The organism is Mycobacterium sp. NGS61 (assembly GCF_059812325.1).
On record NZ_JCALCL010000003.1, the window covers coordinates 1 to 57,281 of the forward strand.

Annotated in this window: 49 protein-coding genes and 1 tRNA gene (1 of these 50 running past the window's edge); 27 read left to right on the top strand and 23 right to left on the bottom strand. The window is 65.8% G+C overall.

The genetic code is table 11. The features are described from left to right. On the top strand, positions 1 to 663 hold a 663-nt coding region (locus tag AC5Y3Z_RS07625), incomplete at its 5' end, for a PPE family protein, SVP subgroup (RefSeq protein ID WP_499919713.1). A 96-nt stretch (positions 664 to 759) separates the two neighbouring features. Here the strand turns inward: AC5Y3Z_RS07625 and AC5Y3Z_RS07630 are convergent. Then, positions 760 to 1,455, bottom strand: coding sequence for a GAP family protein (locus AC5Y3Z_RS07630; protein ID WP_463824771.1), 696 nt, complete (start codon positions 1,453 to 1,455; stop codon positions 760 to 762). A gap of 486 nt (positions 1,456 to 1,941) precedes the next feature. Here AC5Y3Z_RS07630 and AC5Y3Z_RS07635 point away from each other — a divergent pair, with 486 nt between their 5' ends. From AC5Y3Z_RS07635 to AC5Y3Z_RS07645, 3 genes are all read left to right on the top strand, one after another. Further along, positions 1,942 to 2,271, top strand: coding sequence for a hypothetical protein (locus tag AC5Y3Z_RS07635; RefSeq protein ID WP_463824770.1), 330 nt, complete (start codon positions 1,942 to 1,944; stop codon positions 2,269 to 2,271). Positions 2,272 to 2,400: 129 nt separating this feature from the next. Next, the gene (locus tag AC5Y3Z_RS07640) at positions 2,401 to 2,697 is read left to right on the top strand and encodes a WXG100 family type VII secretion target (protein ID WP_463824769.1); all 297 of its coding nucleotides are present in this window, start codon (positions 2,401 to 2,403) and stop codon (positions 2,695 to 2,697) included. Between the two features lie 63 nt (positions 2,698 to 2,760). After that, a complete protein-coding gene (locus AC5Y3Z_RS07645; protein ID WP_463824768.1) occupies positions 2,761 to 3,045 on the top strand; it encodes a WXG100 family type VII secretion target in 285 nt (94 codons plus the stop codon). Between the two features lie 111 nt (positions 3,046 to 3,156). Here AC5Y3Z_RS07645 and AC5Y3Z_RS07650 read toward each other — a convergent pair whose 3' ends face one another. Both AC5Y3Z_RS07650 and AC5Y3Z_RS07655 read right to left on the bottom strand, forming a co-directional pair. After that, positions 3,157 to 5,175: a TPM domain-containing protein gene (locus tag AC5Y3Z_RS07650; protein ID WP_463824767.1), complete on the bottom strand. Its 2,019-nt coding sequence runs from the start codon at positions 5,173 to 5,175 to the stop codon at positions 3,157 to 3,159. 101 nt (positions 5,176 to 5,276) lie between these two features. Beyond that, the gene (locus AC5Y3Z_RS07655) at positions 5,277 to 6,197 is read right to left on the bottom strand and encodes an esterase family protein (protein ID WP_463824938.1); all 921 of its coding nucleotides are present in this window, start codon (positions 6,195 to 6,197) and stop codon (positions 5,277 to 5,279) included. Positions 6,198 to 6,484: 287 nt separating this feature from the next. Between AC5Y3Z_RS07655 and AC5Y3Z_RS07660 the strand changes: the two genes are divergently transcribed. Both AC5Y3Z_RS07660 and dnaG read left to right on the top strand, forming a co-directional pair. Continuing rightward, positions 6,485 to 7,768 carry a deoxyguanosinetriphosphate triphosphohydrolase gene (locus tag AC5Y3Z_RS07660; RefSeq protein WP_463824766.1) on the top strand — a complete coding sequence of 428 codons (1,284 nt, stop codon included), beginning with the start codon at positions 6,485 to 6,487 and terminating at the stop codon, positions 7,766 to 7,768. Between the two features lie 4 nt (positions 7,769 to 7,772). Beyond that, the gene (gene dnaG / locus AC5Y3Z_RS07665) at positions 7,773 to 9,746 is read left to right on the top strand and encodes a DNA primase (protein ID WP_463824765.1); all 1,974 of its coding nucleotides are present in this window, start codon (positions 7,773 to 7,775) and stop codon (positions 9,744 to 9,746) included. Here the strand turns inward: dnaG and AC5Y3Z_RS07670 are convergent. Beyond that, positions 9,736 to 10,008 (bottom strand): hypothetical protein, encoded by a 273-nt coding sequence (locus tag AC5Y3Z_RS07670; protein WP_463824764.1) that lies wholly within the window; start codon positions 10,006 to 10,008, stop codon positions 9,736 to 9,738. The genes dnaG and AC5Y3Z_RS07670 overlap by 11 nt on opposite strands. 152 nt (positions 10,009 to 10,160) lie before the next feature. On the opposite strand from AC5Y3Z_RS07670, the gene AC5Y3Z_RS07675 reads away from it, so the two are divergent. Further along, positions 10,161 to 10,233 (top strand) — tRNA-Asn (locus AC5Y3Z_RS07675). A gap of 162 nt (positions 10,234 to 10,395) precedes the next feature. Here AC5Y3Z_RS07675 and AC5Y3Z_RS07680 read toward each other — a convergent pair. The 4 genes from AC5Y3Z_RS07680 to AC5Y3Z_RS07695 form a co-directional block, all read right to left on the bottom strand. Further along, positions 10,396 to 11,751, bottom strand: a complete 1,356-nt coding sequence (locus AC5Y3Z_RS07680) for a hypothetical protein (protein ID WP_463824763.1) — start codon at positions 11,749 to 11,751, stop codon at positions 10,396 to 10,398. 23 nt (positions 11,752 to 11,774) lie between these two features. Beyond that, the gene (locus AC5Y3Z_RS07685; RefSeq protein ID WP_463824762.1) at positions 11,775 to 12,293 is read right to left on the bottom strand and encodes a hypothetical protein; all 519 of its coding nucleotides are present in this window, start codon (positions 12,291 to 12,293) and stop codon (positions 11,775 to 11,777) included. Between the two features lies 1 nt (position 12,294). Beyond that, the gene (locus AC5Y3Z_RS07690) at positions 12,295 to 13,551 is read right to left on the bottom strand and encodes a molybdopterin-dependent oxidoreductase (RefSeq protein ID WP_463824937.1); all 1,257 of its coding nucleotides are present in this window, start codon (positions 13,549 to 13,551) and stop codon (positions 12,295 to 12,297) included. Between the two features lie 99 nt (positions 13,552 to 13,650). Further along, on the bottom strand, positions 13,651 to 14,364 hold the full coding sequence (locus AC5Y3Z_RS07695) for a methyltransferase domain-containing protein (protein ID WP_463824761.1): 714 nt from the start codon (positions 14,362 to 14,364) through the stop codon (positions 13,651 to 13,653). A gap of 517 nt (positions 14,365 to 14,881) precedes the next feature. Here AC5Y3Z_RS07695 and AC5Y3Z_RS07700 point away from each other — a divergent pair. From AC5Y3Z_RS07700 to AC5Y3Z_RS07710, 3 genes are read left to right on the top strand one after another with little or no spacing between them, the layout of a single operon-like run. Continuing rightward, complete coding sequence (locus tag AC5Y3Z_RS07700) at positions 14,882 to 15,946, top strand: NAD-dependent epimerase/dehydratase family protein (RefSeq protein WP_463824760.1); 1,065 nt, start codon at positions 14,882 to 14,884, stop codon at positions 15,944 to 15,946. A 4-nt stretch (positions 15,947 to 15,950) separates the two neighbouring features. Next, positions 15,951 to 16,604 (top strand): glycosyltransferase family 2 protein, encoded by a 654-nt coding sequence (locus tag AC5Y3Z_RS07705; protein ID WP_463824759.1) that lies wholly within the window; start codon positions 15,951 to 15,953, stop codon positions 16,602 to 16,604. Beyond that, entirely contained in the window at positions 16,601 to 17,266 is a 666-nt protein-coding gene (locus AC5Y3Z_RS07710; RefSeq protein WP_463824758.1) for a TIGR04282 family arsenosugar biosynthesis glycosyltransferase, read from the top strand. Before AC5Y3Z_RS07705 ends, AC5Y3Z_RS07710 begins: the two co-directional genes overlap by 4 nt. A gap of 56 nt (positions 17,267 to 17,322) precedes the next feature. On the opposite strand, the gene AC5Y3Z_RS07715 is transcribed toward AC5Y3Z_RS07710, so the two are convergent. From AC5Y3Z_RS07715 to AC5Y3Z_RS07765, 11 genes are all read right to left on the bottom strand, one after another. Beyond that, positions 17,323 to 18,129, bottom strand: coding sequence for a methyltransferase domain-containing protein (locus AC5Y3Z_RS07715; RefSeq protein ID WP_463824936.1), 807 nt, complete (start codon positions 18,127 to 18,129; stop codon positions 17,323 to 17,325). Between the two features lie 421 nt (positions 18,130 to 18,550). Next, positions 18,551 to 19,111 carry a hypothetical protein gene (locus AC5Y3Z_RS07720; RefSeq protein ID WP_463824757.1) on the bottom strand — a complete coding sequence of 187 codons (561 nt, stop codon included), beginning with the start codon at positions 19,109 to 19,111 and terminating at the stop codon, positions 18,551 to 18,553. Between the two features lie 14 nt (positions 19,112 to 19,125). Then, positions 19,126 to 20,463 carry an FAD-binding oxidoreductase gene (locus tag AC5Y3Z_RS07725; protein ID WP_463824756.1) on the bottom strand — a complete coding sequence of 446 codons (1,338 nt, stop codon included), beginning with the start codon at positions 20,461 to 20,463 and terminating at the stop codon, positions 19,126 to 19,128. After that, entirely contained in the window at positions 20,450 to 23,164 is a 2,715-nt protein-coding gene (locus AC5Y3Z_RS07730; RefSeq protein ID WP_463824755.1) for a cytochrome b5 domain-containing protein, read from the bottom strand. Before AC5Y3Z_RS07730 ends, AC5Y3Z_RS07725 begins: the two co-directional genes overlap by 14 nt. Positions 23,165 to 24,003: 839 nt before the next feature. Further along, positions 24,004 to 25,179, bottom strand: a complete 1,176-nt coding sequence (locus tag AC5Y3Z_RS07735) for a CaiB/BaiF CoA transferase family protein (protein ID WP_463824754.1) — start codon at positions 25,177 to 25,179, stop codon at positions 24,004 to 24,006. Between the two features lie 168 nt (positions 25,180 to 25,347). After that, positions 25,348 to 26,283, bottom strand: a complete 936-nt coding sequence (locus tag AC5Y3Z_RS07740; protein ID WP_463824753.1) for a LysR family transcriptional regulator — start codon at positions 26,281 to 26,283, stop codon at positions 25,348 to 25,350. Between the two features lie 81 nt (positions 26,284 to 26,364). After that, positions 26,365 to 26,817, bottom strand: coding sequence for a DUF4395 domain-containing protein (locus AC5Y3Z_RS07745; RefSeq protein WP_463824752.1), 453 nt, complete (start codon positions 26,815 to 26,817; stop codon positions 26,365 to 26,367). Beyond that, a complete protein-coding gene (locus AC5Y3Z_RS07750) occupies positions 26,817 to 27,257 on the bottom strand; it encodes a thioredoxin family protein (protein WP_463824751.1) in 441 nt (146 codons plus the stop codon). Before AC5Y3Z_RS07750 ends, AC5Y3Z_RS07745 begins: the two co-directional genes overlap by 1 nt. Positions 27,258 to 27,292: 35 nt before the next feature. Beyond that, positions 27,293 to 27,976: a serine O-acetyltransferase gene (gene cysE / locus AC5Y3Z_RS07755; protein ID WP_463824750.1), complete on the bottom strand. Its 684-nt coding sequence runs from the start codon at positions 27,974 to 27,976 to the stop codon at positions 27,293 to 27,295. A gap of 2 nt (positions 27,977 to 27,978) precedes the next feature. After that, the gene (gene cysK / locus AC5Y3Z_RS07760; protein ID WP_463824749.1) at positions 27,979 to 28,911 is read right to left on the bottom strand and encodes a cysteine synthase A; all 933 of its coding nucleotides are present in this window, start codon (positions 28,909 to 28,911) and stop codon (positions 27,979 to 27,981) included. Beyond that, the gene (locus AC5Y3Z_RS07765) at positions 28,908 to 30,188 is read right to left on the bottom strand and encodes a thioester domain-containing protein (RefSeq protein WP_463824748.1); all 1,281 of its coding nucleotides are present in this window, start codon (positions 30,186 to 30,188) and stop codon (positions 28,908 to 28,910) included. Before AC5Y3Z_RS07765 ends, cysK begins: the two co-directional genes overlap by 4 nt. Before the next feature lie 381 nt (positions 30,189 to 30,569). Between AC5Y3Z_RS07765 and AC5Y3Z_RS07770 the strand changes: the two genes are divergently transcribed. The 14 genes from AC5Y3Z_RS07770 (at position 30,570) to AC5Y3Z_RS07835 (ending at position 45,904) form a co-directional block, all read left to right on the top strand. Then, complete coding sequence (locus AC5Y3Z_RS07770; protein WP_463824747.1) at positions 30,570 to 31,517, top strand: family 2A encapsulin nanocompartment shell protein; 948 nt, start codon at positions 30,570 to 30,572, stop codon at positions 31,515 to 31,517. Further along, complete coding sequence (locus AC5Y3Z_RS07775; RefSeq protein WP_463824746.1) at positions 31,504 to 33,387, top strand: family 2A encapsulin nanocompartment cargo protein cysteine desulfurase; 1,884 nt, start codon at positions 31,504 to 31,506, stop codon at positions 33,385 to 33,387. Before AC5Y3Z_RS07770 ends, AC5Y3Z_RS07775 begins: the two co-directional genes overlap by 14 nt. A gap of 236 nt (positions 33,388 to 33,623) precedes the next feature. Beyond that, positions 33,624 to 34,391: an MlaE family ABC transporter permease gene (locus tag AC5Y3Z_RS07780; protein WP_463824745.1), complete on the top strand. Its 768-nt coding sequence runs from the start codon at positions 33,624 to 33,626 to the stop codon at positions 34,389 to 34,391. Between the two features lie 16 nt (positions 34,392 to 34,407). Then, complete coding sequence (locus AC5Y3Z_RS07785) at positions 34,408 to 35,259, top strand: ABC transporter permease (protein WP_463824744.1); 852 nt, start codon at positions 34,408 to 34,410, stop codon at positions 35,257 to 35,259. A gap of 5 nt (positions 35,260 to 35,264) precedes the next feature. Further along, the gene (locus tag AC5Y3Z_RS07790; RefSeq protein ID WP_463824743.1) at positions 35,265 to 36,533 is read left to right on the top strand and encodes an MCE family protein; all 1,269 of its coding nucleotides are present in this window, start codon (positions 35,265 to 35,267) and stop codon (positions 36,531 to 36,533) included. Then, positions 36,530 to 37,558 carry an MCE family protein gene (locus AC5Y3Z_RS07795; RefSeq protein WP_463824741.1) on the top strand — a complete coding sequence of 343 codons (1,029 nt, stop codon included), beginning with the start codon at positions 36,530 to 36,532 and terminating at the stop codon, positions 37,556 to 37,558. The genes AC5Y3Z_RS07790 and AC5Y3Z_RS07795 overlap by 4 nt, the downstream gene beginning before the upstream one ends. Then, entirely contained in the window at positions 37,555 to 38,718 is a 1,164-nt protein-coding gene (locus AC5Y3Z_RS07800; RefSeq protein ID WP_463824740.1) for a virulence factor Mce family protein, read from the top strand. The genes AC5Y3Z_RS07795 and AC5Y3Z_RS07800 overlap by 4 nt, the downstream gene beginning before the upstream one ends. Next, positions 38,715 to 40,028, top strand: coding sequence for an MCE family protein (locus AC5Y3Z_RS07805; RefSeq protein ID WP_463824739.1), 1,314 nt, complete (start codon positions 38,715 to 38,717; stop codon positions 40,026 to 40,028). Before AC5Y3Z_RS07800 ends, AC5Y3Z_RS07805 begins: the two co-directional genes overlap by 4 nt. Positions 40,029 to 40,039: 11 nt before the next feature. Then, positions 40,040 to 41,152 (top strand): MCE family protein, encoded by a 1,113-nt coding sequence (locus AC5Y3Z_RS07810; RefSeq protein ID WP_463824738.1) that lies wholly within the window; start codon positions 40,040 to 40,042, stop codon positions 41,150 to 41,152. Further along, positions 41,152 to 42,621, top strand: a complete 1,470-nt coding sequence (locus AC5Y3Z_RS07815; protein ID WP_463824737.1) for an MCE family protein — start codon at positions 41,152 to 41,154, stop codon at positions 42,619 to 42,621. Before AC5Y3Z_RS07810 ends, AC5Y3Z_RS07815 begins: the two co-directional genes overlap by 1 nt. An 11-nt stretch (positions 42,622 to 42,632) precedes the next feature. After that, positions 42,633 to 43,262 (top strand): Rv1363c family protein, encoded by a 630-nt coding sequence (locus AC5Y3Z_RS07820; protein ID WP_463824736.1) that lies wholly within the window; start codon positions 42,633 to 42,635, stop codon positions 43,260 to 43,262. Then, on the top strand, positions 43,259 to 43,876 hold the full coding sequence (locus AC5Y3Z_RS07825) for a hypothetical protein (RefSeq protein WP_463824735.1): 618 nt from the start codon (positions 43,259 to 43,261) through the stop codon (positions 43,874 to 43,876). Before AC5Y3Z_RS07820 ends, AC5Y3Z_RS07825 begins: the two co-directional genes overlap by 4 nt. Next, positions 43,873 to 44,355, top strand: coding sequence for a CAP domain-containing protein (locus tag AC5Y3Z_RS07830; protein ID WP_463824734.1), 483 nt, complete (start codon positions 43,873 to 43,875; stop codon positions 44,353 to 44,355). The genes AC5Y3Z_RS07825 and AC5Y3Z_RS07830 overlap by 4 nt, the downstream gene beginning before the upstream one ends. A 151-nt stretch (positions 44,356 to 44,506) precedes the next feature. Continuing rightward, positions 44,507 to 45,904 carry an MBL fold metallo-hydrolase gene (locus AC5Y3Z_RS07835; protein WP_463824733.1) on the top strand — a complete coding sequence of 466 codons (1,398 nt, stop codon included), beginning with the start codon at positions 44,507 to 44,509 and terminating at the stop codon, positions 45,902 to 45,904. A gap of 80 nt (positions 45,905 to 45,984) precedes the next feature. Here the strand turns inward: AC5Y3Z_RS07835 and AC5Y3Z_RS07840 are convergent, their stop codons facing one another. After that, complete coding sequence (locus AC5Y3Z_RS07840) at positions 45,985 to 46,257, bottom strand: hypothetical protein (RefSeq protein WP_463824732.1); 273 nt, start codon at positions 46,255 to 46,257, stop codon at positions 45,985 to 45,987. 115 nt (positions 46,258 to 46,372) lie between these two features. Beyond that, positions 46,373 to 50,434, bottom strand: coding sequence for a bifunctional nitrate reductase/sulfite reductase flavoprotein subunit alpha (locus AC5Y3Z_RS07845; RefSeq protein WP_463824731.1), 4,062 nt, complete (start codon positions 50,432 to 50,434; stop codon positions 46,373 to 46,375). Between the two features lie 422 nt (positions 50,435 to 50,856). On the opposite strand from AC5Y3Z_RS07845, the gene AC5Y3Z_RS07850 reads away from it, so the two are divergent. Then, positions 50,857 to 51,315 carry an LppP/LprE family lipoprotein gene (locus AC5Y3Z_RS07850; protein WP_463824935.1) on the top strand — a complete coding sequence of 153 codons (459 nt, stop codon included), beginning with the start codon at positions 50,857 to 50,859 and terminating at the stop codon, positions 51,313 to 51,315. Here AC5Y3Z_RS07850 and AC5Y3Z_RS07855 read toward each other — a convergent pair. After that, positions 51,312 to 53,252 (bottom strand): acyl-CoA dehydrogenase family protein, encoded by a 1,941-nt coding sequence (locus AC5Y3Z_RS07855; RefSeq protein WP_463824730.1) that lies wholly within the window; start codon positions 53,250 to 53,252, stop codon positions 51,312 to 51,314. The genes AC5Y3Z_RS07850 and AC5Y3Z_RS07855 overlap by 4 nt on opposite strands. A gap of 105 nt (positions 53,253 to 53,357) precedes the next feature. Here AC5Y3Z_RS07855 and AC5Y3Z_RS07860 point away from each other — a divergent pair, with 105 nt between their 5' ends. Both AC5Y3Z_RS07860 and AC5Y3Z_RS07865 read left to right on the top strand, forming a co-directional pair. Beyond that, on the top strand, positions 53,358 to 53,924 hold the full coding sequence (locus tag AC5Y3Z_RS07860; RefSeq protein ID WP_463824729.1) for a methyltransferase family protein: 567 nt from the start codon (positions 53,358 to 53,360) through the stop codon (positions 53,922 to 53,924). Continuing rightward, a complete protein-coding gene (locus AC5Y3Z_RS07865; protein WP_463824728.1) occupies positions 53,924 to 55,009 on the top strand; it encodes an esterase-like activity of phytase family protein in 1,086 nt (361 codons plus the stop codon). The genes AC5Y3Z_RS07860 and AC5Y3Z_RS07865 overlap by 1 nt, the downstream gene beginning before the upstream one ends. Here the strand turns inward: AC5Y3Z_RS07865 and AC5Y3Z_RS07870 are convergent. Beyond that, positions 54,981 to 57,281: the 3' portion of an ABC transporter permease gene (locus AC5Y3Z_RS07870; RefSeq protein WP_463824934.1), read on the bottom strand. Its footprint extends 249 nt past the window's final position; the window shows 2,301 of its 2,550 coding nt (coding positions 250-2,550); the start codon falls outside the window, past its right edge; its stop codon occupies positions 54,981 to 54,983. The two genes, AC5Y3Z_RS07865 and AC5Y3Z_RS07870, sit on opposite strands and share 29 nt — an antisense overlap.

Below are 57,281 nucleotides of genomic sequence, written 5' to 3' on the forward strand. Positions count from 1 at the left end.
TTGGTCACGACGGTCAACGGGCATGTTGCGGGATTGGCTTCGTCGGCCACGGCGGCGCTGAGCCCGGTGGCCGAAGGCGTCGCCGCGGCGGCGCCCGCCCTGGTTGCGGGCGTGCAGTCGGCGGCGGCCGCGGTGCCACTGGACATGGCGATGTCGGTGGTGCAGGCGGGGGCGATGCCGGCCAGCATGTTGATCGGTCCGATGATGCAGCTGGGACAGACTGCCGGCGCCGGAACCGCAGGTTTGGCGGGTGCGACGACAGCGGCCGATCTGGGCGCCATGCCGGCGCTGGCCAGCGACGTCAATCCAATGAAGGGCCTGGGTGCCGGTGGTGGCGCTGGATTGGGCGCCGGGATGGCGGCCGGCCTGGGCAATGCGCGCCTGGTGGGTGCGATGTCGGTGCCGCCGACCTGGCAGGGGTCGGTGCCCAAGGGCATGGCCAGCTCGGCGATGTCGGGTGTCGGGATGAACGCCGCGGAGATGGCTCAGGCCGCCGGTGCCGGTGCCGGTGCTGCAGGCGGCGGCATGCCGATGATGCCGATGCCCATGGGTGGCGGTGGCGCTGGACAAGGCATGCCCGGCGGCATGATGGGCCGCGGCGGGGCGAGTCCGCACGTGGTGCAGAACCGGCCCAGCGTGATCCCGCGGACCGGAGTCGGATAACCAACGACGTCAAAGGCGCGGGTGACGCATCGGGGGATCTGCGTCGTCCGCGCCTTTGTCAGCTCAGGGGTCAGATCGCATGTGGTGCAAGCTTATTCAGCGGTAGGCCAATCCGCGGCTCAGCAGGAACGCGCCCAGCAGTGCGATGACGACTCCGAAGAGCTGTTGCCGGCGGGCTGCTGCCCACCGGGTCACCGCCGACATCACCTGATCGGTCTTGGCGGGTGCCGCCAGCCGACCGATCAGGGGGAGTTCGACGAAGGCCAACGCCACCAGGGTGTACAACCCGGCAGCGCCGAGCTGGATGCCTGCCGCGGCGCCTGAGGCGACGATCGCGGTGAGCGCGGCAAGCAACCGGAAGTCGATCAGCATCCCGACCCCCAGGGCGAACGCCACCGCAACCGGCCGGGCGAGCAAGGCGCAGCGGGCGCGGGACGACCACCTGGCGAAGGGCGTCGGTCGGGGTGCCGTCATCGGCAACCGCGAACGCCGCGACGCCAGGCCAACCGCGGTCGCTGCAATCAGTAAGGCCACGGCGCCCATTGCCACCTGAACGTGTCCGGCGGTGGAAGTGGCAGTGGCGATCTGCAGCCGGTGCACGACGGCGACTGTGCGATCGCGCAATCCGAACAACACCCCGACCGCCATGGTGGCGCTGATCGCGACACCGCCGAGCCAGAACGCGACCAGGGGGCCAACGGCGCGGGGACGCGCCGAAAGCGCCGCGCTGACCGCGATCCGAACCGGATCGGCGGTCGCCACAAGAGCTAACACCAGCACCGTGCACCACATCTCGAAGGACGTTACAACCGGCTGCCGGGGTAGCGGAACTCGTTCGCCGGCAGTGATTTCCCGCTGCCCAGGACTGGGCCGGCCCGTCGGTCAATCCTGGCGTAGCGCTGAGAAACACGGCGCAGCGACTGAGGCGCGACCACGCCGCTGACCACGTTGGACTGGGGGACCCGCGGCCCGAATTGCAGTCGCCGACCAGCTCTTTGAGAAATCGATCAGGAATGTGGGATTGACTAAGTTTTTTCCGACGGCCGCCCCCGACGGACACGGTGGGCCGGCTTAGCAGAGGCCCGGGCGGGGGCCACCGGCCCGGGGCGGCGCACCGGTCGGCAGCAAGGCCGGAAAGTGCACGCTGCGCCAAAAATTATTCCGAGATTTTAGGGGTATAGCAGCGTGGATTGTCTTAAGATTCGAGAGCTTGGTGGTTGTGCTTGCCATTGAGTGCGTGTGTTGACATCAGTTTGGAAGTCATTGGAAGGAGACAGCGTGCTTCTGCCTCTGGGTCCGCCCCTGCCGCCCGACTCTGTGGCGGCGAAGCGGGGCGAGTCGGGCATGCTAGGCGGATTGTCAGTTCCGCTGAGCTGGGGTACCGCTGTCCCGCCGGATGACTACGACCACTGGTCGAAGGACTCCGAAGCTGGTGTCGAAGACGTCGTCGTGGTGCCTGGTGCGGTCGATCCGGAACCGATCGAACCAACTAACGACGAGTGGGATGAGTGGGGTGAGTGGAAACAGTGGGAAGCGGAGAACGCCGAACCACGTTTCGAGATGCCACGCGGTAGCAGCGTGGTCCCGCATTCGCCGGCAGCCGGATGAGAGAAGGGGTCAAGACTGTCGTTGGCTACGGGTGATTGACGGCTTCGGGACGTCACGAAGCCAGTAATCACATCGATCGAACACTGGAAATCCGAAAACACTTCCACAACCAATAAGGAGAAAAGCAACATGGCAACTCGCTTTATGACCGACCCGCACGCAATGCGGGCCATGGCGGGTCGTTTCGAGACCCACGCCCAGACCGTCGAGGACGAGGCCCGTCGCATGTACGCGTCCTCGCAGAACATCGCGGGTGCGGGCTGGAGCGGTCTGGCCTCGGCCACCTCGCTGGACACCATGGGTCAGATGAACACCGCTTTCCGCAACATCGTGAACATGTTGCACGGGGTGCGCGACGGGTTGGTTCGCGACGCGAACAACTACGAGCAGCAAGAACAGGCTTCGCAGCAGATCCTGAGCAGCTAACTCTGACGGCGGCGAAAGCCGCTGCATCTTAACAACATTCACAGACCAAGGAGAACAGGTTCAATGACAATCAATTACCAGTTCGGCGATGTCGACGCGCACGGCGCTCTCATTCGCGCCCAGGCTGCCAACTTGGAGGCCGAGCACCAGGCCATCGTTCGCGATGTGCTGGCTGCCGGTGACTTCTGGGGCGGCGCCGGTTCGGTAGCTTGCCAGGAGTTCATCGCCCAGTTGGGCCGCAACTTCCAGGTGATCTACGAGCAGGCCAACACTCACGGCCAGAAGGTCCAGAGTGCCGGCAACAACATGGCGCAGACTGACAGCGCCGTCGGGTCCAGCTGGGCCTGAGAGAAGTTCCCGGTTCGGGGCGGCGCACCGCTGGTCGGTGCGCCCGCCACGGCCACTGACTGCGCACGCTTGCTCGCGGTAACGCGAGTGGGCGTGCGCAGTTCTTTCTGCTCAGAACCGGCCGCCGCCACCCAGGAAGCCGCCGCCGGATGATCCCGAAGAGCCCGACCCGCCGAAGGATGTCGGGCTCCAACCACCGAATCCGCCCCGCATGCCACCGCTGAGCAGATCGCCGATGATGATGCCACCCAGTACCGCGCCGGTGTCGCTGTCGTTGCGCCGGGTGAAGGCGCGCTGGGCCGCCTGCACGTCGGCGTTGGCCAGTGCCTGCGCCTCGGCTGCCCGGGTCGAGGCACCGTTGGCGTAAGCGATCGCATCGTTGAGGTTCGACGACTTTCGCTGCTGAGCGGCCTCGAGTTGGCGCCTGGCTTCCGCGAGCCGAGTCCTTGCCTCGGGCCCGATGCTGCCGCGCCGGGTGTCGATGTACTCCGATACCGCGTGTACCCGGGATTCCGCGGTGAACAGCGCCTGCTCCAGCGAGCGCCGGAGGCGTTCGGTGTTCGCCTGCTCCTGGGACACCGTGGCCACCAGCCGGTCGAGTTCGGCGTCGGCCTTGGTGAGCCGCGCGAAAGTACTCAGCGGGTCCGACGTGCCTCGCACCCCTGCCGGGCCGCCCGCACTGTCCACCGCCCTGGCGGCGGCGTCGCGCGCAGCGATGAGCTCACCGGTGTGCGCTGCGTTGTTGCCCGGCGCCTTCTGCAGCAGCTCGTTGGCGCGCCGGATGCCGGTCTGGATGTTAGACAGCAACGACGGCAAGTTGTCGACGGCATACCGGATGTCGTCGGCTGCGCTGTCCACCGCATCGAGTAGCGAACGCGCTTGTCCCAGCGCGGATTCGGCGCTGCGCACCGAATCCGCCAGTCGCGTCTGCTGGCCGCTCATCGCGTGGCCGGCCAATTGGCGGGCCGTGGCGATGTTGCGGTCGGCGAACTCCAGCCGATCTCTGGCGGTGTCCACGTTGGCCGAAACCGAAGCCAGCGCCGCGGCACCGAATTCTTTGTGCAACTCGGCCAGGTGCTGGGTGGCGGGCTCCACCCGGCTGGTCAGTTCCACATACACCTGGGTCAACGTATCCAGCCGCGACGACGCGTTGATCACCAGATCACGCAACTGCTCGAAGGCTTCGGTCTGGGACTCCAACTCACGGTCCGCGGCGGCCGCGGCGACGATCACCCGGGTGAGCAGTTCACGTCGTTGTGCAGGCGTTTCGGGGATACTGTCGTCGAGTTGGTGGCGCACCGTGAATGCTTGCGCCAGTGCAGCTTTGGCGTTGTTCACGGCCTGGGTGAACGGTGCGGTGCGTTGTTCGCCGAATTCCTCGATGGCCAGTGCGAGCTCGTTGGAACTGGTGCGTACCGCATTGTCGACTTCCACCACCTTCGAGCGGGACAGCTCGTCGAGGATGTCCAACGGGACCGCGGCCAGCGCGGTCGCATCGGTGGGATCCACCCGTCGCGCCGCCGCCAGGGCATCGGCCCGGCGCCGCCGCGCACGCCGGCGCATCACCAGCAACAGGATCAGCAGCAGCACCCCGATGGCCGCGACGATGGCCGCCAGCGTGATGAGCAACTGCGGTGACCACGTCGACTTCGGTGGCTTGTTGAGTCCGTCCGCGGCGGCCACCGCCGCCCCACTCCAGTCGCTGTTGTGCAGCGCCGGTTCGATCTGGTTGCGGCGCAGGTCGTCGACCCGTCGGGCGCTGACGCCCGGCAAGCCGCTGCGCGCCAGGAAGGCGTACGCACGGTCGGTGGTGGCCACCGCCAGCAACGCGTCGCTGCTGTGCAGATCGCTGGCCCGGAAGGTCTGCTCGGCCCACGTCTGACTGTCCAGCCCGGAGAAGGTGTCGACATAGACCACCCACAACCGGATGCGCCGTTCGCCGTAGAGCTTGATGGTCGCCGCCGTCACCGCGGCCCGACCGGACTCCGACAGCGCGCCCGCGTTGTCGGTGACGTAGCCCGGCAACCGGAACGGTGGCTGCGCCTGCGCCTGCGGCGCTGCCAGCAGCCCGCCGGTCAGGCCGACGGTGACGATGGTCAGGATCACGCCCAGCAGGCGAACAATGCGCATAGCGCTAACTTAGCTCCGGCGACCGTCATTTCGACCATTGCGGCCCCGTGGACGGGGTGCGGTCCGCGCAGGGCCCGCACCCCATCCCGGCCGGCCAGCAGTCAGGCCTGCCCGCCACCGGCTCCCAGCGTCCGCTGCATGTCGGATTTCATCGCGACCAACTGTGCGTTCCAATAGCTCCAGCCATGGACACCGCTGCCGTCGATGTTGAAGGTGGCGTTGCGTCCGCCGGCCGCGGTATAGGCGTTCTTGAAGTCGACGTTGCTCTGCAGTACGACCTGCTCGATGACCTGGCCCGGGAGGCTGTTCTGCCCCAGTTCCGAGGGTGTTCCGTTGCCGCTGTACACCCACAGGCGGGTGTTGTTGCCGGCCAGTCGCCCGGCCTGAACGGTGGGATCGTGCCGCTGCCACCCGGGTCCGCCCGACGGGCCCCACATGTCTTCGGGGTTGAAACCGCCTTCGTCGTTCATCGCGAACTTGATCAGCGTGGGTCCGTTGCCGCTGGACGGTGTCAGGTACGCCGAAAGCGAACTGGCATAGGCAAATTGACTGGGATGGTAGGCGGCGAGGATCAGTGCCGACGATCCGGACATCGAGACGCCGACGACGGCATTGCGCGTGGTGCGGACGCCCTTGCCCGCCAGGTAGGCCGGTAGCTCACTGGTCAGGAAGGTTTCCCATTTGTAGGTGGCGCCGTTTGCCGACCCGTACCAGTCGGCGTAAAAGCTGGAGCGTCCGCCGACCGGCATGACCACCGACATACCGGACCCCTGGTACTCGTCGAACGCGTTCGTTTCGATGTCCCAGCCGTTGCGGTCGTCGCGGGCCCGCAGTCCGTCGAGCAGGTAGACCGCCGGGGCACCACCCTGCTGGAACTCCACGGTGATGTTGCGGCCCATCGCCGCGGAGGGCACCTGCAGGAATTCGGGCGCAGCGGCCCGCGCAGCCGGTTCGTTGCCGACCACCCCGAGTAACGCCGGGACGGTGGCCGCCGCGCACGCGGCGGTTGCCAGTCGGCGCATCCAACGTTTGTTGTGCACGTACTTCGTCACTATTGATCCACTCCTGAACTGCGCAAGGGATTCGCCCGGCGGCACACTGTGGGCGGGCCGGTCGGGCGCACGAGCGGGGAATGTCAAGATCAGGTCTGATCGCGGCGACGACGCACCGGAAACCTGTCGAGACCCGCCAGTTTTCTTCAACCCTGGATCCGACCCAGTGAGCCTGTTGATACCCCTGACCGTCCTGCCTAAACCGGTATCCGGCTGGCTGGGAAGAGTGACATCGACCGCTGGCAGACTGTGGGGCGGTGAATACAGATCGGGACGACCCTTACGACGACTTCGACCGCGAGCGGCGGGTACTCGAAGCGCCGAAGAGTGCGGGTCTGCCCGGTACCGAAGGTCAGCACCGCACCGACTTCGCCCGCGACCGGGCGCGCGTGCTGCACAGCGCCGCGCTGCGCCGGCTGGCCGACAAAACCCAGGTGGTCGGGCCACGGGAAGGCGACACGCCGCGCACCAGGCTCACCCACTCGCTCGAGGTGGCCCAGATCGGGCGCGGGATGGCGATCGGCCTGGGCTGCGATCTGGATCTCGTCGAGTTGGCCGGTCTGGCCCACGACATCGGCCACCCACCGTACGGGCACAACGGTGAGCGGGCGCTCAACGAGGTCGCCGACGCCTACGGCGGTTTCGAGGGAAACGCGCAGAACTTCCGTATCCTGACCAGCCTGGAGCCCAAAGTTCTTGACGGACAAGGGCGTAGCGCGGGGCTGAACTTGACCCGCGCCGCGCTGGACGCGGTCACAAAGTATCCGTGGTCGCGCAGCGCCGGAGAGCGCAAGTACGGCTTCTACGACGACGACCGGGAGGCTGCCGCCTGGGCGCGCGCCGGCGCCCCGGGTCGGCGCACCTGCCTGGAGGCCCAGGTCATGGACTGGGCCGACGATGTCGCCTACTCCGTGCACGACGTCGAAGATGGTGTGGTCTCCGAACGCATCGACCTGCGGGTGCTCGCCGACGAGGACGAAGCCGCTGGATTGGCCAAGCTGGGGGAGAACGAGTTTCCCCAGGTTGGAGCCGACGACTTGATGCAGGCCGCGCGCCGGCTGTCCGGGCTGCCGGTGGTTGCCGCCGTCGGTAAGTACGACGCCACATTGGCGGCGGCGGTCGCGCTCAAGCGGCTGACCAGCGAGCTGGTCGGACGGTTTGCCACAGCTGCCATCGCGACTACCCGCTCGGCGGCCGGGCCAGCGCCGCTGGTGCGTTACCAGGCCGAATTGCACGTGCCGGATCTGGTCCGGGCCGAGGTTGCAGTGCTGAAAATACTTGCGCTGCAATTCATCATGTCCGACCCACGCCACCTGGAAACTCAGGCCCGGCAGCGCGAGCGGATTCACCGGGTGGCGCACTGGCTGCAGACCGGCGCCCCGCAGACCCTGGACCCGATGTTTGCCGCGGCGTTCAATGCCGCGGCCGACGACCAGGCGCGGCTGCGGGTCATCGTCGATCAGATCGCCTCCTACACCGAGGGGCGACTGGAACGCATCGACAGCACGGCCGGTAAGCGTCCGGGCAACGGCCTACACTGAGCCCGTGTCGAGTCCGGCGGGTTCCAGGGACGCCGGCCGTCCCGGCGGTCGGTCCCGAATATCCGATCGCGACATCGCCACCATCAGGGACGGGGCCGCGATCGAGGACGTCGTCGGCGACTATGTCCAACTCAAGCGCGCCGGTGCCGACTCGCTCAAAGGTCTCTGCCCGTTTCACAACGAGAAATCGCCGTCCTTTCACGTCCGCCCCAACCACGGCCACTTCCACTGCTTCGGGTGCGGCGAGGGCGGCGACGTCTACGCCTTCATCCAGAAGATCGAGCACGTCAGCTTCGTGGAAGCCGTCGAGATGCTGGCCGACCGGATCGGCCACACGATCAGCTACACCGGCCCGGCCACCAGCGTGCAACGCGACCGCGGCAGCCGTAGCAGACTCGTCGCCGCCAACGCGGCGGCCGCGGCGTTCTACGCCGAGGAGTTGGAGTCCGCTGAGGCCGCCCCGGCCCGCCAATACCTGACCGAGCGCAGCTTCGATGCCGAGGCCGCCCGCCGTTTCGGCTGCGGATTCGCCCCCTCGGGTTGGGACAAACTGACAAAGCATTTGCAGCGCAAAGGTTTTGAGTTCAAGGAGCTGGAAGCTGCGGGACTCTCCAAGCAGGGGCGCCGCGGCCCCATCGACCGGTTCCACCGGCGACTGTTGTGGCCCATCCGCAGCTCGGCCGGCGAGGTGATCGGGTTCGGTGCGCGCCGGCTGTTCGATGACGACCCGATGGAAGCCAAGTACGTCAACACCCCCGAGACCGTGCTGTACAAGAAGTCCGCGGTGATGTTCGGGATCGACCTCGCCAAACGCGATATCGCCAAGGGACACCAGGCGGTGGTGGTGGAGGGTTACACCGACGTGATGGCCATGCACCTGGCCGGGGTCAGCACCGCGGTCGCGTCCTGCGGCACCGCGTTCGGCGACGAGCACCTGGCCATGCTGCGCCGGCTGATGATGGACGACAGCTTCTTCCGGGGCGAGTTGATCTACGTCTTCGACGGTGACGACGCCGGTAAGGCCGCCGCGCTCAAGGCTTTCGCCGGCGAGCAGAATCTGGCCGGCCAGTCCTTCGTGGCGGTCGCGCCCGACGGCATGGACCCGTGCGACCTGCGGCTGAAGGCCGGTGACGGTTCGCTGCGCGATCTGGTGGCCCGGCGAACCCCGTTGTTCGAGTTTGCGATTCGCACCGCACTGGCCGAGATCGACCTGGACAGCGCCGAAGGCCGGGTGGCCGCGCTGCGTCGTTGCGTGCCGATGGTGGGCCAGATCAAGGACCCGACGCTGCGCGATGAGTACGCACGCCAGCTCGCCGGCTGGGTCGGGTGGGACGACGTCGCGCAGGTCATCGACCGGGTGCGGGGTGAGGCCAAAAAATCCCGCAGCGGCGGCGGGTCCGTCGGCGCGAAGCCGTCCCGGCGTCCGGCGCGGGACCCCGTTGCGGCCAACCCGGACGCGGCGGCCGCCGATCCCGGCGTGGCCCGGCCCGATCCGCGTGACCCGACGCTGTGGCCGCAGCGTGAGGCGCTCAAATCGGCGCTGCAGTATCCGGCGCTGGCCGGTCCGGTGTTCGACACCCTGACCGTCGAAAGCTTCACGCATCCGGGTTATGCCGCCGTGCGGGCCGCGATCGAGACGGCGGGCGGCACCTCGATCGGCGTCAGCGGCGGCCAATGGCTGGACATGGTGCGCCAGCAGACCAAGTCGTCCCTGACCGCCGGTCTGATCAGTGAGCTGGGCGTCGAGACGATCCGCGCCGACGACGAGCAGTTGCCGCGCTACATCTCCGGGGTACTGGCCCGGCTGCAGGAGGTGTGGATGGGTCGGCAGATCGCCGAGGTGAAGTCCAAACTGCAGCGCATGTCGCCGATCGAACAGGGCGACGAATACCACGCGTTGTTCGGCGACCTGGTCGCGATGGAGGCCTACCGGCGCAGCCTGCTGGAGCAGGCCAGCGGCAACGACCTCACCGCGTAGGTTGCGCCTCGACCGTTGGATTCAGGTCCTGCGCGCTGCGTTCGACGACGGTGGTCCCGGCGTCGATCTCGGCCAACGTCACGAATCCGGTGTCGGGGGAGATTCGGTTGGCGATCTTGCGCCGGCCCCCCTCGATCAGCGATCTGGTCACGGGGCTGCTGGTCACGGCCCGGTAAGTGCCGGCGATCTGCTCGTAGCGGCGACGTCCGGCCTTCGTGCCCAGCACGTAGCCCACCCCCAATACGGCGACATACCCGATCAAAGCGATCCCTCCGAGATGAAATGCATTGGCTCCATCCTGCCTCATCTGTTCGGCAACGGCTGCGCAAGCGCCGGTTGGGTCTAATTGGGTACAGCCCTGCCAGTACGCTAGAGTCGTCCCGCGGTCAGCGCCAGCGTTCGTTGGACTGATAGTCCCCTGTAGCTCAACTGGCAGAGCATTCGGCTGTTAACCGAAGGGTTGAAGGTTCGAGTCCTTCCGGGGGAGCCTGGTCAACACGCCTTTGCCGACGGTTCGCCGCGAGTGCGGCCAAGTCTCGGTGCGGCGTTCTGAACGACCTCGGGGTCGAGCTCGTTCACGTCAGCGATCTCTGTGCGAGTAACGCCTCGGCTCGGGCAACGCGCCGCGCTGCTTGGCGAACGTAGCGGGCTACCAGTTGGTCAGGATGACGTGGTTGAGCACCAGCGCGCCGACCACGTTGAGCGCCAGCCACCAGCGCTGCGATGATCGCGGCAGCAGCGCCGGAGCCGCCGTCAACCACACCGTGAACGGCAGCCAGATGCGTTCGGTCTCGGCCTTGCTGAGCATGCTCAGATCTGCGCACAGGATCGCGGTTAGTGCCGCCAGCACCAGCAGATGCAGACCGGATAGCCGCCGAATTGCCGGCAGGTCGAAGACCCGGCCCAAGCCGGCGACGCTGCCGAGGCCCACGGCGCAGACGACTGAGGCGAAGTTGGCCCAACCCCAGTATTGGAACGGCCGATTCATCGCGATGCCCTGCCAATAACGCTGCTGGACCAGTGTGTAGCCGTCGAACCACCAAAAGCCTGTCACGGCAAAGGTGAGCGCTACCGCCATCGCCGCCGGAACCGCCACAGCCAACGTGGTCAGCGCCGCTCGACGATTGCGCACCGCAATCAGCACCGCCACCGCCGGCAAACCCAGCAGCACCAGCCCGTAATTCAGGAAGACGGCCCAGCCCAGCAGCAGGCCGGCGCCGGCCGCCGCCAGCAGCGGCCGGCGCACGCTGCGACTCGCCGCCAGCGCCAGCAGGGCGATGCCCCAGCTGGCGACACCGGTGAAGTAGCCATCGGCGGACACCGCGATCCAGATCGCGGTCGGCGCGACCGCAACGAACGGCGCGGCCAACCGGGCGGTCGGCTCGTCGGCCACGGCGCGCACCGCGACGATCACGGCGGCGGCCGCGCTCGACCCGACCAGCAGGCAGAACGCACCCGCCCACGCACCACCCCCCAGTCCGATGCGGTCCAGCCAGACGAAGGTGAGCAGGGCGCCGGGGGGATGGCCGGAGACGTGGGTGATCCACGAGTTCGGCTGGAAGTCCACAATGCGGCTGGCGAACGTCCGCAACATCTCCGGGATGTCGGTGACGGCCGGTACCTGCCGCAGATATTCGTGTTGGGTGACCAGCCGTCCCGCGAACCCGAGTTGCCAGCCGTCGATCATCGCCAGCGCGAACGCCCACCCGCACGACGTGGCCCACGTGGCGAGCGTGAGCGTCCGCCACGACAATCGCTGCGCCAGGCCGGTCCCCCAGATGACCGCGGCAAGACCGATCGCGAGCGCGGCGATGCTGCCCCAGCCCACATGGGCTTTCCACCAGCCGAAGATCGGTGCGGTGTCGGCGACCGCGTGGATCGCCTGCGCCGAACTGTTCTTCAGCGGTGTGACGATGCCCAGGTGCAGGAAGGGCACCAGGAAAGCCGCGACCACCAGCACGATGCCCAGCGAGACCGCGATGACTTCGCGACGGCCGGTTTTCACAACACCCCACCTTATGGCCATGGTCAGACGGTGAGGTCGGTCGATTTCGCGCGACGCCCCAGTATTGCGAGGCGAGCGGCGTAGGCCAGCGCGCTGAGTCCGTATACCGCGGCGACGAGCAGCAGCCAGCGCCCGAGGAAGGGTTGCTGATCCTGCCCGGTGGCCGCGGCATAGCTCGGCCCACCCTGCTCGATGATGCCGGGGAAGAACAGTAGTAGCGACAGTCCCGCGGCCAGGGTCGGAACGCGCAGGTAGTTGAGCGGCGAGACGCGCGGCGCGGGCGCTGAACGTTGAATACGCACGGCGGCAAGGGCTTTGATCAGCGACCGGTCGGCCAGCGCGTAGAGCGGAAACAGGATGAGATCGTGTGCAACGATCGCCGCCAGGAACCAGACGCCGATCGATTGCCACCAGACGCTGGAATTCCATAGCCCGTTCGGGCCCAACAGGATTACGACATAACCTGCCAATGCCAACGCCGCGACCGTGCCCAGGAGATGCAGTGGGTCGGCCCCGTAGCACGCGGTGAACCGGGCACGCATTTCAGGATGCTCCGAAGTCGATGGACCGTACCCACTTGGTGTTGTGCACCCCCGGCAGCGCGGGCACGATGATGCGCGCGGGATAGCCGTGATCCGCCGACAGGTCAGCGCCGTTGACCCGAAGCGCCAGCAGCGAGTCGGGATTGCCGATCTGGTTGGCCTGCAGCACGGCCTGATTGAAGGCACCGGCGCGTTCCAGTGATCGCACCGTGGCCCGGGTGGGGTTCGGCGTCCCGACCAGTGCGGCCAGATCAGCCAGGCGGACTCCGGTCCACGTCTGCGTCGTCGACCACCCTTCGACGCAGGCGATCGGCAGTTCGGCGGTGTATTGCGCCATCGACTGGAGGGCGGCCCTGTCCATTATGAGCTTTCGTCCCGGCCCGCGCAGGGTGAGCCGCCAGTCCGCGCCTGTGTCGGCGGGCGTGATGGCCGCGGCCGCAGCGGTTCTGTTGACCTGGAAATCACCGTCGCGGCTGCGTCCCCGCGGCAACAGCAGGGCCGTCCTGCGGATGCCGCCACCGAGGGTCTGGCCTGCGGTGAGTGCGGCAACGAACAGCGCCCCGCCGGAGACCAGGGCAAGTGCCCCGCGGCGACTCAGCGTGGGGGGAGCGGGGTCGGCGGCCACCAGCCCGCTGGCGTCGGGAGGTTCCGGACGGGTGTCGGCGCGCGAGGTGCGCAATATCTCGCGAATTGACCGAGACCGTAGTCCGGCCAACATCTTTGGCCATTTGATCACTACATGGACGACGAAGCCGGCGATGAACACCCACGCCCCGTAATAGTGCGCGGTGTAGAAGCTGAATCCGAAGAGGTAGTCGTACTGGATGTTGAGCACCCCGGTGGCGAGTTCGAAGAGGATGCCGCCCACCAGCATCAACAACGACACCCGCTCCAGCAGTTGCGCGATCGAGCGTAGCGGCGGCCACGCGAACAGCCGCGGAATCACCGACCAGAGCTTGGCCAACACCACCGGCACGAGTATCAGGCCCAGACCGACGTGCACGCCCTGAGTCAGCCGGTACAGCCATGATGGCCGGCTCGGCCAATCGAAGGTCGGTAGCTTGAGCCAACCCACATCCTGCGGGAACGCCTGACCGAACTGTGGACCGTAGGCGATATAGGACAGCAGGCCGGTCAGGATCACCACCGGTAACCCGATCAGCAGCGCTGCACCGAACACCGACGTCAGCCACGGGCCGCGCAGAGGGCTGCTAAAGAGTTGCAGCCGACGCGATCCCGGGGGAGGGTGGCGCTCCAGTGCGCGCCACAGCGGAGCCGGAAATGCGTGACGCGCCCCGTTCTCGGGTGGCGAATCAGTTTCTGTCACAGCAGGTTCAGTGCCTTGATGATAAAGGCTTCAAGCGGGGATGCCGGCGCTGGCGCCGAACCGCCGACGCGCTGCATCCGTCAGGACGGCGAACACCCGACCGTGCACTTCGATCACCTCAGTGACGAAGAATTCGGCGGCGTAAGCGATCCCACCGAGCGCCTGGATTCCGACGCGCGACCACGGAAACCATTGGCCGAGATGATGTTCGGTTTCCCAACGCAGGATCTCGAAGCAGACCGTGGTCGTCGGCGAATCGATCTCGGCGATCACGACACCGCCGGGGGCGAGCAGGTCGGCGGCCCGTCTGAGAGTCCGGACCGGGTTCCCGCCGATGCCAATGTTGCCGTCAATCAACAGGATCTGCTGCCAGCTGCCCTCGGCCGGCATCGGGGCGAACAAGTCGCGCCGAATCGCGGCGCCCCCGCGACGTCGTGTCATCTCGACCGCGGCCGCTGAACTGTCGACTCCGAGTGCAGGTAGGCCGCGCTCCTGCAGCGTTGCGGTGAATCGTCCCGGGCCACAACCCACATCGAGAGTGGGCCGGGGCGAGCACAGGCCCAGGACGTGCTCGTCAGCGAGCCGGTCCTGCGGCGTGGTCTGCTGCCCACCCAGCCAGCGCACCATCGGCAGATCGCGGCGCTGGCCGCGATGGTCCCGCGCCCAGCACAAGCGGCCTGCTGCAGCCGAGCGATAGATCAAATCGGCTGATCTGGACACCGCCTCGCGCGCGTCGACGCTCACTGTGGAACTCGCAGAGCGTCCGTGGCCAGCGGGGTCACCGGCGCTGTCCGGGTTGTTCTGAAGACGTACATCACCATGCCGTTCGCGTCGTGGGTGCATTCATCCGGTATTCGGAACCGAGCGCCGGGTGGATTGCCGTCAGCTTGATTTCAAAACACGAAATTTTCGCTCGCGGCTCGCCACAACCCTGTGATCAGGTGTTTCGTATCAGGCGGAGTCGGGCACAGGGGACGGATGACAGGTGACCGCGCGCTGTTCGGGCTTGCCGACGAGCCGCGAGCGGTCAGCCCCGCAGCCACCCTGCCGCGGGCGTCACACCCGGATTCGCCGTGACGGCAGCGTGGTAACCCACCACACCGCGCCGGGTCGCTGCCGCGCGGCCGAAAGGAGTCGAGATCTCCCACGCAGCAAGCACTTTGGCGGCCGGCCCACGCGGACACGTACGGTGGGGCTGGTCCGACGAGAACGACGAGGAGAAGATGGAGTTGTTCAACCCCCGCGTGCCGCTGGCACAGCCGTGAGGATATTGCTGACCGGGGCCGCCGGATTCATCGGGTCCCGGGTGGGCGCCGCTCTGCGCGCCGCCGGCCACGAGGTGGTGGGCGTCGACCTCCTGTTGCCGGCTGCCCATGGTGTCGATGCGCAGTTGCCGTCGGGATGCCACCGGGTCGACGTCCGGGACGGCGAGGCGTTGGCCCCGCTGCTCGCCGGTGTCGATCTGGTATGTCATCAGGCTGCGATGGTCGGCGCCGGGGTGAACGCCGCCGACGCGCCCGCCTACGGCGGCCACAACGACTTCGGCACCGCGGTACTGCTGGCGCAGATGTACGCCGCCGGGATCCGACGTTTGGTGCTTGCTTCGTCGATGGTGGTGTACGGGCAGGGGCGCTACGCGTGCCCCGAGCACGGACCGGTCGATCCGCTACCACGCCGCCCGGCGGACCTGGACGCCGCCATATTCGAGCACAGGTGTCCGGTGGGCGGTGAGCAACTGCAGTGGCGACTGGTCGACGAGGACGCACCTCTGCGCCCGCGCAGCCTGTACGCGGCGAGCAAGACCGCGCAGGAGCACTACGCGCTGGCCTGGTCGGAATCGGCCGGCGGTTCAGTGGTGGCGCTGCGCTACCACAACGTCTACGGTCCCGGAATGCCCCGCGACACCCCGTATTCCGGTGTCGCGGCGATCTTCCGCTCGTCACTTGAAAATGGTGCGGCACCAAGGGTATTCGAGGATGGTGGCCAGATGCGCGACTTCGTTCACGTTGACGACATCGCCGCCGCGAACCTGGCGGCAGTGACCGGCTGCACGACCGATCGCGGCGATTTCACGGCGGTCAACGTCTGCTCCGGACGGCCCATCTCGATCCTCGAGGTGGCCAACGCGCTGTGCGATGCCCGCGGTTGCGAGTTCACCCCGGTCGTCACCGGCCAGTACCGCAGTGGCGACGTTCGGCATATCGTCGCCGACCCCGGCCGGGCCGCCGAGGTGCTGGGCTTCAGCGCGGCCGTCGACCCGCTCGTGGGGCTGCGCGACTTCGCGTTCGCCCCGCTGCGCCAGCAGGCGGTAGGTCACATTGGCTAACCCGATGGCACCCGAGGTGACGGTGGTGTTGCCCTGCCTCGATGAGGAGGAGTCGCTGCCGGCGGTGCTTGCCGCCATTCCGGCCGGCTACCGGGCGCTGGTCGTCGACAACAACAGCACCGACGACACGGCCGGGGTGGCTCGCCGCCACGGTGCGGACGTGGTCGTCGAACCGCAGCCGGGTTACGGCTCGGCGGTGCACGCGGGAGTCGTCGCCGCGACTACCTCGATCGTGGCGGTCATCGACGCCGACGGTTCGATGAACGCCGCCGACCTGCCTCGGCTGGTCGACGAACTGGGTCGCGGTGCCGACCTGGTGATTGGCCGGCGGCGACCGGTGCCCGGGCTGCACTGGCCGTGGGTCGCCCGGATCGGCACCGTGGTAATGAGCTGGCGGTTGCGGACCCGGCACGGCCTGCCGGTGCACGACATCGCGCCGATGCGGGTCGGCCGCCGGGAAGCGTTGCTGAATCTGGGTGTCGTGGATCGGCGCTCGGGCTATCCGCTGGAGTTGCTGGTCCGCGCCGCGGCCGCCGGTTGGCGCGTGGTCGAACTCGACGTCAGTTACGGCCCCCGCACGGGCGGCAAATCGAAGGTCAGCGGTTCGCTGCGGGGCAGCATCACCGCCGTGCTGGATTTCTGGAAGGTGATTTCATGACGGCGATGCCGGTGACCCTGCTGGTGGTCGCCAAGGCGCCGGAGCCCGGCCGTGCCAAGACTCGCCTGGCCGCATCCGTCGGCGAACAGACCGCCGCCGAGATCGCCGCCGCCGCGCTGCTGGACACGCTGGATGCGGTGGCCGCGACACCGGTGGCAGCCACGGTGGTGGCACTGGTCGGCGACCTGGACGCGGCCGCCCGAGGCGACGAGATCCGCCGTCGGCTCGAGTCCTTCACCGTGATCGGGCAACGCGGGGTGGACTTCGCCGACAGGCTCGCCAATGCGCACGCCGACGCAGGCGCCGCGGGGCACGCGGTGCTGCAGATCGGAATGGACACGCCTCAGGTGACCGCGCCGCTGCTGACCAGTTGCGCGCAACGCCTACTTCGTGCTCAGGCCGTGCTGGGGCCCGCGCGGGATGGCGGTTGGTGGGTGCTCGGACTGCAGGCACCCACCGACGCCGAATGTTTGCGTAGCGTGCCGATGTCCCAAGCCGACACCGGTAATCTCACGCTGAAAGCATTGCGCGACAACGGGATCGAGGTCGACCTCGTGGAGGTTCTGGACGACGTCGACATCGTCGGTGATGTCGCGGCGGTACGGGATGCCGGTGCGCCCGACAGCCGCTTCGCTCGGGTCACCCGCGACGCCGGCCTCTGACTAATCAGGCCCGACGCCGCGGGAACGACCGCGCTGCACCTATTCGGAGAAGATGCTCACGCACTTCCCGGGCGATAGTGATCGGGCTTGCGGGCTTCAACGAGCATGCGAACGGAGCGCGTGACGAAGGGACCGTTGTCCTGCATAGATTGGTGAAGTTCGAACAGGCGGTCAGAGTAGCGTTCGATGGTGAAGTCGGGGACCGCCCAGATCACCTTGCGCAGCCAATAGATAACTGCCCCGATGTCGAAGAACTCCACGCGCAGCCGCTCCAACCGCTGATCGACGATCTCCAGCCCGGCCGCCTCCGCCTGCCGCTTTTCGACCTCGGGCTGGCGCTCGGCCCCTGCACCGGGCTGCGGCCCGAGGAAGAACTCGATGAGTTCGACCATCGTGTCGGCACCGTTGTGTTGGGCGAAATAGGTGCCGCCGGGCGTGAGCACGCGCGCGATCTCAGTCCACCAGCCCCCGACGTCGTGCGGGTGGCGGCTGGTTACCAGGTCAAACGCCTCGTCGGCGAATGGCAGGACCGGCTCGTCGCTGGTGGCGACCAGCACCACGCCGCGCGGATGCAAGATTTTTGTCGCAAGGGCTACGTTGGGCGGATACCATTCGGTGGCGGCCATGGTCGGCGGAAACTTCTCCGCCCCCGCCAGCACCTCGCCACATCCGGTCTGCAGATCCAACGCCGCTGACGCGCCGGCCAATCGCTCGCTCATCAATCGCTGATACCCCCAGGATGGGCGTTCCTCCGTGGCGCGGCCTTCGAGCCACGAGAAATCCCAACCCGGCGTAGGCGCAGCCATGGCCTCTGCGATGAGATCTTCGAAAGTCTTTGTCTTCTCTACATTTTGGGTTTGCATGCGTGCACTGTACCGCATCCCGGACCAGGTTGATGCAGATCTGTCGAAGATCATCTGATTTGACTAGTGTTATGCCGCAACAGCTTTCGATCGGATAAACGCGCAACGACACGGCTGGCAGCCCGGACTCGTCACAGGCGGGGTATGTGAATATCACTGCAGCACAGACTGTTAGGTATCAGTACGCACTGCCCATATCTTTCGGCATGATCGACGACGAGTAGTGTTGCAGCACAGACACGTCGGACGATGCCGCGATCTCGATCCGCACTGTACGAGAGTGCCCGACGTGTCGACTCCCGTCGGTACGTTAACGCCCCGTAGGGCTGGTCAGCGCCGAAACCTTCTGAATCGTCGTCGAATTGAACCTATCCGGTGCAATTCGAGTGAACGACACGGCGGCGGCGCGGGCGAGTCTTCCTCAGATCACCCACGATTCGCCCAGCAGATGATATTCCTCGACAGGATCGTTGGGGCCGATCAGGCGGACATAGCTTTCCGGCTCATCGCAGTACGTCTCGACAATCGACACCTCGGGCACCTTGAAGCCGAAGTCGCCGTCCAGATCGGTGTGCAGAATTTGGAAGGTGATCGTCACCATGCACAATTTTTCCAAGCCCGCGTCACTGTTGGCGAACAGAACCATTTGTGAAACACGGCCGCTCGGATGCCGTGGCGGTTGACGACCGTTCGTGTATTCATCTTCGATGTCGTAGTAACCGGGGAACCAGGCGTTGGTGTGAACACCCATCTGCAGCAGGAGGTTCATCATCGGTATTCCGACGAAGCGTGCCGCGAATTCGTACGGCGCGTGCGGCAGCCGCTTGCGGTGGACGTGCGTGTACTGCTCGTCCGCCCAGAGAAAGTCGTGGTATTCCCTGCAGTAGTCAAGGAATTTGCTCTGCCGGAAATCTTCCAAGCCCTTTTCGAGGGCCGACTGCATGAGGCCTTCAAAGGTTGAATAGAAGTGGGTGGCGTTCACAGCATGGTGCCTTTCTAGATGTCGGCGAACTGTCTGTTGCCGCTGAATCGTTGGTGCGGATCAAATCTGAGTTTCAGTTCGGCCAGCCTTGTGTAGTTGCCGGCGTAGATCGCGCGCGCATCGCCGCTTCCGTAATTTTGGTAAAGCGCCTTGCCTAACAGGTAGGGCGACATCGCCTGCCAGAAATCGTCGGCATACCGCACATGGCGCGCAGATTCCTGTCCGCGCGACCACGCCGAACAAATGAGGAGGTTGTAGGCCGCATCTCGATGGGGGAAAGCAGTTTCCGATGATGCGACGCGGTTGATCTGTCCGCCCACGTGCTCCAGTGAAACCAGACTTTGTGGCGACGTAATCTGCGTCAAGTTCTCTATGAGGGTTTTCGTCGCCGTGCTGGTCAGCGATCCCTCACCCAGGTAGCCGGCACGCCAATAGTATTGCCCGCCATGCGGCACATCATTGTCGAGCATGCTTTGCAACGCCGAGTAACGCACCAGGCCGATTTGGTCCCGGATGGGCGTGCCGAGCGAGCGCAGGCACCCAGCCAACCGGTCGTTGTCCCCGGCGGAAAGGCTGGACAGCAGCGTCAGCACACAAGCGAACTCACCGTCGAGATGCATGAAATAGAGATAGAGCGTCACGTCATCGTTGCAACCCTGGGTGAAGTCCCGATAGAAATCGAGGATCGTCGCTGCGTCTGCGATCGGAAATGCAATCGATCCGCCGAACACGTCCGGTCCCACGTCATGCAGTGCGTACTTGAACGAGGTGACGATGCCGAAGTTCCCGCCGCCGCCGCGGATCGCCCAGAACAAGTCTGCGTGGGTGTCGCGATCTGTGCGGATGTAATCCCCTTGGGCGGTAACCACATTCGCCGCCAGAAGGTTGTCCGAGGCGAGGCCGTGGCTGCGCGACAGCCAACCGTAGCCACCGCCCAGGGTGAGACCCGATATGCCCGTATGTGAAACGGTGCCGAGCGGCGTCGCTAGGCCGAATTGCTGTGTTTCATTGTCGAGTTCGTTTCCCAGCAGGCCCGCTTCAGCCCACGCCGTTTTGGCCTCCCGCGCAACGACAACTCCCTTGAGGCCGCTCAAGTCGACAACGATTCCCCCGTCGATCATGGCGTGTCCGGCGACGCTGTGTCCGCCGCCCCGCACCGCAATCTGAAGCTCCTGCGCATTGGCGAAACGCACTGTCTCGACGACGTCGGACACGCCGCGGCATTGAATGATCGCACCCGGATGTTTGTCGATCCGACCGTTCCAGATCCGTCGTGCCGAGTCGTAGTCTTTGTCGCCCGGCACGAGCAGGCGGCCCCGAAGTTTTCCCCGCAAATGTTCAACGCTCGGCATGCGTTGACCTGCCGAATCGGAGGGTGTCAAAGCAACTCGCCGCGAATCGCCCCAGCACGTCGTGGATCTGCACGGCAGCATCCTCGGCGACAGTGGTGGCGCCGTCGGGTTCGGCGTACGCGCGCCGCAGTACGTCGCAAAGCCGCAGCGTCAGCATTCGGCCATAATCTTCGTACGTGGCGACACAGCAGGCTAAATAGTCTGCCCACCGCTCAAGCGAATCCGGATCTGCCATACATCGCTTGATGAAGTCGATGGTTTCCTTGTGCTGCGTCGTGCACATATCCGTCAGGGCGGAGAGACGTTGGGAATCGATTCCCAGCTGCTCCGCAAGTTCCTGACCCCACATAGTGGTTTCCGGCCACAGTTCGAGCGCGTTCGATAGACCACAAGCCTGCACGTAGAGATCCGCTTCATTGTTACGCAGCACCTCGGCCTGCGTGACCGCGAATGCGTTGGTGTAGCGGACCACTTTATAAATGAATGCCGTCAGCGGTTGCAGGGTAGTCGGCATCGGCACAGCTGTGCCTTCGACAAACACGTCGGGCATCCCGAGCGTCTTCGCCGCATTCCCATGCGCGATCTCGAACTCCCTGGTGATGTCGGTGCCGGCCAGCATTGACAAGATCGTGTCGCCGCCGAGGTGAATTGCGAGAAATGACGTGATGTTGAGCACTTTGCTTTTGCAAATGACGCGCACTCGACGGCGTGGGTCGGTTGCGGTAGCAATATCCCACGGATAGAAGCGTGCATTCGGTACGACCGGACTGGAATCCACCTGCACGCAGAAGTTCAGGCGACGCTCTTCCCGCAATCGCCGCATCGTGTCGTCAACCAGGGCTGAGTGCAGTCCAATGGCATGACGCAGTGCGGCATGGATTCGGCGCACGAACGCGGTACCGCCGAGCACGTACACGTGGGCCCCGCAATCGAGCAATCGCTGCAGGTCTCGAGCCTCACGCGGAAGTACGACAGAGAGGTCCCGGTGGGGTTGAATCGTCGTGCCGAGGTTCACCATCGGGAGAAGATCGCGGGGAATTTCCGCGCCTTCCAGGAAGATGGCCGGCGTGCTCGCATACTCGTGACGTGCAATGGCCAGCGCAATGCCCACGCAGCTCAGGTCGGCGAAGACGACGACAGGCGCCGGCCGCTTGGGCGGACGGCAAAATGCGCTGGGGCGCCGCTCAACTGAACGGACCCGTCCGACCTCGATCGGATCGGGTAGCCAGAAGAAGGTTCTGCCATTTTCGCGATCTTCGGACACGAAATTTGCCAGCACCGACACCGATGTCCCGTCGTCGCGTTCGACAGCGATCTCGGCACGGTCGCCCGGCAGCCAGCCGAGGTCACGCGACGGCAACGCCAAGAGTTGGGCATTCCCATGGCAGGTGGGCGACACCTCGAAGGGGAGATGATTTCGCCGTGGCCCACTCAGCCGTTCGTTGGCGCTGACCCGTAGGTGCCGGTTTGCAAGTTCCCAGCCCGGCGTCGCTGCAGTGCCTTCGATTCCACCGTTGCTTCTTTCGCGACCGCTGAGAATCGCTTGATACGAATACGCGAATACCTTCCGGTGATGTGACTGGAAAAAGTATCCATAACTCTGACAGAGGAAGTGGTAGGCCTCGTCCAGTTGAGCGCACTCCGCACGATGTTCAGCGACGTATTCGGAAACAGGCATTTCACCGACAGCGGCGACGAGCTGTTGCCAGGCGGGTGGCAACATCGCTCTGGTCCGAATCATGATCTGGCCGAGGAACGAGTCGTATTTCGTGCGACCGATGAGCTGATCCATCACATGCCAGGCAGGGGAGAACAATCCCGAGAAGCCTTCTTCGCCCTCCGACATGGCGGCAGTCCAGCGGGCAGTGGTGTTGCCCCATTCGATGGCACTGACTCGGGTGTCAGCCGAAGCAAGAACGTCTTCGACAATCGATTGCCAAAGTTGTGCCAGCCGAACCAGTTCGGCCGCCACCCGTGCGTGATCGTGTGCCCGCATCGCGCGCTGCAACTCGAGTGGCGCGCTGACCCCTGGGAAACGAGAACAGATTTCGACCACAGAGAACCAGAATCGGTGCTCGGTGCGGGTTGCGAAGAACGGAACCAGCAACTTCGCGTTGTCCCCGGTGATGTTGTTCGATGCGTAGGGCGCACCCGTGGCGCAGACGAAGTTGGCGACGAACAGATCGCTCTCCACGCAAGATCGGTGCCGGCCCATCCGGCGCCAGACCGCCTCCCATGGCTCGATGATTTGTCGGCGGATCGGGTCGAGCACATTGTCGCCCGCGGCCGTAATCTGGCGCCGCAATGCCGCACTGGCATCCTGACCGCTTTCGAACATCTCTTGCCAGGAATATTTGAAGCCAAGAGCCAGAACGCCCAGAACCATGTTGGCGCGAACCAGGTATTGGTCGGGCAAGTCGGCCGGATCCAAGACGGGTAGGTCGACCAGCTGCTTACACACTCGTCCGGCTCGATACCAGTCCGGTATCTGTTGCACGTACTCATCCCATACGGACCACTGCGCAGGGAGGCCCTGGGGCATCGGTGCGTGCGGGAAGAAATTGTGTGTTTCACTCACAAATCCACGGTGACCATAGATGTCGAGTTCGCAGGTACGCAATAGCTGCTCGATGGGAGTAGCCGCTGGCTCGACATTCGCCAGCGTAAAGGCACGGTCTTCGACTGAAGATGAAATGATCATCTCTTTTCTTCCTTTTAGCTGCTATTGGGCAAGCCAACATCGCTTGTCCCCGGAACGCTTTTTACTAGATGCTCTGCGGACGCTTTATGTGCGACCGCCCGCGGTTTCTTCAATAATCACGCGATTGGTGAGAATGATCGACTGGTGAAACACTCCGCATCCATTCGACCGGGAGGACGAACCACCCAGACGGTCCTCGCGCCATGACCTCCAGGGGATAATAAGTGCAGTTCAAGCCATGTTTTGTCAACGGTACTCGGGCACCCGCACAGCCAGGAGCCGGTTTCTGCCCGACTGGGAATCCGCGCGGGTAGAGGGGGATACAGCTACGCCAGGGCTAATGGACCCACACCTCCTAATGGTGATGCATCGACCGACGGTAAAGGCAAACATCACGCCACGTAGCCACAACAAACCTCCGATTCGTCAAAGCTATCGTGGTACGCGACTCGGGAAACGCGAGACGATCATGTGACGCATATCAACACTGCAGACGCATGGTACCCAGACGCACCCGATGTCGGGAGGAAATTCATTGAAATGACATTACATCCAGCGATGTATCCGGATTTAGAAATGTATTCGGTGATTGCATGGATCGACGCGCCCACGAGGTCGGTGACGAACCGGGAAGGACCGGCACGCCATTCCGGGGGACCGGTCGGCTCAGCGACTGGGCGACGTCGCTCGGCAGTCGATGACTGCGGCGAGCAACCGAATCCCGCGCTCGGTCTTCGCCCGGAAAATCGCGGCCGCCACGAGGACCACGACAACCCGGGCTGACGTGATCATTTCCTGCGCGGTGGTGACCAGACGGCTCAACCAACAGTCGGCTGCAGTCATTTCTTGGTTGCGTGCAGCGCAAGGTCGGTAAGCCAGTCACGGATCTCGTCGCTGTGCTCGCCTAGTCGCGGCGCTCTGGTTCGGTAGGTCACTGGTGTGGCGGACAGATTGATTGGGCTGGCCACTTGGCGGCCCACGTCGTCTCCATCGGCGGTGTTGCGGACCGGGCTCAATCCCAACTGTTCGGCTAGGGCAAAGGCTTGGGCGACGTTGTTGACCGCGCCGGCCGGAATTCCCTTCTTCAGCAGTACCGACGACCAGTACGCCGCCGAGTTGGTTGCCAGCGCGCGTTCCAATTGCTCCCGCAGGGCCGCCCTGTTGCGCACCCTCAGCTCATTGGTCCGAAACCGCTCATCCTGGGCCACATCCGCAAGCCCCCAGACATCGCGGAGCAGCCCGAACTGCTTGTCGTTGCAGATGGCCAGCACCAGCGTGCCCTTCGCGGTGGCGTAGCAGCCATAAGGCGCCATGCTTGCGTGACCATCACCCGAAGTGCGGGGAACCTGTTGTGCAACAACGTAACTGGTGGACTGGTCGGTCATGGCCGCCAAAATCACGGACAACAGGTTGACCTCAACGTGCTGCCCGCGCCCCGTAAGATCTCGATCGCGCAGTCCCGCCATGATCCCGACCGTTGCGAACATGCCCGCCAGCGAGCCCACCAGCGCAGCGCCGACATGCGTCGGTTGGTCGGAATCGGGTCCGGTGATGCTCATCAATCCGCCCAGCGCCTGGATTGATATGTCGTAGCCGGCCCACTGGGCCCCGGCGTTGGCGCCGAATGCCGAGATGCTGCAGTACACCAGGCCAGGATTCGCCCGGCGCACTGTGGGCTCGTCCAAGCCGAACCGGGCCATGACGCCGGGCCGGAAGTTCTCCACCAGCACGTCGGCGCGCTCAGCGAGAGTCCGGGCCAGATCGAGATCCTCGGATTGGCGCATGTCGAGGACGACGCTGCGCTTGTTGCGGTTCACGCCCAGGTGATAGGTGCTCTCGCCGTCGACAAATGGCGGACCCCAGACCCGAGTGTCATCGCCGCCCGGACGCTCCACTTTGACGATCGTGGCGCCGAGATCGCCGAGTGTCATGGTGCAGAACGGTCCGGCGAGAGCGTGCGAGAAGTCGGCCACCAGAAGCGACGAAAAGGGGCCAGTTGTGGAAGTCTCGCTCACTCGGTGATCTCCTGCGCTCGTTGACTCCGACCACCGTATGACGAGCACATCATCATGTCTAAGACAAAGTAAGACCACTAAAATATTCTGTAGATATAATACCGAATAGCGGGAACCCGCGAATCGCCCGCACCGAGAGCTACTTCAGCGGCAGGCCCGGCGCGCCAGTTACGTACTCAACTGGGGGTAGTGCTTTCCGAGGTCTTGCACGTAGCGCGGGGATGCCTGCAGTGTGACGTCCAGGAAACAGCGCACGGTCGGCGACCGGTCGACGGTGCGCCAGGCCAAGATCAGCGGGCGGTGTGGCAGCTCACCGGATAACGGAATGAAGCGCACATCCTTCCGATTGAGGTTGATGAAAGACGTTGGTAACAAAGCGATCCCGGCACCTGAGGCGACCAACGCCAGGATTGTCTGGATATGCTGCACTTCGTCGACGATCGGTGGGTCGATGTCATACATCCGGAACAGCTCGACGACGTCGGCGTAGGTGGTGGTTGCCGCGGCCCGGGTCCACAGGATGGTTGGTTCGTGGGCTAATTGTCTCGGGTCGATTCGCTCTTGATCGGCCAACGCGTGGTCCACGCAGACGACCGCGGCGAGCGGGTCGGCGATCAGCGTCTGGATGGTCAACGACGGTTCGTCGATCGGTCCCCGCAGGAATCCGACGTCGATGCGGTGATCCACGAGTTGCTCGACCTGCTCGACGTTACCCAGCTCGATGAGTTCGAGCTTGACGTCCGGATACTGCAGCCGATGAGCCCGCATGACATAGGCCAGGACGCCGTTCACTGCCGCCTGCATCGCACCGATGTAGACACAACCGAGCTGGCCGTTGGCGGCCCGTCGTGCCGCCGCGTACGCCCGCTTGGCGTAGGTGAGCGCAAGGCGTGCCTCGGCGAAGAGCGCCTCCCCCGCGTCGGTGAGCTCGATGGGACGGCGCGACCGGTCGAATAACTCGGTGCCCAGCCGACGTTCCAGTTTTTGGATCTGTTGGCTCAACGGTGGCTGGGCGATATGCAGCCGCCGGGCGGCATTGCCGAAGTGGCGTTCCTCCGCGACAGCCACGAATAGACGGAGCAATCGCAACTCAGGCTCGTCCATATTCCGAGAATATAAGAGCTGATTGGATATAGCTTCAAAATTAAAAACACCGTCGAATCTCGGTGTGTCGCGCAGCGCGCTCTACGCAGCGGGGGCGCGGCGCCAGCGCGCCACCATCGGGTACAGCTGGCAGCCGAGGCAGATGCCGAAAGCTGCGTTGAGAAACGCAGCGAATAAGGCGAACCCGGTGGCGATCACGCCCAGCAGCGAGATCCCGGCGGCGAACCCGATCACCCCGGCGACGGCGAACACCAGCCCGACCACTTGGGCAAACTTCAACGGCGGCACGGGTTCCCGTTCACTGGCCGGGCTGAGCCGGGGCGCCACCACCTTGGCGAACACCAATCCGTACGGAGAATTTCGCGGACCGCGTACCGCGCTCACCGCAAAGACGATCGCTTGCAGGCCGAGCAGGACGGCCGCGGCGGGTTGACTGAACACCGAGACCACCAGCGTCGCCACCAGCACCGTGCTGGTGACCCATGCGGCGAAACGCGGCCCGCGGACATCCACGTGGTTGACATCGGGGGACATCAACTGTTCCTCTCCTGATCGACGGTCATCAGCGGGCGCAGAGCCGACTGCAGGTCGGCGGCTTTCGGAACACCCGCGCTGCGATATTGTTGCCGGCCAAACGCGTCGAAGATGAACGTAGTCGGCAACGACAACACCGAAAGGCGTTTGGCAGCAACGGGATTCTGGTCGATGTCGAGCTCGATATGGGCCACCTCGGGCAATTCCGCGCACACCTGGTCGACCACCCGCCGTACCGCAGCGCACGGGCCGCACCACTCGGCACTGAAGTGCACCACCGTCGGCCCGGTGTCGGACAGGCCCAGGTCCGAATTGTCCTGGTCGTCGGCAGCAGCGGCCTTGCGCACCACCCCGGATCGGCGGTTGACCGCAACTCCGATAACGCTGGCACCCCCCAGAGCCGCGACAACCGCGATGCTTGCGATTACAACCGAACTCACTTGTGCACCAACACTTTCACCGACGCAACGGTCCCCTAGATCGAGAAATCCTCGCCGTACCAGACGCCGGCCTCGGGGGGCCGGATGACGCGCTCGGTCGCGGCTCCGTTGGATTTGCCTTCCAACCGGGACACCCGGGTGAGCAGCGACTTGAGGCTGACGCCGACCAGGTCGGGCAGCTTCGATTCGTCCTCGCTGGCCGGCCCGGGTCGGCTCACGATCTGGCCGGGCACTCCGACGACCACCGCGCTGGCCGGGACCTCCTTGACGACGACGGAGTTGGCGCCGATCCGGCTGTCGTCACCAATCTTGATGGCGCCGAGCACTTTTGCTCCCGCGCCGATGGTGACCCGATCACCGATGGTGGGGTGACGTTTGCCGGTTTCGCTGCCGGTGCCACCCAGGGTGACCCCGTGGAAAATCGTGACGTCCTCGCCGATTTCCGCGGTTTCCCCGATCACCACCCCGGTTGCGTGGTCGATGAACAGCCCGGGTCCGAGCACGGCGCCGGGATGGATGTCCACACCGGTCAGGATGCGGTTCAGTTCGGCCAGTGTCCGGGCCGCCAGTCGCCGGCCGCGCCGCCACAGCCAGTGCGTGATCCGGTGTCCCCACACGGCGTGGACGCCCGGGTAGGCGAAGACGACCTCCAGCACGGTGGGGTTGGCCGGGTCGCGTTCCCGGGCCGCCTGGATGTCGCGCCGGATAGCCGCCAACATGACTAGTCGCTCAGATCCTTGAACAGCACCGTGCTCAGGTACCGCTCGCCGATCGATGGCAGGACGACCACGATCAGCTTGCCGGCGTTCTCCGGTCGCCGGGCCAGGTCGAGGGCCGCGGCCACCGCGGCGCCCGACGAGATGCCGACCAACAGCCCCTCTTCCCTGGCCAGGCGTCGGGCCAGGTTCAACGCGTCGTCGTTGTCGACGGTGACCACCTCGTCGACCAGACCCATATCCAGCACCGGCGGCACGAAGCCGGCGCCGATGCCCTGGATGGGGTGCGGTCCCTTCTGGCCACCGGACAGCACCGGCGATGCGGCCGGTTCGACGGCGACGAACTGCACCGACGGCTTGCGCTCCTTGATGGTCTGTGCCACACCGGTGATGGTGCCGCCGGTGCCGACCCCGGAGACGAAGATGTCGATCTTGCCGTCGGTGTCTTTCCACACTTCTTCGGCGGTGGTGACCGCGTGTACTGCCGGGTTGGCCGGGTTTTCGAACTGCTGCGGGATGAAGTACCGCTGATCGCTTTTAGCCAGTTCCTCGGCCTTGGCGATGGCCCCGGGCATGCCCTCGGAACCAGGCGTGAGGATGAGGTCGGCGCCGTAGGCGCGCAACAGGATTCGGCGCTCGATGCTCATGGTCTCCGGCATGGTCAGCACCAGCTTGTAGCCACGGGCAGCGGCGACCATCGCGAGCGCGATCCCGGTGTTCCCACTCGTGGGCTCGAGGATGATGGTGTCCTCGTTGATCAGGCCGGCCTTCTCGGCCGCGTCGATCATCGCCACGCCGATGCGGTCTTTCACACTGCCGGCCGGGTTGAACGACTCCAGCTTGGCGACGACGTCGGCGACCGCGCCGTCGGTGACCCGGCGCAACCGGACCAGCGGCGTGTGGCCGATGAGTTGGGTGATGTTCTCGGCAATGGTCATCCACATTCTCCAACGGTGTCAGTGCGGGCCTGGCCGGCTTCCCAGGTGATGTCGAACTCCATTGTCACGTGCGAGGGGGTGGTCAAAGCAACCGGAGTCAGTCCCCGCGCGGGCCCGGCCACCGCCACCCCGGTCAGTACCCGTCCGCTGCCGTGATCAGACGTGGTTGCGTGCAGCGTTATTCCCGAGCGGCCCGGTGTGACCCGAACGTAGAAGTCGGTGCCTGGTCGGACCGCTCCGTCGATCACCGCGCCGAAGGCGTCGACGATCACCTGGCCGCTGCCGGCGGCCAAGGTGAGGGGTGCGCTCACCTGGAACGGGCCGACGAGCCCGCCCTGGGCCACTGCCTCGCCGTCGATCAAGGGTTCCTCGGCGTCCCGAAGCGCCGGGTAGGCCCCGGCGAGCAGGTAGTTGTACAGGTGGACGATGCGGTCGGCATTGCGGTAGTGACCGGACCCGGTCAGCCAGAAGTCGACGTGGTCGATCGCGGCTTCCGGTGCGGTGGTGAGTAGTCGGTAGTACCGGTAGCCGCGGGCGCCGCGGCCGTGGCGGTGGCTGGAGGTGGTGCTGCCAACCCCGAGGGTGCGCTCGTAGCGACCCTTGCCCGCGTCGGTGACCAGTGTCGATCCGGAGACGTCGTGCCACGTCAGGCCGTCGGCCGATTTTTGCAGCGTCACGGTGACGGGGGAGTCGGACGCGGTCCACAGCGCATACCCACCGAGCTGGGGCTGGCCGTCGAACTCGAACGTCAGCGTCGAATCCGGACCGCGGTGCACCGCGGTGGGTGCGTTCAACGGTCGGGTGTCCAGGGCCATGCCGTTGGTGAAATGCCAGATCGCGGCCTGGGTTCCTGCGATGGCCTCGTGTTCGCTGATGTTGGCCGCTCCCAAGGGATATCCGGCCCGGCGCAGTCGGTCACTCAGTTCGGACACTGCCAAAACCGGGAAGGAGTGCCGCAGGATCCAGGCGACTTCGGCCTCGCAGCCCCGGGTGTGCAGATGCGGCAATGCCGACCAGGCGCCCAGCCGGTAGGGCGACGGGTGGTACGGAGAGATTCCGGCGAAGTCCAACGAGTACGCCTGCAGGCCGGGATTGAGCCGGATCAGGTCGGTACGTGCGGAGGTGCCGTCACTGAACACGATTCTGTCGACGGTGTGTGAATAGGTACCGCCGCGGTAGCGCGTCATGCGGGTGGGCGCGTCGGCCGGCCGCACCCGGACGCGCCTGCGGGTTGTCACACGCGCCAGCGCACGATCGGGGATGGACACAACGGTCATGGGGACTTGTTCTTCCTGGAAGGTGGCGCGCCTCACACCGAGGAGGTGAGCCCTCCGGGCGGTGGCTGCGGCGATTACTGAGCGGTCAGCGGGCGTCAGAAATCAACAGGAACAACAACAGATCACGGCGATGCAGCGCGTGCGGACAAAACGCAGCTGGTCGGCCTGTTGCATGCGTCCCACTATAAAGCATCGACAAATCGGCCAGGCTGGGAACAATCTGGGAAACCAGCCCAGAGTCGGTTCGGCTCAGTCGAGGTTTAACTCTATGTCGCGGCGTCGCCATCTGCCTACTCTCGGCAGGCATTCACGCAACTTGTGAGGCATGATGGCTCTGCTCGATACCCGGCGCAGCTCTGATCACGCATGGAAAGGACGACGATGGCCGCTTCTACTCAGGGGTCGGATCCCGGAGCACAGAACGAATCCCAGGCCCTCGGCGACCTTGCGGCACGCCAGCTTGCCAACGCCACCAAGACGGTCCCGCAGCTGGCGACGATCACGCCGCGCTGGCTGCTGCATCTGCTGAGCTGGGTGCCCGTCGAAGCCGGTATCTACCGCGTGAACCGGGTGGTCAATCCGGAGCGGGTCGCGATCAAAGCGGAGGCCGGTGCCAGTATTGATGAACCGCTACCGGAGACCTACGTCGACTACGAGATCAGTCCGCGCGAGTACACGCTGCGCAGCATCTCCACGCTGCTGGACGTCCACACCCGGGTGTCCGACCTCTACTCCAGCCCACACGACCAGATCGCGCAGCAGCTGCGACTGACCATCGAGACCATCAAGGAGCGCCAGGAGTCCGAGCTGGTGAACAACCCCGAGTACGGGTTGCTGGCCCAGGTGACTCCGGAGCAGACCATCCAGACCCGGGGCGGTCGGCCCACGCCGGACGACCTGGACTCGCTGATCACCAAAGTCTGGAAGACTCCGAGCTTCTTCCTCGCGCACCCGCTGGGCATCGCCGCGTTCGGCCGCGAGGCCACCCGCCGTGGCGTGCCGCCGGTGGTCGTGAGCCTGTTCGGCGCGCAGTTCATCACCTGGCGCGGTATTCCGCTCATCCCGTCGGACAAGGTCCCGGTCGAGGACGGCAAGACGCAAATCATCCTGGCCCGCACCGGTGAGGAGCGCCAGGGTGTGGTCGGCCTGTTCCAGCCCGGCCTGGTCGGCGAGCAGGCGCCGGGCTTGTCGGTCCGGTTCACCGGCATCAACAAGTCGGCGATCGCTACTTACCTGGTCACCCTGTACACGTCTTTGGCGGTCCTCACCGACGATGCGCTTGCCGTGCTCGACGACGTCGCCGTGGACCAGTTCCATGAGTACGAGTGAGTACCGTTCGGTAGACGCCGAAAGCGAGCTGCCAGTCAGCGCCACGGAACTCGCGGTGCTGGCAAGCCAGCTCTACGCGGCCAGCATCCGGCCGGGACCCGACAGTCCGCCGCAGACCGCCCCGGTCGCCCCGCGCGGCAACCTGCCCGACACGACGGCCGCGACCTCGGCCGGCCGGACCGCAGCCGGCACCTCCGACCCGCTCACCGCCGGCGTGCCTGCGATCGCGTTTTCCGACATCTACGTGCCGGCGCCGACATCACCCGGGCCGGAAGCCACCCCGCCGCAGACGGTGCCGGTGGCGCCGCGTGGCAACGTGCCGGACAGCACGGCGGGCCCGTCCGCGGGTGCGCCCGGTGTCGCGGTCGCCGACCCGTTCCTGCCGCCCGGTGTCGGCGACCTGAGCGCCTTTGCGGTGCCGACGGGCATCGTGCCGACCGTGCCCGGCGTGCTGGCCGGCGCTCCACCCAGCGTGCCGGTGGCCCCGCGCGGCTCGGCTCCCGGCTGGCACCCGCAGGCGCCGACGGTGGCCGACCTGGGCTGGTCGGACGCACCTGCGGCAGCGCCGACCGGTGACGAGGCCAACTACTACTTCCTGGCCATCCCGCGGGAGCCGGTGCCGCAAGTGCCGGACGACCACGAGGTCTTCGAGGTCAATGCGGTACGGGCCGACTTCCCGATCCTGCAGGAGACGGTCAACGGCAGACCGCTGATCTGGTTCGACAACGCGGCCACCACCCAGAAGCCGCAAGCGGTGATCGACCGGCTGGCGCACTTCTATGCCCACGAGAACTCCAACATCCACCGCGCCGCGCACGAGTTGGCCGCCCGTGCCACCGACGCCTACGAAGATGCCCGCGAGACGGTGCGACGATTCATCGGCGCTCCCCGGGTGGAACAGAACATCTTCGTGCGCGGCACCACCGAAGCGATCAACCTGGTGGCCTACGCGTGGGGTGGAAAACATCTGGGTCGCGGCGACGAGATCGTCATCACCCACCTCGAGCACCACGCCAATATCGTTCCGTGGCAGTTGCTTTCGCAGGCGACGGGTGCGGTGCTGAAGGTCGCCCCGGTGGACGAGGCCGGCAACCTGCTGCTGTCGGAGTTCGAGGATCTGCTCGGTCCGAAAACCAAACTGGTTGCGGTGACTCACGTTTCGAACGCACTCGGCACGGTCACACCGGTCGAGAAGATCGTCGAGCTGGGTCATCGGTACGGTGCCCGGGTGTTGATCGACGGCGCCCAGTCGATTCCCCACCTACCCATCGACGTCGCGGAGCTGGGCGTCGACTTCTTCGCGTTCTCCGGTCACAAGATCTTCGGTCCGACCGGCATCGGTGTGCTCTACGGCTCCGAGGAGGCTCTTGCCGAGACGCCGCCGTGGCAGGGCGGCGGCAACATGATCGCCGACGTCACCCTGGAGCGGTCGCTGTATCAGGGGCTGCCCAACAAGTTCGAGGCGGGCACCGGCAATATCGCCGACGCCGTCGGACTCGGGGCGGCGTTGCGCTATGTCGAGAAGGTGGGTGTCGAGCGCATCGCGGCCTACGAGCACGCCCTACTGGAGTACGCGACACCGCGCCTGGCCGACATTCCAGGCGTCCGGCTGATCGGCACCGCGCAGGAGAAAGCCAGCGTGCTGTCCTTCGTGCTGGCCGGGCACGAACCGCTCGAAGTCGGTAAAGCCTTGAACGCCGAGGGCATTGCGGTACGTGCCGGACATCACTGTGCCCAGCCGATTTTGCGGCGCTATGGTCTGGAGGCGACCGTGCGTCCCTCGTTCGCGTTCTACAACACCCGCGACGAGATCGATGTCTTTCTCAAGGCGGTGCGGCGCATCGCTGAGGGCGGTACGACCGTAGGCTGACCGGTGCGGGCTTCCGACCTTTGTTTCCGGGTGATTGCAAGTCTCGGAATCGATTTTCGATGCTCGTAAGCTGGCGGCATGTTTCTATCTGCAGCCAGGCGACCCAGTCTCGCCACTCCTGTGGATGGCGTTAACCCGTTGCCGTACAACGTATTACGACACTCTTTGATGTCCTTGACGGCGTCGGCGTAACCGCATGGACCGAATGCTCTGGTGGGTCGGGGGTGAGCCGAACGATGGACGCGGCAACCCTGGCTAGGCCGATGAACGCATTGGGCGGGTTCTTCTCGTTCTGCGCCGAGACATTTCTGGTGCTGGTCCGACGGCCATGGAACTGGCGCGAGATTCTGGAGCAGATCTGGTTCGTTGCCCGGGTGTCGATCTTTCCGACCATCATGTTGTCGATCCCGTACACGGTCCTCATCGTGTTCGTGCTGAATATCCTGCTCGTCGAGATCGGTGCCGGCGACCTTTCCGGCGCCGGTGCCGGGCTCGCGTCGGTGACCCAGGTGGGTCCGGTGGTCACCGCCATGGTCGTCTCCGGCGCCGGTTCGACCGCTATGTGCGCCGATCTGGGGGCCCGCAAGATTCGCGAGGAAATCGACGCGATGGCGGTGATCGGCGTCAACCCCATTCAGGCCCTGGTGGTTCCACGCCTGATCGCCGCGACGTTCGTTGCGGTGCTGCTGTTCTCATTGGTATCGGTTACCGGCCTGGTCGGCAGTTACATCTTCGTGGTGTACGTCCAGCACGTCACACCGGGGGCTTTCGTTGCCGGAATGACGCTGCTCGTCGGATTGCCACAGGTGGTCATCTCGCTGATCAAGGCGACGCTGTTCGGGATCTCCGCCGGTCTGATCGCTTGCTACAAGGGCCTTTCCGCCGGTGGCGGCCCGGCCGGTGTCGGCAGCGCCGTGAACGAAACCGTGGTGTTCTCCTTCATGGCACTGTTCTTCATCAACATCCTGACCACGGCGCTGGGTGTGAAAGTGACCGCCAAATGAGTCGGGTGTGGCGCCCATGAGCGACGCCGTGGTCGACGAACCGTCGCGGTTGAGTACAGCCGGTCCCAGGACGGTGGCTGCCACCCGCAAGCTGGGGGAGCAGACCGCGTTCTACGGTCGGTCATTACTCAACATCGGCGAGGCGGTACGCCGATACCCCGGTGAACTGCTGCGGCTGATCGCCGAAATGGGCATGGGCACCGGCGCTTTGGCGGTGATCGGCGGCACCGTCGGGATCATCGGTTTCCTCACGCTGACCACCGGAGCGCTGGTCGCGGTACAGGGTTACGACACGCTGTCCAACATCGGCGTCGAGGCGATGACCGGATTCCTCTCGGCGTTCCTGAACGTCCGGATGATCGCGCCGTGCACGGCCGGCCTGGCACTGACGGCCACCATCGGCGCCGGCGCCACGGCGCAACTGGGTGCCATGCGGATCAACGAGGAGATCGACGCGCTCGAGGTGATGGGCATCCGCGCGATCACCTACCTGGCCTCCACCCGGATCATCGCCGGTGTGCTGGTGGTGATCCCGCTCTATGCCGTCGCCGTGCTGATGTCATTCATCGCCGCCAAGTTCCTCACCATTTCCGTGTACGGCCAGTCCCGTGGCGTCTACGAGCACTACTTCGCCACCTTCCTGCATCCCAACGATCTGCTGTGGTCGTTCCTGTCGGCGCTGACGATGGCCACCGGCGTGATGGTGGTCCACACCTACTACGGGTTCACCGCGACCGGTGGGCCGGCCGGGGTCGGCGAGGCGGTGGGCCGGTCGGTGCGGTCGTCGATGATCGTGACCGCCTTTGTGTGCCTGATGATTTCGCTGTCGGTATACGGGCAGCACGGCAATTTCAACCTGTCGGGTTAGCCGGTATGAGCGACGAGAAGTATCGAGGAGCCTTCCGGGCCAACCGGGTCCGCACCAGCCGGATCGACCCGATCTGGTACGCGCCGACCCTGTTTCTGGTGGTGGCTGGTCTGGTGGTGATGACGACCGGCATGTTCGCCGGCAAGTTCGACGAATCGATCCCCCTGACCCTGGTCTCGGACCGCGCGGGACTGGTGATGGAACAGGGCGCCAAAGTCAAGTTCCGCGGAGTGCAGGTCGGGCAGGTCGAGTCGATCGGCACCGACGTCAAAGTCGCCGAGCTGAAGCTGAAGATGCAACCGGACGCGTTCAGGTATCTGCCCAGCAACGTCGAGGCCGAGATCAAGTCGACCACCGCGTTCGGTTCCAAGTACGTCGACCTGACCGCGCCCGGGCGGCCCAGTCCCGCAGCCCTCAAACCCGGTGCCGTGCTGCACTCACGGAATGTGACCGTCGAGGTGAACACCGTCTTCGAGAATCTCCAATCCCTGGTTCAGGCAATCGATCCCGCCAAACTGAACGCGATCCTGTCGGCCTTCGCGCAATCGGTGCGCGGTAAGGGCGACCGGATCGGGCAGGCCATCACCGACGCCAACAACGTGCTGCTCGCCGTGAATCCCCGACTGGACACCATCCACCGGAACTGGAAGCTGTTCGGCCAGGCCGCGGCCACGTATTCCACTGCGGCGCAGGATATTCTGTCGATCCTGGACTCGGTGACGACCACCAGCGTCACCCTCACCGAGAACCAGCAGTCGCTGGACGCCATGCTGATGTCAGCCATCGGTTTCAGCCGGACCGGTATCAGCGTCATCGGCCGCACCGAATCCGACATCGTACGAGCCATCAATCTGCTCGACCCGACCACACGACTGCTGGACATGTATTCCCCGACCTACACCTGCCTGTTCCAGGGCGCACAGTGGTACGTGGAGCACGGCGGCCGGGACACGTTGGGCGGCAACGGATATTCGTTCATCATGGACGCCGGACTGCTGTTCGGCGACGACCCGTACCGGTACCCGAAGCACCTGCCGAAAGTCAATGCCACCGGCGGCCCCGGCGGCAGGCCGAGTTGCGGTTCGCTGCCGGACCCGAGTGCCAACTACCCGGTGCGCGCGCTGGTCACCGACACCGGCTGGGGTACCGAGCCCAACGAGATCCGCACCAACCTGGCGGTCGGTAATCCCTGGTGGTCCAACTACTTCCCGACGACCAAGAACCCGCCTGAGCCGCCGCGCTACTTCTACCGCGGGGGGCAGCCGCCGCCATGAGACGAAGCATGCCGAGCATCATCATCCGGGTCGCGCTGTTCACAGCGGTGTGCCTGGTCTTCACCTTCGGGTTGGTCACGGTCTTCGGGCAGTTCCGATTCGAGGACCGCACCGACTACCACGCGGTCTTCACCAACATCTCGGGGCTGAAGTCCGGCAACTTCGTCCGCATCGCCGGTGCCGAAGTCGGCAAGGTCGGCGACATCACCCTGCACCGCGACGGCACGGTCAGTATCGACTTCGCGATTGACAAGGGTTTGCGACTGACCGAAGGTACCCGCGCGGTGGTGCGCTACGAGAACCTGATCGGTGACCGCTTCCTGGCTCTGGAAGAAAGCTCCGGATCGCCGCACCGGCTGCCCGCGGGCGCGACGATCCCGCTGGCGCGGACATCGCCGGCCCTGGATGTCGACGTGCTGATCGGCGGTTTCCGCCCGTTGTTCCGCGCGCTGGACCCCGACCAGGTCAACGCGCTGTCCGGGCAGTTGCTGCGGATCTTCCAGGGCCAGGGCGGCACGCTGTCCTCGGTGCTGGCCCAGACCGCGACGTTGACGTCGACCCTGGCCGGGCGCAGCGAGTTGATCGGCGAGCTGATCACCAACCTGAACACCGTGCTGCACACCTTCGCCGCCCGCGATCACGAATTCGCCGACGGATTGGACAAATTGGCCGAGTTCGTCGAGGGCCTGGCGCAACGCAAGGACGACATCTCCGCCGGCCTGGCCTACGTCAATGCCGCCGCCGGTTCCATCGCCGACCTGCTGGTGCAGGCACGGCAACCGATCAAGAACGTGGTGCACGAAACCGACCGGATGGCGACCCAGGTGATGGCCGACCGCGACTACGTCGACCACCTGATCCACACCCTGCCCGACGTCTACCAGGTGCTGTCCCGGCAGGGCCTCAACGGCGACTACTTCGGCTTCTACTTCTGCGAGGTGCTGCTCAAACTGAACGGCAAGGGGGGCAACCCCATCTACGTCAAGCTGGTGGGTCAGCCCTCCGGACGGTGCACGCCGCAATGAGTCGATTCCGCGGCAAGCCGGGCAAGAACCGCAGTCCCTTCCTGTTGGGAGTGATGGGCACGGTCATCATGACGTTGGTGGTGGTCGTCGCATTCCAGTACAACAAGCTGCCCTTCGTCAACGGCTACGACAACTATGCGGCCTATTTCTCCGAAGCCGGTGGCATCAAACCCGGTAACCAGGTGCGTGTTTCGGGTGTGGGAGTCGGTCGGGTGTCCGATGTGAGTCTGGAGGGCACCAAAGTCCGGGTCGGCTTCACCGTCCGCAAGAGCGTCGAGTTGGGCGAGCGGACCGAAGCGGCGATCAAGACCGAGACGATTCTGGGTTCCAAGATGCTCGAGCTGACCCCGCGCGGGCAGGGCCGGCTGCGGATCACCATTCCGCTGGAACGCACCACCTCGCCCTACGATTTGCCGGACGCACTGGGCGACTTGACAACTCAGATCAGCGGCCTGAACACCACCCAATTATCCTCAGCCCTCACGACTTTGGCCGACACGTTCCACGACACACCACCCAATCTGCGGCCGGCGCTGGACGGGGTCGCCCGGTTCTCCGACACCCTGAACAACCGCGACGCACAGCTGCGCAGCCTGCTGACTAACGCCAACAGCGTTGCCGGCGTGTTGGGTCGGCGCAGCCAGCAGATCGCCGGCCTGGTGTCCAATTCCAACGCGTTGCTGGCGGCGCTGCTACGGGAACGCAGTTCCATCGACGCACTGATGAACAACCTCACCGCGGTGTCCCACCAGATTTCGGGGCTGGTCGATGACAACCGCAGCCAGCTCAAGCCGGCTCTCGACAAGCTCAACGGCGTGCTCGAAATCCTGGACAACCGCAAGGAAGACATCCAGCGGACACTGCCGAAGTTCAAGCGGTACGCCATGTCCTTCGGCGAGGTGCTCGGGTCCGGTCCGTTCTTCAAAGCCTATGTGGCCAACCTGGTTCCCGGCCAACTCAGCGGACCGATCCTCGACTCGCGCATGTATGACCGGTATCTGGACCCCAACCAGCATCTGCCGTCCGAATCGGTGGACCCGCCGATCGGATCCCCGCCGGTCCCACCCGAAGCCGCACCGACACCGCTGTGGTCGCAACCACCGTCGCCCGGACCCGCACCGGGGCCGCCGCCGGAGCCCGCGGGAACGGGGGGCCCGTGAACGTCAGCCCCACCGCACGGAAAACGCTGCGGGCCGCAGCCGCTCTCAGTTTGGTGGTCACCCTGGTCTTCTCGTTGTTCCTTCTCGGCAAGCAGCTGTGGAAAGAGGTCGACAAGAACACGTACTCCGCGTATTTCGTCAACGCCAACGGTCTATTCGTCGGCGACGAAATCCGGATCCTGGGCGTCGCCGTCGGGACCGTCGACAAGATCGAGCCGCAACCGGCCAGCTCCAAGGTGACGTTCTCCGTCGACAAGAAGTATCCGATTCCCGCCGCGGCCCGCGCCGCGATCCTGTCCCCGTCGTTGGTGACCTCACGCGCTGTGCAACTGGTCCCGGTCTACAACGGCGGCCCCAAACTCGCTGCCGAAGCAATCATTCCGCTGAGCCGCACCGCGGTACCGGTGGAGTGGGACGACTTCCGCAAGCAGTTGGAGAAGCTGACCGAGTCCCTGCAACCGGCGACACCGGGCGGGGTGAACTCGCTGGGCGAATTCATCAACTCGGCCGCGGACAACCTGCGGGGTGAGGGCGACACGGCTCGCGACACCATCATCAAACTCTCCGCGGCACTTTCGGCGCTCGGTGATCACGCCGACGACATTTTCAGCACGGTGCGCAACCTGCAGCTGCTGGTCTCGGCGCTGTACTCCAGCAGCGACCTGCTGGCCGCGTTCAACCAGAACCTGGCCAGCGTGACCACGATTCTGTCCAACTCGCCCAACGAGATCGCCAACGCGGTGCAGGGTCTGGACGCGGCGCTGGTGGACCTGCGCGGATTCCTTGCCGAGAACCGGGAATCCATCGGTGTCACGGTCGACCGGTTCACTTCCATCACCACTGCACTCAACGACAGCCGTGCCGACATCAAGCAGATCCTGCATGTGGTGCCGACGGTGTTCCAGAACTTCATGAACATCTACCAACCAGCGCAGGGCGCCATGACCGGCATCATCGCGCTGAACAACTTCGCCGATATCCCGCAATGGATTTGCAGCTCGATCGAAGCGGCCTCGCGGCGCGGATTGGACCGGGTTTCCAAGCTCTGCCTGCAATATGTCGAGCCGATCATCAAAAACCGCATCTATAACTACGTGCCCGTCGGGCTCAACCCGTTCGTCGGACCGCAGGCCCGCCCGGGCGAGATCACCTACAGCGAGGACAGATTGCGCCCCGGCGCCCTGCCACCGCCAGAGGCGGCCCCGCTGCCGGCCGAGCAGCCGGCGCCGGCAGCGGCGCCCGGACCCACCGTGGTCGATCCAAAGCTGGGCCTGCCGGGCCTGATGGTCCCCCAGGGGCCGTCCTCATGATTGGGCGGCAGATGATCACGGCTGCGGTCAGTGTCGCCTGCATGACGGTCCTCGGTGGGTGTGACTGGCACGGCCTGAATTCGCTCACGCTGCCCGGCACGTCCGGTGGCGGCGCGGGCTCCTACACGGTCCAAGCCCAGTTACCCGATGTGGTGAATATCCAAGAGAACACCCGGGTCCGGGTCGATGACGTCAACATCGGCAATGTCACCAAGATCGAGGCCCAGGACTGGCACGCGCTGGTCACCATGCGGATCAACGGCGACGTCCAGCTGCCCGCCAACGCCACCGCCAAGATCGGTCAGACCAGCTTGCTCGGGTCCATGCACATCGAGCTCGCCCCGCCCAGGGACGAGCCGCCGGTCGGACAACTGCGAAACGGATCGGTCATCCCGCTGGCACACGCGAGCATGTATCCGACCACCGAGCAAACCCTGGCGTCGGTATCCGTGCTGCTCAACGGCGGTGGCCTGGCTCAGCTGCAGGAGATCACCCAGGCGGTCGCCAAGGCTTTCGCCGGACGCGAAAACGACATGCGCAGCCTGCTGCGACAACTCGACGAGTTCATCGCCGGCACCAATAAGCAGACCGACGACATCATCGCTGCCGCTGAGAATCTCAACTCGTTGGCCGGTCAGTTCGCCGCCAAGGACGCGGTTGTGGACCGGGCGCTGCTGACGGTGCCCAAAGCGCTCGCGGTCCTGGCCAATGAGCGCACCCAGATCGCCGACGCCATCGACCAGCTCGGCAAATTCAGCGCGATCGCCGCGGACACCGTCCGCCAGAGCAAAGAATCGTTGGTGAACAACCTGCGCCAGATCGCCCCGGTGCTGCGCAGGCTCGCCGACGCGGGACCGTCGCTCACCAAGGGACTGGACGGATTGGCGACCTACCCGTGGCCGACGTCGACGGTGACCAACTGGTTCCGCGGTGACTACGCGAACCTCACCATGATCGTCGATCTCACGTTGAGCCGCATCGACACCGGGATATTCACCGGCTCCCGGTGGGAAGGCAATCTGACCCAACTCGAACTGCAGTGGGGACGCACCATCGGCATGCAACCGAGCCCGGCCACCGGCGGGAATCCGCTGACCTTCCCTTACCACTTCGAGGGATACTGATGCTGCGCCTGAACCGCAAGACCTGGATCCAATTGGCAGTGCTGACGGTGGTGACGCTGATCTCTTGTGGCTCAATGGCTTTCAACTACATGAAGATACCTGAGACGCTGTTCGGAATCGGCGAATACAGCGTCACCGTCGACCTGCCGCAGTCGGGCGGGTTGTACGAGAACTCCGTGGTCACCTATCGCGGCACCGACGTCGGTCAGGTGCGGTCGGTCAGTGTCACCGCCGAGGGGGTGCGCGCGGTGCTGGCCATGCGGTCCGGCGTCAAGGTGCCCGCCCACGTGCAGGCATCGGTGCACAGCCGGTCGGCGATCGGGGAGCAGTACATCGAACTGACCCCGCAGCCCGGTGGAGACGGCCGACAGTCAAGGTCGCTCAGGGCCGGTGACGTCATCCCGGCCGGACAGGTCGATGTGCCGGTCGACATCGGGCGGCTGCTCGACATGACCAACCGTGCGCTGCAAGCGATTCCGCGCAACAATCTGCGCACCGTGATGGACGAGGCCAATCGTGCGGTGGGCGGGCTGGGACCCGAGCTGTCCCGGATCGTCAACGGGTCAACGGCATTGGCGAACGCCGGCGGCCGCACCGTCGACCCGCTGGCCACCATGATCGACCAGGCCCCGCCGGTGTTGAACTCCCAAGTGCAGACATCGGATGCGATAGCCACCTGGGCCCGTCGAACGGCAGCCATCACCGCGCAGTTCCAGGCGCAGGATGCGGCTCTGCGAGACCTGTTGGCGCAGGGCAGTTCCGGGCTGGAGGAGGGCCGTGCGCTGTTCGATCGGGTCGCGCCCGCGGTACCGGTGCTGTTCGCCAACCTGGTGAGCCTGGGTGACATCGCCTTCGTCTACCGGCACGACATCGAACAGATCCTGGTGCTGCTGCCGCAGGGCATCGCGGTGATGGCGGGCTCGCTGGTGCCCAACGTCGGCACCAAGCAGGACTACAAGGGCTTCTACCTGGATTTCAACCTCAATATGAACCTGCCGCCGCCCTGCACCACCGGCTTCCTGCCGCCCACGCAGCGGCGTTCACCGGCCAGTGTGGATGCGCCGGACCGGCCGGCGGCCGAACTGTATTGCCGACTGCCGCAGGATTCCGAACTCAATGTTCGTGGCGCGCGCAATATTCCGTGTGAGACCAAGCCGTGGAAACGTGCCCCGACCGTCGAGTTGTGCGAGAGCGACGAGGAGTACGTGCCGCTCAACGAGGGCTACCACTGGAAGGGCGACCCCAACGCCACCACCACCGGCCAGGGTGTCCCGCAGTACCCGCCCGGCCAGGATCCGCGGCTGCCGCCACCGCGCGGTACCGCGCCGCCGCCCCCGCCGGTCGCGGTCGCCACCTACGACCCGGCCACGGGTGAGTATGTGGGGCCCGACGGGCGTCGTTACACCGAGGCCGATTTGGCGCACCCGCGTGCCAAGAACTGGCAGTCACTGCTGGTGCCGTCACCGTAGTTAGGAGCAACATGGCTGAGCAGCCCGAAGAGCAGAAGGTCAGCTTGTCGAAAGAGGCTGATGACGTCGACAAGACAGATGTCGGCGACAGCGTGGCGGAGGAGGCTGTCGAAGACCGTGACAGACCGTCGGTCATCCGGTTGCCCAACCCGTTCGGGCGGCTCTCCCGGGTCGGGCGTGCGCTGGTGGCCGCCGCGCTGGTCGTGGCCGCGCTCACCGGGCTGACCGGTTGGCTGGGCTACCGCGACTACGCGCAGCACCGGGCGCAGGCCCAGCGTGAGCTGTTCATCCGGGCCGCTCGGCAGGGCGCGGTGAATCTCACCACGCTGGACTACACGCAGATCGACACCGACGTGCAGCGCATCATCGACCTGGCCACCGGGGCGTTCCGGGACGATTTCGAGCGTCGTTCCAAGCCGTTCGTGGAACTGGTCAAAGTGGCTCAGTCGAAGTCGGAGGGCACGGTCACCGACGCGGGACTGGAATCCCAGCGCGGCGACTCGGCGCAGGTGCTGGTGGCGGTCGCAGTGAAATCGCGGACCGCGGCCGGCGAGGAGGCGCCCCGGGAATGGCGGATGCGAATCGAAGTCCAGGCCGTCGGTGACGAAGCCAAGATGTCGAACGTGGTGTTCGTGCCATGACGACACTGAGCGAACGGATCGTCGAATCAGGGCCCGCAGACGAGGAATCGCTGGACGACGACACCACACCGGAACCCGACGACGACGACGCGGCCGAACCGACCGCCGGCCGGGAGCGGGTGAGGACTCCGATCCGGTGGTCGCGGGTACTTGCTTTCACGGTCCTGCCGGGGATCGCGTTGCTGCTCGCGGTGGCCGCCGGCTACTTCAAGTGGGACGTGTCGAACACGGACGTGGGTGCGGCCGCAGCCGAGTCGGTGCGGGCCGCCAGCGACGACGCGGTGGCCATGCTGTCCTACACCCCCGAGTCGGCGGATAAAGATCTCGGCGCCGCCCGGGACAGGTTGACCGGGGAGTTCAAGGACGCCTACACGGCGCTGACTCGCCAGGTGGTCATCCCGGGTGCCAAGGAGAAGCGCATCGCCGCGGCCGCGAAGGTCACTGCGGCGTCGTCGGTGTCGGCGACCGCAAACCACGCTGTGGTGCTGTTGTTCGTCAACCAGACCGTCACCATCGGCGACGGCGGCACCCCCACCGATACCCAGCCGGTGATCCGGGTGGTGCTGGATAAGGTCGACGGCCGCTGGCTCGTGTCACATTTCGACCCGGTATGAACCGGCTGCACGCCCCGGCGGTTGCCGGCCTCATCCTGCTGGTGACGGCCCCCAGCGCCGTCGCAGATAACAAGCGGCTCAACGACAGTGTCGTCTCCGGGGTGTACACGGCTCAGCATCAGGCGGGTTGCACCAACGATGTGAACATGAACAACTCGTTGTATCTGGCCGCCCAATGGCACGCCGACGACCTGATCAACAACCGAAACATCAACGCCGACATCGGGTCTGACGGATCGACGGCACAGTCCCGGGCCGCCGCGGCGGGCTTTCGCGGCAAGGTGGCCGAAACCGTCGCGATCAACCCGGCGTTGGCCATCAGCAGCCTCGAGGTGTTCCACCAATGGTTCGACAACCCGGACTATCTGGCGATCATGCGCGATTGCGCCAACACCGCGATGGGGGTGTGGTCCAACAACAGCCTGGACCGCAGCGTGGTTGTCGCGCTGTACGGGCAGCCCGAACCGCGGGGCCGATGACTTCGGCTCACCGCGATTCCAGTCACCGCGTGCTGCGCGAACGGGGTGAACGTCCCGGGTTCGGCGTGATCGTCGTGGCCCGGGGTTACGGCGCCGCGTCGCGGGGGAACCCTGCGTTAAATCTGCCTCAAGGGCTCAGGAGGAAGACTCGATGATCTTCACACAGCACTATCTGGAATGCCTTTCGCAGGCTTCGTACTTCATCGGCGACGAAAGCTCGGGACGTGCCGTGGTTGTCGATCCCCGCCGCGACATCGACGAATACCTGCAGGAAGCCGCCGAACACGGCCTGACGATCGAACGGGTGATTGAAACCCACATCCACGCCGACTTCCTCAGCGGCCACTTGGAACTCGCGGCCGCGACCGGGGCGGTGATCTCCTACGGCAAGGACGCCCGGGTCGAGTTCCCGGTCGAGCCGCTGCACGACGGGCAGCGAATCTCGTTGGGCGAAGTCACTTTCGAAATCTTGGCGACCCCGGGTCACACCCCGGAGTCGATTTCCGTCGTGGTCTACGAGTACCCGGACGACGAGGTGCCTTACGGGGTCTGCACCGGCGACGCGCTCTTTGTCGGCGACGTCGGAAGGCCGGATCTGCTTGCCGATGAAGGCATTTCAGCCGAGGACCTGGCCCGCACACTCTACGAGACGCTGCACGGCAAGCTGCTCACGCTGCCCGACGCCACCCGCGTATTTCCCGCGCACGGGGCCGGGTCGACGTGCGGCAAGCAGCTTTCCAGCGAAACTTACTCCACGATCGGCGAACAGCGGGAGACCAACTACGCGGCCAAGATCGACAACGTAGCCGAGTTCGTCGCATCGCTGACCTCGGATCAGGCGACCCAACCGCGCTACTTCGAATACGACTCGCACCGCAACCGAGAGCGGCGCCCACTGCTCAACGACGGCCCGCCGAACGTGTTCGGCATCGACATCGTGGAAAAACACGCGGCAGCAGGCGTGACGTTGCTGGACAGCCGCGAGCCCGAGGACTTCGCGGCCGGTCACCTTCGCGGTGCCATCAACGTCAGCCTGGCCGGGCGGTTCGCCGAATGGGCCGGCGGCGCAGTGGAAATCGACCGCGACATTGTCTTAGTAGGCGATCCGGAGAAAGCGGGGGAGTCCCGGCTCCGCCTGGCGCGGGTGGGGCTGGACCGCGTGCTGGGTCAATTGGACGACCTGTCGGCGGTGTCCGACGAGCGCCCGGAGCTGATCGCGACCACCCGCCGCTACCGCGCCGCTGAGCTGGAGCAACGGCGCGACTCGACTCCGAACCTGCAGATCGTCGACGTGCGCGGCAAAGCCGAGGTCGAGGACGGCGTGGTGCCGGGCGCCCGCCACGTCCCGCTGCCCGCGCTGGTCGATTCCCTCGACGAGTTCGACAAGTCCGCTCCGGTGGTGACCTACTGCGCCAGCGGCACCCGTTCGATGATTGCGGCCAGCCTGTTCCAGGCGGCGGGTTTCGACGTCGCGGATCTGCTCGGTGGATTCGGCGCCTGGGCGGATGAGGGCCTGCCGGTGGCGGACGCCGAAAATCAGTGCGCCTGAGTCACATCCGTCTCGTCTTTCACAGCCGTAACCCGAAGGTGGCTGTGGGATCTTCCCGGAGTTGGTAGCACCGGCGCGCGCTACATGGCTGCGGCGTCGGCCCGCCCGTAGTCCGACATCTCGCAGACGCAGTCCTGCGTGACGTCGGCGGACGCACGGCGCAGCAGCGTGCCACGCCGAAACTTCAGGTGCTGCGCATAAACCTTGTCCCGCTGGCTCGGCGAGAACGCGAAGTCCAGATTGACCGGCAGTCCAGCCCAATCGACCTGGTCAGCGGGGGCGTCATCGTTGCGCGCACCGCAGTGCAGCGGACATGACGCACCGTTTTTCGGACCATTCGAATCCCGACCCACGTCTGCGACCCTCCCTTGAGTGCGCGAACTCCTGGGTGAAATGGTGCGACTCCGATGTTTCAGCTACGGCCTCGTGACGTTTCCGTCAAATTACGGAGTTACCCAGAATCGCGTGTCAGTACACGTCGCGGTGGTAGCGCCTGTCAGTTCGCAGCGAACCGACGAAGGCCCGGGCGTCTTCGATACAGAGGTTGCCGTGCTCGGCAGCGATGTCGCAGATGGCCTGGTCCACGTCTTTCGCCATCGGATCGGCGCTGCCGCAGACGTACAGCTGGGCCCCGTCCTGCAACCATCGCCACAGTTGCGCACCCCGCTTGCGCATCAGGTGCTGGACGTACACCTTCTCGCGCTGGTCGCGGGAAAACGCCAGGTCCAGCTCGGTGAGCAAACCGTCGGCATGCATCGCCTGGATCTCGTCGCGGTAGTAGAAATCAGTGGCGGCATGCTGCTCACCGAAGAACAGCCAGTTAGGACCGCTGTGGCCGAGCGCGCGCCGTTCCTGCAGAAATCCGCGAAACGGAGCGATCCCGGTGCCGGGGCCCACCATGATCATCGGGGTCTGCGGGTCGCTCGGCGGCCGGAAGTTCTTCGATGTCCGCACATACACCGCGATCCGGTCACTGGGGGAGCGGTCGGCCAGATACGTCGAGCACACTCCGCGCCGCGGCACGCCCGCAAAGTTGTAGCGCACCGGCGCCACCGTCAGGTGCACCTCGCCCGGATGCTCTTTGGGACTGGACGAGATCGAATACAGCCGCGGCTGCAGGGGCTTGAGGATGTCGAGCCATTCCTCGGCGGAGGCGGTGACGGGCGCCCAGGCGAGCAGATCGACCGACTGGCGTCCCCAGGACCAATCTGCCAGTGCGCCTTTGTTTTCCGGCTTCATCAACGCGGCGAGCTGCATGGCCGCACCCGAATCCGCGGTGCGATCGCACACGAAGCGCAGCAGGTCCGGGCTGATGTGGGCGATCTCGAACCGGTCGGTCAGGGCGGCACGCAACGACATCGAACCGTGTTGGGCGACCTGCACTTCAGTGTGTCCGTCGAGGCCGGTGACGGTCAGCCATTCGTCGACGAATGCGTCGCTGTTGTGCGGCCACACACCCAGCGCATCACCCGCCTCGTAGCACACCGTTCCCTCGGGGACGTGAAAAACCAACTGGCGCACATCTTTTGCCGACTCCGGCCGACTCAGCGTGGTGTTGCGGATGAGATCGGTAACCAACGGCTGCTTCTTGGAGTACTTCGTGGCGGCTCGCACCGCAACGGTCGGTGTGCGGGCGAAGGACCCCAGGATGTCGGTCACCCAGCGCGCGGCGGCGTCCTCGTAGTCGGGTTCGCAATCGACGCGGTCGATGATGCGGGTCGCGCCCAGTTCGGCGAGTCGGGCGTCGAGTTTGCGACCGTGCCCGCAGAAGTCGTCGTAGTTGGAATCACCGAGCGCCAGCACGGCGTATCGGGTGTCGGGCAGGCGGGGGGCGTCCGGTGCGGTCAGCGCCTGCCAGAACTCCGCGCCGTTGTCCGGCGGGTCGCCGTCACCAGTCGTGCTGGTGATCACCAGCAGTTCAGGGGTGGACGCCAGGTCCCCGGTGGGGAAGTCATCCATGCCGCGCAGCTCAATCGACATCCCAGCGGCACGCAACCGCCCGGCGATGTCGGCAGCGAGTTCCTCGGCGTTGCCGGTCTGCGAAGCCCACAGCAGCACGGTCCGGGACCCGGCCGACGATGGCTGCGGCGACCACATGCCCGCCAGCACGCCGTTTACCCACATCCGGGCACGGTCGTCGAACGGTGCGCTGTCGGGCAGCGTGGGCGGTTGAACTGTCGGAGTGCCTTTCGTGCCCAGCCCGGTCAGCAGCCCGGCGAGGTAGGCGCGACCATGCGCGTCGAACTCGGGTATCGCCTCGGCCGCCACGCCGAGGAACTCGGCGATGGCGTCGATCTGGGCCAGACCGCTACGCGGGACGCGGTAGAGCTCGTCGACCGGGTCGCCCTGCACGGCGGCCACCTTGGTCAGGTTTACCGCGCAGGCCTTGTACTCCGGTTGGCGCGATACCGGGTCGACGGCGTCGTTGGTGACCGCGTTGATCGAGAGGTACTCGCCGAACACGTCGTTCCAGTGGAACGGCGCGAAGCAGTTGCCGGGCAGTACGCGGTCGGTGACCACGGCGGGCAGTACGGCGCGGCCCCGGCGCGACGCCACCTCGACGCGGTCGCCGTCGCAGATCTGCAACCGGTCGGCGTCGTCGGGGTGAAGTTCGACGAAGGGGCCGGGGTTCAGCTTGTTCAGCTTTGCGACCTTGCCGGTCTTGGTCATCGTGTGCCACTGGTGCGCCAGGCGGCCGGTGTTGAGCAGCAGCGGATAATCGGCGTCGGGCACTTCTTCAGGCAGCAGGTGCGGGCGGGCGAAGAACACCGCCCGGCCGTCCGCAGTCGGGAAGGTCAGCCGGGGCTGGTGACCGTCGTCACGGACGCGGCGGTCTTGGCTGACGCCGTCGTTGAGGTAGCGGATCGGATTGCGGTCCGCGGTGCTCCCGGGTGGGCATGGCCACTGCACCGGGGTGGTCCGCAGTCGCTGGTAGCTGACACCGCGAAGGTCGTAGCCGGTCCTGGGATTCCAGAACTGCTTGATCTCCTCGAAAACATCTTCGGCGGAGGCGTAGGTGAAGGAGTCGGCAAAGCCCATCGCACCGGCTATTCGGGCGATCAGCTGCCAATCCGGCAGTGCCTGGCCCGGCGGTTGCACGGCCGCCTCGAACAAGGTCAGGTTGCGCTCGGAGTTGACCATCACCCCGTCGGACTCGGTCCACAACGTGGCCGGCAGCACGATGTCGGCGTACTCGTTGGTCTCGGTCTCCAGGAATGCGTCCTGGGTGATCACCAATTCGGCTTTCTCCAGACCGGCCAGCACGGTCTTTCGATTGGCCACGGTGGCAACGGGATTGGTGCAGATGATCCAGCAGGCCTTGATCTGACCGTCGGCCATCCGGGAGAACATGTCGATCACCCCGTCGCTGACATCGGTACGCAGCGAGCCGTGCGGGATGCCCCACAGATCCTCGGTGAACTCTCGGTCCTCAGTGCAGGTCACCGACCGCTGCCCGGGCAATCCTGGTCCCATATAACCCATTTCGCGTCCGCCCATGGCGTTGGGCTGCCCGGTCAGGGAGAATGGGCCACTGCCGGTCTTGCAGATCGCGCCGGTGGCCAGGTGCAGATTGCAGATCGCGTTGGTGTTCCAGGTGCCGTGGGTGCTCTGATTGACGCCCATCGTCCAACAGGTGACCCAGTTGGCGGCTTCCCCGATCCAGCGGGCCGCCGTGCGGATGTCTTCGGCTGGGATGCCGGTGGTTTCGCTGACCGCGTCGACGGTGAACTGTTTCAGGAAGCCGGGCATCACCTCCCACCCGGTGGTGAACTCAGCGATGAAATCGTCGTCCGTGTACCCATTTTCGACGATCAGTTGTAGTAAACCGTTGAGCAGCGCGAGATCTGTGCCCGGCGCGATCTGCAGGAACAGGTCGGCCTTGGCGGCGGTGGCGGTGCGGCGGGGGTCGACGACGATCAGTTTGGCGCCCGCCTTGACCCGATCCATCATGCGCAGGAACAGGATCGGGTGGCAGTCGGCCATGTTGGATCCGATGACGAAGAACACGTCGGCGTGGTCGAGATCCTGGTAGGAGCCCGGCGGTCCGTCCGCGCCCAACGACAGCTTGTAGCCCGAACTGGCCCCGGCCATGCACAGCCGCGAGTTGGATTCGATCTGGTTGGTGCCGATGAAGCCCTTGGTCAGCTTGTTCGCCAGGTACTGCGCCTCCAGCGACAGCTGGCCGGACACGTACAGCGCGACGGCATCCGGGCCGTGCTCGTCGATGACGGCGCGCAGTCGCTGCGCGGCCGCGGTGATCGCGGTGTCGGTGTCCACTGCTTCCAGTGGTTGCCCCCGGTCGGTCCTGGTATACGCCCACTCTGTGCGACCCGGCGCGGTCATCAGGTCAGCGGTGGTCTTGCCTTTGGTGCACAGCCGGCCGAAGTTTGCCGGATGATCTTGACGCCCAACTGATTTCACGATGTGACGACGGCCGCTTTCGGGGTCGGTGGTGATCTGCAACACGAGTCCGCAGCCGACACCGCAGTACGCGCACATGGTGTGCACGGTGTCCTGCTCGGACTGCATAGTGCCCTCGTCCTCCCCGGATGGTGCAGCGGAATATGTGCAAATCGTGCTACGACGATGTTTCGCTTCGACGCATCCGAGGTTTCCGCCGCTTTACGGAGATCTCGCAACCCGCTGCACCGCACTGTGCGCTGCGGGGAACCTCGGGCTCACGTGTCGACCAGCGCCCTGCGCCCAGATTAGCGTCGAGCATCCCGAATTTCGGCCTGTAGCTGCGGTTTTGACGGAACCCGGAGTACATTCACAGGTCATCGCAAGGTCGGCGCCGGTGACCCACGAGCGCGTTCACCCTGCGGTGGTGGCGACAAAATGCGGGAACCCCGCCATCAGCGCAGAATCAACGCCCGGGGGAGGCCGACGCCGGGCCGGGACGAGTCGTTTAGGCTCGCGACGTGCGTCGTTGGAGCGCGATCGTCGTGTTGATGAGCCTGCTGGCTGTCGGCTGCGACGACAAACCGTCGCCGCCACCGGCCGCCAAACCGGACAGCTGCAAAGAATCCGACGGCCCCACCGCCGACACGATCCGGCAGGCCATCGCCGCGGTTCCGGTCGAGGTGGCCGGCTCGAAATGGGTGGAGATCGGCCGCGGCCGCACCCGCAAGTGCCGGTTGCACTGGGTGCAGATCATCCCGACCATCGCCTCCGAATCGACCCCGCAGCAGCTGCTGTTCTTCGACCACAACATCCCGCTGGGCTCACCCACGCCCGATCCGCGGCCCTACATCACCGTGCTGGCGCCCAGCGACGACACCGTCACCGTGCAATACCAGTGGCGCAAGGGCAACGACGAGGAGTGCTGCCCCAGCGGCCGCGGCACGGTGAAGTTCCAGATCGGACCCGACGGCAAGCTCAAAGCGCTCGGGCCCATCCCCCGAAGCTAGTCGGGCAGATTCTCCGGGTGCAGCATCTCGGCGTAGCGCAGCGGCTCAGGGATGCCGAACCCGTCGACCAGCGTCCGGGCGTGCGGACGCAGCACCCGGCACCGGTCGTTGATGCCGCGGGTCACGGCCTTGGCCCGTTCGGTCGACAGGTACGTGTGCTCGATGAACCAGGCCTTGTCCTCTTCGATCACCGACAGCGCGTAGAGGTCGCAGACCACGTCGAGCAGCTCGCGGGTCTCGCTGTCCGGGCACGCGTCGATGCCGGCGACGAACGCCTCCAGCACCACCCGGTCGATGTGCGCCTGGGCCGCATGCAGCACGTGATCCTGCACCGCGTTGAAGGCGTCGAAGGCCGACATCTCCTTGGACTTGCCCTGTAGCCGGCGGGCGACCGAGGACAACAGATAGTTCTCCCGGTCCTCGAACATGCTGACCTGAGTGCCGCGGTTGAACAGGCTGCCTTCCTCTTCGCTGTCCTGCCGCGAGTCGACGATGCGTTGCATAATCGCTTCGGCCGCAGTGCGTTTCATCACCCGGTCACCGACGGTGTTGGCCGCGAACCGCACCCATTCCACCGGGCTCATGCTCTTGATGTCGTCGGCGTACTGGGTCAGCAGCTCCTTGGCGACCAGCTGGGTCAGCACGTGGTTGTCGCCCTCGAAGGTGGTGAACACGTCGGTGTCGCCGCGCAGCGCGATCAACCGGTTCTCGGCCATGTATCCCGCACCGCCACACGCCTCCCGGGCCTCCTGAATGGCCCGCGACGCGTGCCAGGTGTTGGCCGCTTTCAGGCCGGCCGCGCGGGCTTCCAGCTCACGTTGCTCGTCGGCGTCCACCACGTCGGAGGTCTGCAGGTCGTGGGTCTTGGAGACCAGCTCGTTCTGCGCGAACTGCAGTGCGTAGGACCGCGCGATCAACGGGAAAAGCCGGCGCTGGTGCACCAGGTAGTCCATGATCAGCACTTCGGACTCGTCGTCGTCGGGTGAAGTGAACTGCCTGCGCTGCAACGCATATCGGGTGGCGATGTCCAATGCGACGCGAGCGGCGTTGCCCGCGCTGCCGCCTACGGTGACCCGGCCCCGGATCAAGGTGCCGATCATGGTGAAGAAGCGGCGGTTCGGGTTGTCGATCGGCGAGCTGTAGGTCCCGTCCTCGGCGACGTCGCCGTACTTGTTGAGCAGGTTCTCCCGCGGAACGCGGACGTGGTCGAACATGATGCGGCCGTTGTCCACTCCGGGCAACCCGCCCTTGTACTGGCAGTCCGAGGTGGTTACGCCCGGCAGGTCGTCGCCGTCCTCGTCGCGGATCGGTACCAGCAGGCAGTGCACCCCGTGGTTGACCGGCTCACCGTCTTCATGGGTGATCAACTGCGCGAACACCGCTGCCATACGGGCGGTTTCGGCCGCACCACCGATGTAGTCCTTGCGTGCCGAGGGTGTCTCGGAGTGCACTACGAACTCCTGGGTGTCGGCGTCGTAGGTCGCCGTCGTCTCCAGTGACTGCACGTCGCTGCCGTGTCCGGTCTCGGTCATCGCGAAACAGCCGAGCAGGTCCAGGGAGATGATGTCCTTGATGTAGGACCCGTGGCGCTCGGTGCCGAGGTTCTCCACCGCCCCGCCGAACAACCCCCACTGCACCCCGGCTTTGACCATCAGCGACAGATCCGACATGGCCAGCATCTCGATCATGGTGACCGCCGCCCCGACGTCGCCGGTGCCGCCGTGTTCTTTGCGGAAACCTTCGTCGGAGATGCCGGAGGCGGCCATCATCTGCATCTGCTCGGCCACCTTGGCCCGGGCGATGACGGTGTTGGGGGTGTAGTGCGGACGGAACGCCTCCTGGGACAGCTTGGCGCGTACCTCGTTCTTCACATCGCGCCACCGCCCGTCCAGCGCGTCGCGGAGATGATCAGCTGTGGTCTTGTTGTCTGACGCCATTCCACGACCGTAGCCCGTCGTCCGCGCTGCCGGAACAAGTCGCACTTCCCGGCCTTGCGGTGTCGTGGAATCGTTAGGTTTGCTGGGCGACAAAGGGGGTCGGCGATGCCGCAGTATCTGGCCGCACTCATGGTGGTGCTGCTGTTCGGCACGGTGGCCGGACGACTGATAGTGCTCAAGCGAACCGGCACACAGGCCCTGCATTTCGGGAACCTGGACAACAGCGATTTCGCGATCCCGCCGGTGGCGTCGTTCTACTTCTACACGATCTTCGCGGCGGCGTTCGGCTGGCCGCTGGTCAGTAATCAGCGGTTTTTCCAGTCCAGCGTGGCCGCTTGGGTCGGAGTGGGCCTGTGCGCGTGCGCCATCGGCGTGCTGGTGTGGAGCCTGGTGTCGTTCGGCCGCAGCTTCCGGGTGGGCATCGACGTCGACAAACCTGGCCGCCTGGTCACCTCCGGCGTCTTCGCGGTCAGTCGCAACCCGATCTACGTCGGCTTTTTCCTGTTCTTGGTGGGCCAGCTGTTGGTGTTCCCCAACTGGGTTCCGCTGTTCTACCTGTTCGCAGGAACCTGGCTGTTCCACCGCCAGGTGTTGCGGGAAGAAAAGTTCCTACGCGAGCAGCACGGCCGCGAATTCGACGAGTACTGCACTCGCGTCAGGCGTTATGTCTGATGCGGCGCCGGTTGGTGGCCCTGCTGCTGGCCCTGGGGCTGGCCGGCTGCGCTGCCGGGCCGCCTGCGTCGCACGCGGCGCCGCTGCTGAGTTATCTCGGCCAGATGCAGCTCGGTTCCGGCGCGGTGTGCGACGGCACCGTCGTCGGCGGGCTGTCGGGCATCAGCTACGACCCGCAGCGTCAGCTCTACTACGTCATCAGCGACGACCGCTCCGGGAAAGCGCCGGCCCGGTTCTATACCTTCCGGTTGTCGTTGTCGGACAACGGGATTGACGAAGCCACCTGCATCGGCGGGCGCCCTTTGCGGGACCGGTCCGGAGCGGTGTTCGGCCCGTTGGACCCGCCGGTGGTGCCCCCGGACCCGGAGGGCATCGCTTTCGACGCGGGCCGGCAGCGACTGTATTGGAGTTCCGAAGGGGAGCGACTGACCGACCCGAATCCGGTGCTGCTGGATCCGTGGGTGCGCATCGCCGGGCTCGACGGCGGCTATCAGGGGGAGTTCATCCTGCCCGCCAACCTCAAGATGTCCGCGGCACGCACCGGGCCGCGGCGCAACCTCGCGCTGGAGGGACTGACTCTCACGCCCGGCGGTGCGTCGCTGTTCGCCGCGATGGAAGACCCCGGCTACCAGGACGGGCCGGTGGCCGACGGCGAGCACCAGGTGTTGACCCGCATCACCAGATTCGATGTCGCCACCGCCGCGCCCACCGCTCAGTACGCCTACCCCATGGACCCACCCGGGCGCGGCGTCGACCGTAACGCGGTCTCTGACCTCGTGGCGCTGACCGACACCACGTTCCTGGTGCTGGAACGCTCCACCGCCATACCTGCGGTCGTGCGCATCTACCGCGCCGAAATCGGCGCGGCGACCGACATCTCGGCGCTGCCGTCGATGCGGGAAGCCGCGCTGACGCCGATGACCAAGTCGCTGGCAGTCGACCTGTCCGCGGTCCATCCGCTGGACAACGTCGAAGGCATCACTCTCGGACCGAGACTGCCCGACGGGCGTCAGTCGGTGGTGCTGGTCAGCGACGACAATTTCGCAGCCACCCAGATCACCCAGTTCGTGCTGTTGGCGATGTAGCAGGCACGCGCAACCGGTATCGAACCAGTCCGGCCCACGCCAACCCCAGGACCGCCAGCATCAGCATGTCGAACACCCACCAGCCGGAGTAGTGCGCCCACATGGCGTTCTGCGCGGCCAGTTTGTCGACCCGGCGCAGGTTGACCGTGGACGCCGCGGCCGCAAACCCCCACTGCGCCGGGATGAACCAGGACACCTGGTCATACACCCAGGTGCCCACCAACGACATCAGACCGCCGGCGAACAACAGCGAGGCCAGCAACGCCGGCACCGCCAGCGCCACCGCCTCGCCGACCGATCTGCCGAGCGAGGACAGCGCCAGCCCGACGATGGCCGAGACGACGGCCGTCGCGGCCACGCTGACATACAGCTCGAAATCCGCGCTGCCCAGCAGGACGGCGCCGTGCCTGGGTCCGCCTTTGCCCGCCAGGACGATGACGCTCAGAATTGCCGCCTGCACCGCGGCGACGACGCCGAACACGACGATCTTGCCCAGTAGGTACGCCGACGCCGACAACCCGACCTGCTGATCCCGCCGGAACACCCGCCGCTCGCTGACCAGGGCGCTGATGGTGGCGGTGGTGCCCAGCAGCACCGCGCCGAAGTTGAGGGCGGCCAGGATCTCGACGGCTTCGTGGGTGTTGCTCGACGACGAACCCGCTCGTCCCAGCCCGGAATTGCCGGGGATCAGCAGCGTCAGACAGCCCAACGCGACCGGCAGCAGCAGCAGGAACAACCCCTGCACCGGGTTGGCGGACACCATCCGGACCTGGCGGCGGACCACCAGCCGGACCTGCTGGCCGAAGCTGAGGGCGGGCGGGGTGCGTTCGGGATGGGCGACCGACGGTGGCGGGGGAGCAACCTCCTGCTGCCGGAGCTGGAACGCGTGGTGGGCGCCGTCGGGGTCGGCGGCCACGCGGGCGAAAATCTGGGACCAGTCGGTGGTGCCCAACACCGATTCCAGCTGCGCGGGTGGCCCGGCGAAGGCCAGCCGGCCGGCGGGAGTCAGCACTAGCACTTGATCGCACAGGCTGAGGTAGCCCAGCGAGCCGGGCGACGTCACCGCCATCACGACCACACAGCCCAGATCGGCCTGCCGGCGCAACATCGTCATCAGGTGGTGCTCCTGCTGCGGATCCAACCCGGCGGCAGGCTCGTCGACCACCAGCATCGTCGGCCGGGCCAGCAGTTCGACCGCCAGCGACGCGCACCGGCGCAGCTCGGGGGGCAGCTTGGCCACCTTGGTTTTGCGGTGCGGGGTCAGCTCGAGCTCGTCGAGAACCTGCTCGACGATCCGGGTGCGGTTTTCCACCGTGGTGTTCGACGGCAGCCGCAGTTCGGCGGCGTAGCCCAGGGCGCGTTCCACGGTCAGGTTGAGATGGACCCGGTTGTCGCGGGGCACCACGCCGATCCGCGTACGCATCGCCGCCGGGTCGCCGTGCACGTCGCGGCCGTCCACCGTCAGGACACCGGAGGTCAGCGGGCGGGTGCCGGCCAGCACTGCGGTCAGCGCGAAATTGCGGGCCGCTGACGGGCCGACGACGGCGATCAGCGAGCCCGGACGGGTCGTGAACGACACGTCGGCGAGCACCGGGTGGCCGTCGAGCGTCAGTCCGAGCTGGTGGGCGGTCACCCCGATGGTCCGCGCGCCGGATTGCAGCAGCGGCAACCGGCCGGTTTGTCGGGTGAATTCGCCGGGTGCAGGCTCGTCCTGGGCAGGGAGCAGTTTGCGCGTCGCCTCGCTCATCCGGCTGATCAGGCCCGGCGCCTCGGGCTGCTTGTCGAGGTCGACGGGTGCAGGCGCCGGCGGGACGGGCGGTGTCACGGGTGGCGGACTCGGCGCGACGGCGGGTTCGGCCCGGATGAAGCGGAACGGCCGGGTGGGCCGTTCCATCGGGGATTGCTCGGTGCCCGAGAAGTCGAGCGGCGCCATCGGAATACGGGTGGTAGCCGGCTCGTCGGCGACCGGCGGCGGCTGCACCGGGATGCGGCCGGTGGTCGGCTCGGGCTCGCCGGTGGGAGGCGTCTGCGCCGGAAGCCGCGTGGTTTCCGGCTCGTCCACCACCGGCTGCGCCGGGATGCGGGTGGTCTCCGGATCGTGTTCGGCCTCGGGCTGCGCGCGAAGCTGAGCAGTGGCCGGCTCCCCGTCCAGCCGTGATTCGGGTGGCAACGCGACCCCGTGCGGGTCGGTCGCGGACGCGGCCGCAGCCGGATCGTCGGCGGCAGAGACCTGGAAGGTCAGTCGCGGCCCGCGCTCCGCGTCGCCGAGCGC

Excerpts from the sequence above, each read along its gene's own strand:
- AC5Y3Z_RS07740 (WP_463824753.1), bottom strand. The coding sequence starts at position 26,283 with ATGGACGAGCCTGAGTTGCGATTGCTCCGTCTATTCGTGGCTGTCGCG.
- AC5Y3Z_RS07825 (WP_463824735.1), top strand. The coding sequence starts at position 43,259 with ATGACGACACTGAGCGAACGGATCGTCGAATCAGGGCCCGCAGACGAG.
- cysE (WP_463824750.1), bottom strand. The coding sequence starts at position 27,976 with ATGTTGGCGGCTATCCGGCGCGACATCCAGGCGGCCCGGGAACGCGAC.
- AC5Y3Z_RS07705 (WP_463824759.1), top strand. The coding sequence starts at position 15,951 with ATGGCACCCGAGGTGACGGTGGTGTTGCCCTGCCTCGATGAGGAGGAG.
- AC5Y3Z_RS07835 (WP_463824733.1), top strand. The coding sequence starts at position 44,507 with ATGATCTTCACACAGCACTATCTGGAATGCCTTTCGCAGGCTTCGTAC.
- AC5Y3Z_RS07770 (WP_463824747.1), top strand. The coding sequence starts at position 30,570 with ATGGCCGCTTCTACTCAGGGGTCGGATCCCGGAGCACAGAACGAATCC.
- AC5Y3Z_RS07830 (WP_463824734.1), top strand. The coding sequence starts at position 43,873 with ATGAACCGGCTGCACGCCCCGGCGGTTGCCGGCCTCATCCTGCTGGTG.
- AC5Y3Z_RS07850 (WP_463824935.1), top strand. The coding sequence starts at position 50,857 with ATGAGCCTGCTGGCTGTCGGCTGCGACGACAAACCGTCGCCGCCACCG.
- AC5Y3Z_RS07640 (WP_463824769.1), top strand. The coding sequence starts at position 2,401 with ATGGCAACTCGCTTTATGACCGACCCGCACGCAATGCGGGCCATGGCG.
- AC5Y3Z_RS07860 (WP_463824729.1), top strand. The coding sequence starts at position 53,358 with ATGCCGCAGTATCTGGCCGCACTCATGGTGGTGCTGCTGTTCGGCACG.
- AC5Y3Z_RS07650 (WP_463824767.1), bottom strand. The coding sequence starts at position 5,175 with ATGCGCATTGTTCGCCTGCTGGGCGTGATCCTGACCATCGTCACCGTC.
- AC5Y3Z_RS07745 (WP_463824752.1), bottom strand. The coding sequence starts at position 26,817 with ATGTCCCCCGATGTCAACCACGTGGATGTCCGCGGGCCGCGTTTCGCC.
- AC5Y3Z_RS07795 (WP_463824741.1), top strand. The coding sequence starts at position 36,530 with ATGAGACGAAGCATGCCGAGCATCATCATCCGGGTCGCGCTGTTCACA.
- AC5Y3Z_RS07815 (WP_463824737.1), top strand. The coding sequence starts at position 41,152 with ATGCTGCGCCTGAACCGCAAGACCTGGATCCAATTGGCAGTGCTGACG.
- AC5Y3Z_RS07785 (WP_463824744.1), top strand. The coding sequence starts at position 34,408 with ATGAGCGACGCCGTGGTCGACGAACCGTCGCGGTTGAGTACAGCCGGT.
- AC5Y3Z_RS07790 (WP_463824743.1), top strand. The coding sequence starts at position 35,265 with ATGAGCGACGAGAAGTATCGAGGAGCCTTCCGGGCCAACCGGGTCCGC.
- AC5Y3Z_RS07865 (WP_463824728.1), top strand. The coding sequence starts at position 53,924 with ATGCGGCGCCGGTTGGTGGCCCTGCTGCTGGCCCTGGGGCTGGCCGGC.
- AC5Y3Z_RS07810 (WP_463824738.1), top strand. The coding sequence starts at position 40,040 with ATGATCACGGCTGCGGTCAGTGTCGCCTGCATGACGGTCCTCGGTGGG.
- AC5Y3Z_RS07780 (WP_463824745.1), top strand. The coding sequence starts at position 33,624 with ATGGACGCGGCAACCCTGGCTAGGCCGATGAACGCATTGGGCGGGTTC.
- AC5Y3Z_RS07725 (WP_463824756.1), bottom strand. The coding sequence starts at position 20,463 with ATGCCGAGCGTTGAACATTTGCGGGGAAAACTTCGGGGCCGCCTGCTC.
- AC5Y3Z_RS07800 (WP_463824740.1), top strand. The coding sequence starts at position 37,555 with ATGAGTCGATTCCGCGGCAAGCCGGGCAAGAACCGCAGTCCCTTCCTG.
- AC5Y3Z_RS07710 (WP_463824758.1), top strand. The coding sequence starts at position 16,601 with ATGACGGCGATGCCGGTGACCCTGCTGGTGGTCGCCAAGGCGCCGGAG.
- AC5Y3Z_RS07655 (WP_463824938.1), bottom strand. The coding sequence starts at position 6,197 with ATGCGCCGACTGGCAACCGCCGCGTGCGCGGCGGCCACCGTCCCGGCG.
- AC5Y3Z_RS07685 (WP_463824762.1), bottom strand. The coding sequence starts at position 12,293 with ATGCGTGCCCGGTTCACCGCGTGCTACGGGGCCGACCCACTGCATCTC.
- cysK (WP_463824749.1), bottom strand. The coding sequence starts at position 28,911 with ATGACCATTGCCGAGAACATCACCCAACTCATCGGCCACACGCCGCTG.
- AC5Y3Z_RS07775 (WP_463824746.1), top strand. The coding sequence starts at position 31,504 with ATGAGTACGAGTGAGTACCGTTCGGTAGACGCCGAAAGCGAGCTGCCA.
- AC5Y3Z_RS07630 (WP_463824771.1), bottom strand. The coding sequence starts at position 1,455 with ATGTGGTGCACGGTGCTGGTGTTAGCTCTTGTGGCGACCGCCGATCCG.
- AC5Y3Z_RS07765 (WP_463824748.1), bottom strand. The coding sequence starts at position 30,188 with ATGACCGTTGTGTCCATCCCCGATCGTGCGCTGGCGCGTGTGACAACC.
- AC5Y3Z_RS07845 (WP_463824731.1), bottom strand. The coding sequence starts at position 50,434 with ATGCAGTCCGAGCAGGACACCGTGCACACCATGTGCGCGTACTGCGGT.
- AC5Y3Z_RS07715 (WP_463824936.1), bottom strand. The coding sequence starts at position 18,129 with ATGCAAACCCAAAATGTAGAGAAGACAAAGACTTTCGAAGATCTCATC.
- AC5Y3Z_RS07645 (WP_463824768.1), top strand. The coding sequence starts at position 2,761 with ATGACAATCAATTACCAGTTCGGCGATGTCGACGCGCACGGCGCTCTC.
- AC5Y3Z_RS07820 (WP_463824736.1), top strand. The coding sequence starts at position 42,633 with ATGGCTGAGCAGCCCGAAGAGCAGAAGGTCAGCTTGTCGAAAGAGGCT.
- AC5Y3Z_RS07855 (WP_463824730.1), bottom strand. The coding sequence starts at position 53,252 with ATGGCGTCAGACAACAAGACCACAGCTGATCATCTCCGCGACGCGCTG.
- AC5Y3Z_RS07730 (WP_463824755.1), bottom strand. The coding sequence starts at position 23,164 with ATGATCATTTCATCTTCAGTCGAAGACCGTGCCTTTACGCTGGCGAAT.